A 57,671-nucleotide genomic window follows, 5' to 3' on the forward strand; every position below is an offset into this window, starting at 1 on the left:
ATGGCCTTTTATTGTGAGAAAAAAAGTAGCACAAACCAACAATTGATTTGTACTACAGCTAGTGAAAGATTATCCCATAATATGATAACCTGAGTCAACGTAAATCGTTTCTCCTGTAACGCCGCGGGATAATTCGCTAAGCATTACGACTGTCATATCTCCAACTTCTTCTTTATTTGTATTGCGTTTCAATGGAGATACTTCTTCATATCGGTGAAGGGCTTCGTTAAAGCTTGGAACACCTTTAGCAGCCAATGTACGAATTGCACCAGCGGAAATGGCATTAACGCGAATACCTTCTTTGCCAAGATCCGCAGCTAAATAACGAACGCTTGCTTCAAGCGCAGCTTTCGCAACACCCATGACATTATATCCTTCAAGAACTCGTTCTGCACCCAAGTAAGACATTGTAACGATAGAGCCACCTTCTGTCATATAAGGACGCGCTGCATTAGCAACAGCAATTAATGAATATGCGCTTGTATCTTGGGCAAAGGCATAGCCCTCTCGCGAAGTTTCAACAAAGCGATTTTTTAAATCTTCTGCATGAGCAAAGGCTACAGAATGTACGATACCGTGGATGACACCGAATTGTTCACCAATTTGTTTGAATGCATTTTGAATCGATTCGTCGCTGTTAACGTCACATTGAATAATTGCTGTTTTGTGGTCTTGATAGTCTTCTAAAATTTTTTCTAGTTTTGCTTTTGAACGATCTTTTCGATACGTGAAAATCACGTTTGCTCCAACTTCTAATAGTTTCTTTGCTGCTCCCCAAGCGATGCTTCTTTCATTGGCTACGCCCATCACAACGATATTTTTATCTTTTAATTTTAATACATCCATGTACTTGACCCCTTTAACATCAGTTATTAGTACCAACTACTAGAAGTGTAACAGCATTTCTAATAAAAATCAATATAAACTATTGACTGCTATTTTGTAATACAATATAGTTATGTATAGCTACTTTGTTTTACAAGATAGGTGCGTATCATTCCAACAATTGAGGTGGTGAAGTCTTTGTCTATTCGGAGTCAATTGTTAAAGGGAGTGCTCGATGGATGTATATTAGCAATTATTGAAAAAGATGAGGTCTATGGATACGAATTATCAAAAAAGCTAGAACAAGTTGGCTTAGATATTAGTGAAGGCACAATTTATCCAGTGCTATTACGGCTTCAAAAAAATGGATATATTGTGGGGGAAATGAGGGCGTCTGTTTCAGGCCCAAATCGAAAATATTATTCTATTACGGTGAAAGGAAAAGAAGTACTTGATAATATTCGAGACGAATGGAGAATCCTATCTTCTTCCATCGAAGAATTGTTGGGGAGTGATAATAAATGAAAGTTTCAGTGAAAGAGTTAATACGACAAAATAACGAAAAAAGAAAACAGCTTACACCAGAAAATCAGCAATATTATGAAAATCTCCTTGTTTACATTCGCGCAAATTTATCGAGAAATGAGCGAGCTACAGAGGAAGTTTTACTTGAAATGCTAGAACATCTATTAGAAGCACAGAAGGAAGGAAAAACAGCATCTGAAGTTTTCGGGAAAAACCCAAAAGATTTAGCGGATGAAATAATTGCCTCTTTACCAAAAGAATCTTGGAAGCGCCAATTAGAATTCGCTTTTGAAATCCTTTTTACGTTATTCGGGTGGTATTTGATTGTACGTGGAATATTTCCTTTACTAAATAAAGAGAATCAAATAATTTATTCTGGAAATCTTGTTATCTCAACTCTTCTTCTAGTCGGTAGTTTATTGATGTTGATTTATTTAATAGTGAATCTATTGAAAAAAGAAGCTTTTCAAGAACCAAAAACAAAACAAAAAATGACAATTTTATTTGGATTCATCACTATTGTTTTATTTGCGATGAGCTTTTATGTAAGATTTGCGATTCAACCATTTGGACCTTCATTTGAGGTTTCATATTATACCATTTTTGGCCTAGGGTGCTTCATGTTGTTAGCTTCTTATTTATTTAAGAAGATGCGGGAGCAAAAGGTATAGTAACGGAGCAAAAAACTAATTGTAAAATTCTAAGGGAAATAAAAATCAGGTGCATCCATTATCGGTGCACCTACTCTTATATTCTATTCAAATTTCAATGGGTCGCCATCGAAAGGTTCATCTGCCACTTTAATAGAATCTGTAGGGCAACCTTCAAAGGCATCTTGCATATCTTCCAGTAAATCTTCTGGTACTTCAGCAGTACCCGTGTTATCATCTAAAATAACGAAGGCAATTCCTTCATCATCGTAATCATAAATGTCAGGGGCAGCTGCGCCACAAGCACCACAAGCGATACATGTATCTTTATCTACAATTGTGTATTTTGCCATTTAATAATCTCTCCTTTTTTCTATCGCGCTTCCAAGTTAAAGCTACTTTATTATTCTAAAACTGTTTATTATACTTTTCAACATTAAGACTGTAAAATTGGAGGTTCTGATTTGCTATTTCAGTATTTAGTCTTAGATATATTAAAAAACGTAGAAAATGCGCGCACAATTTCTTCACCTTATCATTTGCTGAAAGGGAAGCGCTCTGGCCAAACGATTCAAGATGTTGGTATATTTCGCTTGCATTCATATTTTGGTATTTTACCAACATTAACAAGGCAAGTTTATGATAATGAGATTCAAAAACTTGTTGAACATCAATTGATTGTTGTATCAGAAAATAGTTTTCAATTAACAAAACAAGCAATCGAACTTCTTCAGAATTATGAGCCTCTTCCTTTGAATGGATGGCAATATAGAGGAAATGAACAAATCTTTTTTTCAAGACTCTCACTAACAGTACAAAGTTTGTCCCATGCAAGAGAAAATAACATGGCATTTTCTCCTATTCAAAAAGACGAAGAAATTCAGCGTTGGGTGCGACATTTCCTTTTAATCAATGATTACAAATCAGGACTTCTAAACCATAGCTTATATGATGAAATCCTACAAAGTCTTGAAAGTACACAAATCAATACACAGGCAAAAGAAATCGTTGTAAAACGATTAGCGGGCTATCAAGAAACCGGATTTACTTGGGAACAAATTAGCTTGGAATATCAAATGGCAGAAATAGATGTTCAAATCATATTTGTAGCTTGTCTACATCAATGGTTGAATGAAATACTATTGAACACGAAACAATATCCATATTTATCTCAAATTGCTGATAAGATTCGCGTAGAAATCCCGTTAACGGGTTCTGCTTATCACACTGCAATGCTCTTTAAAAAAGGATATTCGATTGAACAAATCTGCAAAATTCGGAAGCTAAAACAAAGTACTATTGAAGACCACTTAGTTGAATTGGCAATCAATGATCCAACGTTTCCAATTGAACAATTTGTAAAAAAAGAAGATATACAGCTCGTGCTTACAACGACAGAAGATTACAATACGAAAAAGTTGAAAATTCTTCATGAAGTGCTACCGCATTTATCTTATTTTCAATTGCGTCTTGCACTGGCGAGAGGTGAAAATTCTTGCAATTAGAACAGCTGTTACAAAATCATTTTGGATACACTTCATTTCGACCAGGACAAAAAGAAGTCATTGAACAGTTAATGAATGGAAGAGATACAATCGCTTTACTTCCCACTGGAATGGGGAAATCCTTATGTTACCAGCTTCCAGCATACATATTTAAAAAACCGGTATTAATTATTTCTCCATTACTTTCCCTCATGCAAGACCAAGTTGATCGGATGAAACAATATGGTGAAAAACGGGTAGTAGCATTGAATTCTTTTTTGAATCGAGAACAAAAACAACGAGTTTTACAATTTTTACCACAATATCGATTTATTTTTAGTTCACCAGAAATGTTGATGCAGGAACAGGTTAAAAGCAGACTGAATCAGATGGAATTGGCGTTAATTGTGGTTGATGAAGCACACTGCATTTCCCAGTGGGGATTTGATTTTCGACCGGATTATTTGAAAATTGGAGGCTTAATTAAAGATAGGCGACCTCCGATTTTAGCATTAACTGCAACTGCAACAGAAAAAGTGCTAGAAGATATAAGGCATGTTTTAAAGATGGATGACCCTTATGAATACATACATTCCGTTGACCGTCCAAACATTCGTTATGGGAAAAAAATATTTCACGCAAAGGAAGAAAAAATGGAATGGCTCATTGAACATGTTTTACATACAGAAGGGCCGGGCATTATTTATACGCGTTCGAGAAAAAGAACGGATGATATCACAACACAATTATTGAATCATGGGCTTTCTGTTTCTTCCTATCACGGGGGAAAAGATGCGGTAGACCGACAATTTATTCAACAGCAGTTTTTAGACGGCTCATTGGAATGGATTGTTGCTACGAATGCTTTTGGCATGGGCGTACATAAAGAAAATGTACGTCAAATTATTCATGATTCAATTCCATCAAACATTGCAGATTATATGCAGGAAGTAGGAAGAGCTGGTCGGGACGGCAAAGACGCAGTTGCTATTTTGTTGTATGGTGATGGGGATGAAGATGTAGCTCACTATATTGCAGGGGAAGATTTGCCGAATGAAAATCAAATTGAGTTGTACGTTGAATATGTAAGAAGGCAAGTTAACCCGAAAGAAATGGTTCATGATGGACTGATTTCTGAAACGTCTTTTCGCGTGTTGCACTATTGGATGGAGCATTATTCGATGGATGAAGTCAAGTCTATTTTTCGACAAATGATGAATGACAAATATCGTTCTGTGGAAGAAATGTTGAACATTGTAAAAAGTAATCAATGTATTCGAGAACAACTTGTCCATTACTTTGGCCAAACATTAAATAGTAAACCAGAGCATTGCTGTGAACATTGTGGTTTAGAATATCAGCATTTTCTTCTTCCAAGAATAACAAAAGATACAAAAAGAAATTCGACCACTTGGCAGACGAGATTGCGACAAATTTTGTTAGGAACTGACTGATTGTAGTAAAATAATCTTAATTACGACAAAAATCTTTGAAAATAAAAATTTCCTCTCATTTACTTTTTCCCTCATTTTCGTCATAATTAGATATGATTGCAAATGGAGGTGCATTATGAGTAAAAATGATTATCGAAAAAAGATTGAAGAACATCGCCAATCGATTGAGATAAAAGATTCAAATACGAGACTAAGTCGTTCAGAACGTCGACGTAAAAAGAAAAAATCGAAAGAAACTCCATTACTCACCACTTTAACCGTTATTCTAATCGGTATTCCATTAGCGATTTTAATATATGTTTGGGGCTTTTGGAATCCAGGAGATAATGAAGAAGTTGCGGTTAATAAAGATGAAAATTTAATTGAAGTCCAAAGAAATAATGCAGTAGCAGCTAGTAATAAGGATGAAAAAGATAAAGCGGATGAAAACAAAGAAAAAGAATCTTCATCTGAAGCAACGGAAAAAGAAGTAAAAAAGGATTCTGAAGCTAAATCAAGTGAAAAAGAACCAATAACCGATTCTTCACATAAACAAACAGAAAAGGACGATTCTTCAAAGAAAAATGAAAATAGTCCTCCTCAACAACATGAAAAGCAAAAAGAAAATGTAAAAGTACATACTGTTAGTGCAAATGAAAACTTATTCCGTATTGCAAAGCAATATTATAGTGATCCTATGAGTGGTGTTGAAAAAATTAAAGCGGCAAATAATTTATCATCCGATATCATTAGTCCAGGACAGTCGCTCGTAATTCCGGAATAAAAGAAAATATTTTATCAGTTGAATAAAATCCAGTAAAATATTATACATTACTGTAGGCTAGTGGATTGAAAAGACGATGGTATATTCACCACGTCTTTTTGTTTTATCAGGAGGGGTACAACTTACATGATTGTTTTGGCAACGGTCCTCATCTTCGGTTCAATCCTTTCCTTTATGGTAAAGGAAGCTTTTGAAAATAACGTCATTCATCATGAAATATCATTAAAAGGTAAAAAGGAAAAATACACGATATTTTTCATTTCTGATATTCATACCCGATTAATTAGCGACAAATTGATTCAAGACATAAACGCTCCAATCAATGCTGTTATTATTGGAGGAGATTTAGCAGATAGGAGAACAAAAATATCGACCATTTACCGCAATCTTCATCTTCTAAAAACATTAGGTCCTGTTTATTTCGTTTGGGGAAATAATGATCGGGAAGTGGGAGAGGAGCGATTAAGAGAAATTTTTCAAGAAACGGGTGTACAAATCGTAGAAAACGATGCAGTGTTACTCCCGAATACGATAAATCGATGTTGGTTAAGTGCGGTCGATGATCTATCATCACGCAAAGCTCAACCTGAAAAAGCATTTAGTAAATGTCATCCTGAGGATATCGTTATTTTCGTTTCTCATAATCCAAATCTATTTTCAAAATTAAAAGATTATCATGCTGATCTATGGTTGGGCGGACATTTCCACGGAGGCCAAATTCGATTAGGGCCTTTTGGTATTTATCCTGTTGGCTCGTTTAGCGCTAAAGATGGCAAGTACACACTCATTAGTAATGGTTATGGAACATCGATGGTACCCTTACGTTTTGGTGCAAAACCTGAATGTCACATAATTGACTTAAACTTCCATAGTGAACTCCAAACAAAGGGTTGACAATTCGCGTTATAATAAAAGTTGGTAGTTTGTCGAATTAAGGAGATGTATTTCAATGCAAAAAGTAGATGCAATTATAGTTGGAGGAGGCCCTTGTGGTTTATCGGCAGCAATTGAACTACAAAATATTGGGCTTAAACCCATCGTGATTGAGAAGGGGAACATCGTAAATGCGCTTTATCATTACCCAACCCATCAAACATTCTTTTCAACAAGTGAGAAATTAGCCATTGGCGATGTTCCGTTTATTGTTGAACAACGAAAACCAAGCAGAAATCAAGCTCTTGTCTATTATCGTGAAGTCGTGAAATTAAAAAATATTCATGTGAACCGATTTGAGAAAGTACTTTCTGTGGAAAAAAGACAAGATGGATTATTTACTGTAACATCAGATAAAGCACAATATGAAACACCTTACGTTATTTTGGCGACAGGTTATTACGATCATCCAAATTATATGAATGTCCCTGGAGAAGACTTACCAAAAGTATTCCACTATTTTAAAGAAGCCCATCCATTCTTTGATACAGATGTGTTAGTTGTTGGTGGGAAAAACTCAGCGGTTGATGCAACTTTAGAATTGCATAAGGCAGGAGCACGTGTTACGGTTGCTTACCGAGGTAGCGACTTCTCTCCTAGCATTAAACCTTGGATATTACCAGAATTTCAATCACTTATCCGAAATGGTGAAGTGGTTATGCACTTTAATACGACCGTTAAAGAAATTCGTGAACATGAAGTTGTTTTAAATATTCATGGGAAAGAAAAAGTAATTAAAAACGATTTTGTTTTTGCAATGACTGGATATCATCCAGATCACTCTTTTATTCGAAAAATGGGTGTAACGATTGATGAGGAAACAGGTCGACCTACATATCATCCTGAAACGATGGAATCAAATATTGAAAACTTGTTCATAGCTGGAGTTCTCGCTGCCGGCAACAATGCCAATGAAATTTTCATCGAAAACGGTAAATTCCATGGATCCTTTATTGCAAAAGCAATTCAAGAAAAAATGCGAAAAAGTAAGGGCTTATCCAAAAAGTAAAAATTATTGCCTACAAATTGTTTTGTCGATTTTCGTTTCTGCGGGCTTTCTGCGGGGGGTATTCTTAGCCTCGCAGGAGCTCGTTCTTCACTTCTGTGGGTTGTTACGCTTTTCCTATAGAAAGTCTTGCTTTGCTACGGAAGAGGAATGACGGGACAAGCCGCCTTCACTTAAATGGACATTTCAAAAAACATTTCTAAAGTAAACGAGTCTTTACGCACAAGCTTTACATTTTCATAAAACAGATTTTATATTAATAGCATGAAATCAAGTAATGTTTTTTCATAAACGGTTTTTTGGATAGAGGAGGAATTGGTTTGAGAATTTTAGTTGTAGGAGCTACTGGTACAATTGGAAAAGCAGTAGTTGAAGAAATGAAAGATAGAGCAGAAATTATATGTGCAAGTCGCAGTAAAGCGGACATAAAAGTCGATATTACATCAGTTGAAAGTATAAAACAGATGTTTAAAGAAGTAGGCGAAATCGATGCTTTAGTAAGTGCAGCGGGAGGAGTGCACTATACGTCCCTTGAAACATTGACGCCTGAACTAAATCAAATTGCAGTACAAAGTAAACTTTTAGGTCAAATCAATTTAGTATTACTAGGTTTACCTTATATTAAGGACAATGGATCAATTACTTTAATAACTGGAGTTCTAATGGATGATCCGATCAAAACTGGAGCTTCTGCAGCCATGGCAAATGGTGGCGTACATGCATTTGTCAAAGCCGCAGCTATTGATATGCCAAGAGGAATTCGAATTAATAGCGTTAGCCCAACAATTCTAGAAGAATCATTTGAAGATTATGGATCTATGTTTGAAGGATTTGAGCCAGTTCCCGTAAAAAGAGTTGCTCTTGCCTATAAAAAGAGTATTCTAGGTGCTCATACGGGCAAGACATTCTATGTTTATTAATAAATCGTGTCATTTTAAGCATTACCCTCGCATTTAATGAATGGGTAGTGCTTTTTTATGAAAAATGGATTGAATACTTTTATATGCAATAATTACAATGCATATTTCGATAAGTCGAACTTTTTAAATTTACTTCGAAATGAGGATATAACAAATTTTAAATTATAGAAATATTTCTGATATGAGGTAATATATAGGATATGATGATTTGCACTTTGAAAAAGAAAGAGATTTGTATTGGGGATGCAACGATCTACAGTACATTTTAGTGTTGCAGCGCAAAAAAGGGGTTTTAAAAAAATTTTTGATTTCGTGAGGTTTTCGCGACGGATAATCGTCGCTTTATTTATTGTTAGAAATTTTATGGTCCTAAACTTTAAAAAAGGTAGGTAATACTATAAAATATTATGTATAAGGAAGGGAGCGTCGATATTGTTTATTTTACTCTCTGCAGCGATTGCTCCAGGATTAGCATTATTTAGCTACTTTTATTTGCGAAATCAAATGGCGACTGAACCTCGAAAAACACTTTTTCGAACATTTATTTTTGGACTATTAATTACTTTCCCTATTATGTTCATTCAATATGTCTTGCAGGAAGAACAATTAATTACAAATCCATTTCTCCTCAATGTTGTTTTCTCAAGTACTATGGAAGAATTTTTTAAATGGTTCATTATTTTTGCATTTATTTATCGCCATGTTGAATTTGACGATCCATATGATGGAATTTTGTATGGAGCAGCTGCTTCGCTTGGGTTTGCCACAATGGAAAATCTCCTTTATTTGTTGACATTTGGAATAGATACGGCATTTATGCGTGCGTTACTACCTGTATCAAGTCACGCATTATTTGGTGTGGTGATGGGCTATTATTTTGGGAAAAGTAAATTCACAAAGAATAATCGTTCAATGGAATACTTAGTTCTTTCTATTGGAGCGCCGCTTCTATTGCATTTTGCCTATAACTCTATTTTGATGTTTGAAGATTATTGGGTTTATTTAATCGCACCATTTATGTTATTTTTATGGTGGTTTGCGTTAAGGAAAGTGAAGTTAGCTCACGAGCATTTAATTAAGCATTTAATAGAACAAAATAAAATTTAGCATGACCTAAAAGGAATGAGATTGCTTTTTAGGTCATTTTTTATTTTATTTGAAAATAACAATAAAATTTCATTCACTGTACATAATAACTCCTGAATGGTCGTTTCGATTGTTGATTCGACCATTTTTTCATTCGAATGTGCATAAATGATGCTAAATTTAACATGCTATGAAAAAGGAGTGAAATATATGGTAAGAAAACTTCTGATCTCAATGCTCATATTAATGACCACAATCGGTACATTTACTGTCATGAAGCCTGAAGAATCATTCGCTTTTTCTAACCAAGTTTTAGAACGGGGAGCCTTCGGTGATGATGTGATTGAGTTACAAGCAAGATTACAATACTTAGGATTCTATCATGGAAAAATTGATGGGAAATTTGGCTATGGTACTTATTGGGCTTTACGAAACTTCCAAGAAAGTTATGGCTTGAAAGTGGACGGCATTGCAGGAGCACAAACAAAAAGAGTACTTGTTAACAACAGTGATTTTGATCGTGAATGGGTTCATGCTCAAATCAATGCAGGTAGAGATTTTACTTATTATGGTGGAATTCCTCTGAACCAACAAGTAAAAGGCAACAAAGGATCATCAGGAAGTACAAGTTATCAACTACCTCCGAAATTTACAGAACAAGATTTACAACTAATGGCGAATGCAGTTTATGGTGAGGCAAGAGGAGAACCGTACGAAGGGCAAGTTGCAGTGGCAGCAGTAATTCTAAATCGACTTGAATCTCCAGATTTCCCGAATACCATCTCAGAGATCATTTTCCAACCAGGTGCATTTACAGCAGTAGCTGACGGACAAATTTGGTTAACGCCAAATGAAAGAGCAAAACAGGCAGTACTTGATGCAATGAGCGGATGGGATCCATCTGAAAATGCTCTTTATTATTTCAATCCTAATACAGCTACAAGCAAATGGATTTGGTCAAGACCTCAAATTAAACAAATTGGTCAACATATCTTTTGCTATTAAAGGAGCGACAATATGAAAAGTGCAGTTTACTTACTTTCCATTGCTGTTATCGCACTAGGATTATATGCTTTTGATGTCAAAGAAGATAATAAACAATTACAACAAGCTATTCATGCTCAATATACAAACTCATTATCCAATGCCAGCGAAAAATTATCCTATTTGCAACGGTCTGTAGCTCAATCCCTATTGTTCCAAGATGAGAAGGCGTTACAAAATGAACTTGATAATATTTGGCGTACTAGTAATGAATTACGTTCATCTATTAGTGGGTTGCCTTTAAATCCTGACGTAGCAAATCAATGGCTACGATATATTGGGAAAATAGGAGATGAAGCAAAAAGAGCTTCGACAAATGGTGATTATGAAACTTGGCAATCCAAAATGAAAGTTGTAAACAAAAATTTAGAGCAACTAACAGATGAATGGGCTGTTGCAACAGCTCAATTTTATGAGAATGATGGGAACTTTGATAAATGGCAACAAGTTGCAAAAACAGAGCTTGAAGAATCACCATTTAAAAACCTCGCATCAAACTTAAAAACTTACACGGAAAAGGACTTCCCATTAACAACGAGTGAATCTGATTGGCTAAAGAAAAGAGACTTAAAACATATAAGAGATCGTGAAATTACGAAGGACGAAGCAATTCAAGTATTAGAGAAACTAGTTCCTGGAATTGAAGATGCTACGTATACTGTATCGAAAAGTAAAGATGATGCACCTTATCCGTTTTATCACATTCAATTTGTAAAGGGTAGTCGGGTCGGATATGCGGACATTACTGTAAAAGGTGGCCATTTAATTTCCTTCTTATCTGAACGTCCGGTACAGCCAGACAAAAATATTACACAAGAAAAAGTGAAGGAGTTAGTACAACAATTTATAGACCGAGCTGGATATGATGATTTAGCGTTAGTTGAAATGCGAGAAAACCATGAAGCTTGGCATATTCATCTTGCTCGAGTGGCTGGCAAGCATAATGCGTTTGTGTATCCTGATGGAGTACAATTAAAAGTTTCTAAAGATAGCGGTGAGTTATTAGGGCTAAATGCAATGGAATATGTACAAAGAGAAAACATTAATGAAAACCAGCCAGTGGTACCGATCGATTGGAAACAATTCTTCCGACCAAATACAGTAGTGGAAGAAGAGCGGTTTATCTACACAGAAAATGAAGCATATGAATTAAGATTATGTTATGAAGTAATTGCTCGTTTTTCAGACAATATCAATCAAACATATCGAGTTGTTGTGGATACGGAAAATCATGATGTCATAAAAGTGGAACAATTACCATAATTATCAAAATGCTCTAGAAATTCGCCTTAATTCGTGCAATAATAAAATTACAATTATTGTGCGAGGCGAGTAAGTATGGATATTAAGATTGGGACAGTTCTCACATTGGAACCAACGTCATCAGAAAAAGTTGAAAGATTTAAATGTAAAGTAATGGAAAAGAAAGACAATATCATTTTTATCACTTATCCCGTAGATACGAAAACGGATAGAACAGTTTATCTAGTTGACGGTTCCCAGTTTCGTGCAATTTTTCGAAACGATGATGATATCAACTATGCATTTCAAACGGAAGTTGTCGGTCGTAAAATGGATCGAATTCCTATGATAATGCTTTCTTGTCCTCCAGATGATGAATTCATCAAAATCCAAAGAAGGGAATTTGTTCGAGTAAAAACACCTGTAGACGTTGCAGTAGAGCATTTAAATCAATTTTATCAATACGTAACGGATGATATTAGCGCAGGTGGAGCCGCTATCAAAGTGCCTATATCCCCTCCATTTTCAGAGGGAGATAAGGTCAAACTAACGATTGTATTGCCTTATAAATCTGGAGAAATTCAATACATTCAAACGGATGCAGAAGTGGTTCGTATATTTGAAAAGAATGACCAAACGCTTGCATCTCTTCAATTTATCGATACGGACGAACTAGATAAACAATTCATTCTTCGATTCTGTTTTGAACGCCAAGTGATGCTGCGTAAGGAGACAAAGGACCTCCAATAAACGATATTGGAGGCTTTTTTTATGGATAAAAATAAAGGATTCGACAACAATATGTAATACAAACTAGTTGTTTTTATTTACACAAACTATGAAAATAGTAAAAGTAAAAAACTTTGTTTATGTTACAATGTTGAAGGAAAGTAGGGATTGTCATGGGAAAAAACATACAAATAGCCATCGATGGACCTGCTGGTGCAGGAAAAAGTACAATTGCAAAAATCGTGGCAGAACAATTAGGATTCACTTACATTGATACTGGAGCGATGTATCGAGCTGTTACGTATAAAGCGTTAAAAGAAAACATACAATTAAATGATGAAAAAAAACTAGAAGAAATGTTGCTAAAGACTAAAATCGACTTAAAGCCATCTCCAAATGGACAACTAGTTTTCTTAGATGGAGAGGATGTGACAAAAAAAATTCGTTCCAATGAAGTAACAGCGAATGTTCCGCAAGTTGCTTCTCTTGCAAAAGTTCGTGAAATCCTCGTAGCTAAACAAAAACAATTAGCAAAAGACGGCGCAGTTGTCATGGATGGACGAGATATAGGTACTCATGTATTAAAAGAAGCTGAATTGAAAATTTTTATGTCTGCCTCTGTTGAAGAAAGAGCAAAACGAAGATTGCTTGATAATAAAAAACGAGGCATTCCTTCTGACTATGAACAGCTAAAAGAGGAAATAGCGCTTCGCGATCAGCAAGATATGGAACGTAAAATATCGCCATTAGTTCAAGCGGAAGATGCCATTTATTTAGACACTACTCACTTATCAATTGAAGAAGTTGCAGAAAAAATTTTACATTTAGCGAAAGAAAAGATGGAATAATAATCGTTTCTTTTCGCGTATTTTATTCATAAAAAAGGAAATATTTAAACTATAAGGAAAAAATTTTGTGTTTAAATGCAATTTCTAATAAAATAGATATTGTAAGATGCGAAGGAGGGTTACATATGTCCGAGGAAATGAACTTAGGAGTTGGCCAAGAATTTCGTGAAGGAGACATTGTAAAAGGGACTGCTGCAAAAGTTGAAGACAAAGCAGTAACCGTTACAATAGAAGGTGCACCATTTGATGGGATTGTACCAATTAGTGAACTTTCTAGTTTGCACATTGAAAAAGCATCCGATGTGGTGTCTGTTGGCGATGAGCTAGAATTAATGATCACGAAAGTAGAAGAAGAAAACTTTGTTTTATCGAAACGTAAAGTAGATGCTTTAAAAGCTTGGGATAAATTAGAAGAGCTATACAAAAAGGGAGAAGTTTTTGAAGCAGAAGTAAAAGATGTTGTAAAAGGCGGTTTAGTAGTTGATTTAGGAGTACGAGGATTTGTACCAGCATCTTTAGTAGAAGATTATTTCGTAGAAGACTTTGAAGATTACAAAGGTAAAACGCTAACATTCAAAATTACAGAGTTAGATAAAGAAAAAGGAAGATTAATTTTATCTCACCGTGCAGTTGTAGAAGAAGAAAAAGCAAATAAAAAGAAAGAATTGCTAGAGAGCCTAAAGCCAGGAGACGTATTAAATGGTAAAGTTCAACGATTAGCTCCATTTGGTGCCTTCGTTGACATAGGTGGCGTTGACGGGCTTGTGCACATTTCACAAGTAGCCCATGAACATGTAGATGATATTAACACAGTTCTTCAAGAAGGGCAAGAATTGAAAGTAAAAGTTTTATCTGTTGACCCGGAAAATGAAAGAATTTCTCTATCCATTAAAGAGACATTACCTGGTCCATGGGCAAACATTGCAGAACGTGTTTCAAAAGGTCAAGTATTGACTGGTACGGTGAAGCGTTTAGTGTCCTTCGGTGCCTTTGTTGAAGTGTTCCCAGGTGTTGAAGGGTTAGTTCATATTTCACAAATTTCTCATAAACACATCAATACCCCTCACGAAGTGTTGAAAGAAGGTCAAGAGGTTCAAGTGAAAGTGCTTGATGTTAATGAGCAAGAAAAGCGCTTATCACTAAGCATGAAAGAACTTGAAGAAAACCCAAAGCATCAAGAAGAATTTGATTATCAATTACCAGAAGAGACAACAGGATTCTCCATTAGTGATGTAATAGGGGAACAATTGAAAAAATTTACAGATCAATAAATTTTATTTCGAATAAAAATTGCGTGCTTTAAGGAGTGCGCTTTTTTTATGTCCATTTATGTCAAAAAATGATATATAATTGGATATCGTGTATAATACAAAGGATAAGAATTTGGAAGGATGAAGGACAGATGACAAAACCAGTAATCGCCATCGTAGGTCGTCCGAATGTAGGAAAATCAACAATTTTCAACCGAATTGTTGGTGAACGCATTTCCATTGTGGAAGATATACCTGGGGTGACCCGAGATCGCATCTACAGTTCGGCAGATTGGTTAAACCATGAATTTAATATTATTGATACAGGTGGAATTGATCTTGGAGATGAACCATTTTTAGAACAAATTCGTGCCCAAGCACAAATTGCCATGGAAGAGGCCGATGTGATTATTTTTATGACGAACGGTCGAGAAGGAGTAACTCTTCAAGATGAGCAAATCGCAAAAATGCTTTATAAAACAAAAAAACCAGTTGTACTGGCAGTCAATAAAATTGATAACCCAGACATGCGTGAATTAATATATGATTTTTATTCTTTAGGCTTTGGGGAGCCGATTCCAATTTCCGGTTCGCATGGATTAGGGATTGGGGATTTATTGGATGAATGTGCAAAATATTTCCCTAAAGAATATGAAGATGAATATTCAGACGATGTCATTAAGTTTTCATTAATTGGTAGACCAAATGTAGGAAAATCTTCATTAGTAAATGCAATTCTCGGAGAAGAGCGGGTAATCGTTAGTGATATCGCTGGAACTACTCGAGATGCAATCGACTCTCCTTATACGTATGACGGACAAGATTTTGTCATTATCGATACGGCTGGAATGCGGAAAAAAGGGAAAATATATGAAAGCACAGAAAAATATTCCGTATTAAGAGCATTAAGAGCGATTGAACGTTCAGATGTGGTGCTTGTCGTATTAAATGCAGAAGAGGGAATACAAGAGCAGGATAAGAAAATTGCAGGGTATGCTCATGAAGCGGGTAAAGGTATCGTCATTGTCGTGAACAAATGGGATGCCATTGAAAAAAATGAACGAACAATGAATGAATTTACCCAAACGATTCGCGATCAATTTTTATTTTTGGATTATGCTCCGATTGTGTTTGTTTCTGCTAAAACGAAACAAAGGTTGAGTCAAATTTTACCATTAGTGAAGCGGGTAAGTGAAAACCATGCAATGCGCATTCAATCTTCTTTATTAAATGATGTAATTGAAGATGCTATTGCAAGAAACCCAGCCCCTACAGATAAAGGAAAACGTTTACGCATTTATTACACGACACAAGTATCTGTTAAGCCACCTACATTTATCACTTTCGTAAACGATCCAGAACTCATGCATTTCTCTTATCTTCGATTTTTGGAAAACCGCATTCGTGAAACCTTTGATTTTGAGGGAACGCCGATACGTATCATACCACGGGCACGTGAGTAAAAGAGTGAGGGATAAATAAAAATGAAAAAGGTAACAGTGTTAGGAGCAGGTTCATGGGGAACTGCCTTAGCAATGGTGTTGGCTGAAAATGGACACGATACATTAATTTGGAGCCACCGACATGAGCAAGCGAAAGAAATAAATGAACAACATACGAATGAAAAATATGTTCCGAATATACAACTACCTGAAAATTTAAGGGCAACAAGTGATTTGAAAGAAGCGGCAGAACATGGAGATATCATCATTTTTGCGGTTCCGACAAAAGCGATTCGTGAAGTAGCAGAAAACATTATGAATTATTTAAATAGAAAAGTATTAATTGTGCACGTATCAAAAGGGATAGAACCAGATTCTTTAAAACGCATCTCAGAAATTTTAGAGGAGTCTATATCCCCGCATGTGATTGAAGATATCGTCGTATTATCAGGTCCTAGCCATGCGGAGGAAGTGGTGTTGCATCATCCAACAACGATTACTGCTGCTTGTACAAATCTCCGTTCCGCTGAAAAAATACAAGATTTATTTATGAACCAGTATTTCCGTGTCTATACAAATACCGATGTAATCGGCGTTGAACTAGGCGGTGCATTGAAAAATGTAATTGCCTTAGCAGCAGGGATTTCCGATGGCCTAAACTATGGGGACAATGCAAAGGCAGCATTAATTACCCGAGGACTTGCGGAAATTGCTCGTTTAGGTGTGCGAATGGGAGGCAATCCCTTCACCTTTGCAGGATTAACTGGTATGGGCGATTTGATCGTTACTTGTACGAGCGTTCATTCGCGTAACTGGAAAGCGGGGAACATGCTTGGAAAGGGCATGAAGCTGGCTGAAGTATTAGAGAGCATGGGTATGGTCGTTGAAGGAGTTCGCACGACAAAAGCTGCTTACCAGCTTGCCAAAAAATACGATGTTCCGATGCCAATTACAACTGCATTGTTTGAAGTATTATTTAATGAAAAAGAACCGAAAGATGCTGTTGATGAGTTAATGAATCGCTTAAAGAAAAGAGAAATCGATTATTTACAATAAAAGGACAAGCATTTTCGTTGCATCAATGAGCGGGTATGAAAGAATTCAAAGTCGAGTTGAGTATCGGGAACTACAAATAATACCCGTTCATGTGCAATGAAAACGAACGCATGTGCGTCAGTGTGTTTTGTGCCATATCATGCAAATTTGTATACATACCGCTTCTTGAAAGGAGGAATTGCAATGAGTCATCCGTTATTAATGGATATAGATAAATTCGTACTTGGTGCTGCACGTGGTCCATTAGCGAACATGCACCCGATGGATGTCATGTGGGTTTCCTTTTACTCGATAGCCGCAATGATTTTATCGATTCTTATGATAACAGCAGCTCGCAAATGGGTGAATAATGCTATATTATCCTTTTTCATTAGACTGATTGCATTTATTATTTTTATATTTGGCACATTATTAATGGTTTTAGTAATCTTTACGTGGCCATCATAAACAAAGGGGTGAAAATCATGAAACAGAAACGGAAATTCATTTTTTTCATACTATTACTCTCGACATCCCTTTTACTATCTGGATGTTTGTTTCCACAGGAAGAACGTGTTGAGAATCAAATACCTGATGAAGCTCAACTGATTGCTGTGCAAAATGCCATCGATCAATATCGAGCGGAAACAGGTGTGCTGCCGATAAAAAATAAAGATATGGATACAGATATATTTATTAAATATCCCATCGATTTCTCGAAATTGGTTCCAAAATATTTAGCGAATATCCCAGGGAATTCCTACGAAAAAGGTGGCATATTCCAATATATTATTTGGGACCCGGAAAACAATCCAACTGTAAAATTAGTAGACTTACGTTCAGCAGAAACGATTCGAGATTTAAATATTCGTCTTCTCTCAACAAAATACATGCCTTATAAAGACAGGATTGCGGATTATGTATATTCAATAGATTTTAAGAAATTAGGCTTTGCTAAAGAACTAACTGTGCCAAGTCCATATTCGAATAATCATTTACCATTAGTTGCTTCAACAGAAGGACAAGCCTATGTAGACTACTCCATCGATTTAGCTCAGTTTATAAGAGAAAATCATTTGAAACCTGAGCCAGGAGAAGATATTCGTATGTTGCTTGTGGAAGCTTATCCAGTAGTACCGGCCTATTCACTGCCATATACTGTGAACGAGAATAATGAACCGGTATTTATGTTTGATCCAATAAAAAAATAAAAAAATTTAAGCCTTGTACGACTTTTCGTGCAAGGTTTTTCATATTTTAAGTATATAATTCATAGATTGAAGTACGTAAAGGAGGAACTACAATAGGCGAACAAATCTTTCAACAAATAGCAGAAAGAACAAATGGTGATGTATATATTGGGGTTGTAGGGCCTGTGAGGGTTGGTAAGTCCACTTTTGTGAAAAAAATGATGGAGTCAATCGTCCTACCAAACATCGTGGATGAAGAAGAACGGAAAAGAGCACTGGACGAGCTACCACAAAGTTCACCTGGCCCAGTCATTATGACTGCAGAACCAAAATTTGTTCCTGCTCATGGTACAGAAATTTGTATTGGGGAAAGTGAAATACCTTTCCGGATTCGTTTTGCTGATTGTGTTGGTTATGTCATTGATGGGGTAAAAGGGTATGAAGATGAAAATGGACCAAAGTATGTGCACACACCATGGAACACTGAAGCTATTCCATTCCAAGAAGCAGCTCGAATCGGAACAGATAAGGTGATCCGCGACCATGCAAACATCGGTGTAGTTGTAACGACAGACGGCACTGTTAATGGGATTTCACGAGAAGCTGCACAAGTGGCGGAAGAACAAATTGTTGAACAATTGCAGGAAATCGGTAAGCCATTCGTCATCATTTTAAACAGCCAATATCCAAACAATCAAAATACGCAAAAGTTGCGTAATGAATTGCTCTCCCGTTATAACGTTCCTGTCATTGCAATAGCTATTGATCAAATGACGTTAAATGATATGGAGTTTATTTTAGAAGAAGCTCTGTATGAATTCCCTGTGGAAGATATTGAAGTGGAAAAACCTGATTGGCTTGATGTATTAGAACCGACTCACCACGTCAATGCAACGCTTTCAGAAGCAGTTGGAAATGTGCTGAATTCTGTAACGAAAATTCGCGATGTCCATAATGCAGTAGAAGATTTAAGAGAAATTGATTTTATTGAAAGCTGCGAGATTGAAAGAGTTGATGCAGGACTTGGTGTGGCAACGGTGCGTATCACATTAAAACCGGAAATTTATAAGGCGGTTTGCAATGAATTTTTAGATGCGCCGATAGACACGAAAAAAGATTGGCTGCTCTTCATTAAAGAGGCACAAGAAGCGAAAAAAGCACAAAAACGCTTCCGAGATGCGATTGAAGAAGCGACAATCAATGGCTATGGTGTAACGCTTCCGACGATGGAAGAGTTTGAGCCAAGTGAGCCAGAAATAATTAAACAAAATAATTTCTACGGTGTTCGCATGAAGGCGAAAGCTCCATCTTACCATATCATACGTGTCGATATGGAATCTGAGTTCTCGCCATTAATTGGGTCAGAGTTCCACAGCCAACAGTTATTGAAAGACTTGCAGTATGCATATAAACATGATCGAGAAGCGTTATGGCAAACACAATTGTTTGGAACGCCACTGCATGAAGTGTTGACGGAAGGAATTCGATTCAAAATGAATGCTGTGCCGCCAAGTGCAAAGAAAAGAATGCGTCAAACAATTGAAAGAATGGTGAATGAAGGAGAAAAAGGACTCATTACGTTTATTATTTAAAAAAAGTGAGATAATAAAAATAATGGAATTTTATTAGAAGGACTTTTTGTCATATAGACGAAAAGTCCTTTTCATTATCCAAAGTGCCAAAAACTCAATTTTTCTTGGACAAACATGAATAAATACAGTTGCACCGCTTATTTCTATATGTTACTCTTTTTACATGATTTAGCTTTTTTAACCCTTTGAGAGGAGGTGAACAGTGTGAACAAAACAGAATTAGTAAACTCTGTTGCTGAAGCTGCAGGTCTTTCTAAGAAAGATGCTTCTAAAGCAGTAGATGCAGTATTTGATACAATTCAAAACACTCTTGCAAAGGGTGACAAAGTGCAATTAATCGGTTTTGGAAACTTCGAAGTTCGTGAACGTGCTGCACGTAAAGGTCGTAACCCTCAAACTGGGGAAGAAATTGAAATTGCTGCAAGCAAAGTGCCAGCATTTAAACCAGGAAAAGCACTTAAAGAAGCTGTAAAATAATAGCTTCTTTAAAATTACATAGAGCAGTCGTCATGAATATGATGACTGCTCTTTTTACATATTATAATATTAATGAAAGATAAATCAATTCTACCATTGGAGCAAAAAAGCAACACATATAGAGTACAATTTGAGTGAAAGCCTTTTGCGATTCACGTCTGTATGTGCTACGATTCATTTTGACAGTGTTGTGCTTTGTCGATTTAGGAGGAACATATATGTCAAATGTTGATTTAAAAAAAATAGAAGAAGCTGTAAAAATGATTTTAGAGGCCGTAGGTGAAGACGTTAATCGTGAAGGACTCATCGATACACCAAAACGCGTTTCAAAAATGTATGAAGAAATGTTTAAAGGGCTTAATGAAGATCCGCGAAGTTATTTTGAAACGGTCTTCCATGAAAACCATGATGAGCTAGTTCTTGTGAAGGATATTCCTTTTTATTCGATGTGTGAACATCACTTAGTTCCATTTTACGGGAAAGCTCATGTTGCATACATACCTCAAGATGGCCGAGTTGCTGGTTTAAGCAAAATCGGTCGATTAGTGGAATCCGTAAGTCACAGGCCTCAATTACAAGAACGAATTACAACAACCATTGCAGATATTTTAATGGAAAAATTAGAACCGCAAGGCGTTTTTGTATTGATTGAAGCTGAACATATGTGTATGACGATGAGAGGATTAAAAAAACCTGGGACAAAAACAGTGACTTCATGTGCAAGAGGAATTTATGAAGAAGATGACATAAAACGACAAGAAGTGATTTCATTTATTCAAATGTCTTAATTAACAAAATAGATTGTGATATGATAACAAAGAATATGTAAATGTGAGGGAGAAGTATGAACCAATCTGATTATGTCGTAATTGAAGCAGAAGAAGATGGCGTACATGTAATTGGGTTAACTCGTGGTGAAGATACAAAATTTCATCATTCAGAAAAATTAGATGCCGGAGAAGTGATGATAGCTCAATTTACTGAACATACGTCGGCCATGAAAATTCGTGGAAAAGCGAAAATCTATACATCGCATGGAATCATTGAAAGCCAATCAAAAAAATAAACCGCTCATTATGATGACGACTGTAATAAGTGCAGTAGATTGTGCTTACATTGGAATGGAGTAATACCTATGGATGCAACATATATAAAAAACCATATTGAACAATTAAAAAAGGATATTTATCGTTATGTGCAACATAAAACACTTCTGAAATATACTGGAAATCCATTGGTGGATGAAAATCAATTATTTTACATGCTGTTGCCATTTTTTAATGGAGACCATTGGGATGATGAAAAATATGAAGGAATCATTACTGTCGGAATTGTACAAGCATCTTTAGCGGAACATGGTCTCATCAACGAGTATGATGCAACATCGAAAGAGCAGCAGCTAACAGTTCTGTCCGGCGATTATTACAGTGGTCGTTATTATGAAATATTAGCAAATTCAGGTAATATTTCTTTGATACGTCAACTTTCTGAAAGTGTTGTATTAAGATCTGAACATGAAATTCGAGTATATGAACCGAGACAATACGCCATCGATGATTGGTTAGATAGTATAACGGTTATTGAAACAGAATGTATTAGCAGATTTTATCAACTTTACAATTACGATCAATATTTAAATATAATGCAAATCAATTTATTGATTCTACGATTACAAAATGAACTATTAAACTATAGAGAAGGTAATAGTTCGCTCCTTTTACAAAAAATGATAGAAAGCTTTGTACCCGTTGATCATTTGAATTTTGAACAATACCTTCTGAAAAAATTGGATGTTCTTATTCAACAATTGCAAGAATTGTTACGTATCTCTTCTATCAAAGCTGAACTTAAACAATATATTGCAGAACGGTTGATTAGATAGAGTGAAGAAAGGTTATGAAAAAGATGGAAAAATCCAAAGAAGAACGCGTCCATGAAGTGTTTGAGAAAATTTACGAAAACTACGACAAAATGAATTCGGTGATTAGTTTCAAGCTTCATGTCAAATGGCGTGAAGATATTATGAAACGCATGAATGTAAAACCGGGATCTACATGTTTAGATGTTTGTTGTGGCACAGCTGATTGGACAGTTGCATTAGCAAAGGCAACAGGTGAAAATGGAGTTGTTAAAGGGCTTGATTTTAGCAAAAATATGCTAAAAGTTGGAGCTGAGAAAGTAAAGCCGTATCCTCATGTGGAGTTAATACATGGGAATGCAATGGAACTACCTTTTGAAGATAACACTTTTGACTATGTCACAATCGGTTTTGGTTTACGAAATGTACCGGATTATATGCAAGTATTAAGGGAAATGCATCGTGTATTAAAACCTGGTGGGATGGCTGTTTGTTTAGATACATCTCAACCAGAAATGCCTGGATATAAACAATTGTTTCGTTTTTATTTCCGATATATTATGCCGCTTTTCGGGAAAATTTTTGCGAAAAGTTATGAAGAGTATTCATGGTTACAAGAATCCGCAAGCACTTTCCCAGGGATGAAAAAGCTTGCAAAAATGTTTGAAGAAGCTGGCTTTGTAAACGTCACATACAAAAGTTATAGTGGTGGTGCAGCAGCAATGCATATGGGATTTAAGAAAGAAGTTTAGGGAGAGGTTCGCGAGTGGAAAAGATGAAGTTAAAAATGATCTATTCCGATTTAAAACCGGATATAGAAATCATCGAAAATGAATTAGAAAAAGCACTTTATTCAACGTCGCATGTATTAAATGATGCCTCTCTCCACCTTTTACGTGCGGGCGGAAAAAGAATTCGCCCACTTTTTGTTTTAATGAGTGCAAAATTTGGTCATTATAATATCGACAGAATGAAATATGCTGCTGTACCTCTCGAATTAATTCATATGGGTTCCCTTGTCCACGATGATGTAATCGATCATTCCGATATGAGAAGAGGGCGTCCTACCGTTCGTTCTCAATGGAACAATCGAGTTGCAATGCATACTGGTAATTTTATTTTCGGTAGAGCAATTCAATATGTATCCCAAATTAAAGATCCGAAGGCGCATCAAATTTTAGCAAGAACGATGGTTGAAATTTGTAATGGTGAAGTCATTCAAATTGAAGATAAGTTTCGACTAAATCAAAACTTAAAAGATTATTTCCGTCGAATAAAAAGAAAAACGGCACTTCTTATTGAATCCAGTTGTGAAGTGGGAGCAGTAGTAGCAAATGTTGATCCTGCTGTTACAATGCGGTTAAAGAGATTCGGTTATTATGTGGGTATGAGTTATCAAATCGTGGATGACGTGTTGGATTTCGTATCAACGGATAAACAACTTGGAAAACCTGCAGGCAGTGATTTATTGCAGGGAAACATTACTTTGCCTATATTGCTCATGAAAGATCATCCCAAAATTATCCAATTTATTGAGCGGGCTTCAAAAGGAATTGTGACAGAAGAGGAACGGTTAGAAATGCTTCAAATTGTACGCAATTCTGATTCAATTCAAGAAGCCTTGAAAGTAAGCGATCAATATTTAGCGAAAGCAATGAAAGAAGTAGAGCAATTACCAGAACATCCAACAAAGAAAAAACTAAGAGATATTGCATTGTTTATCGGTAAACGTAAGTTTTAAAAAATATATCTATTTCTAATATTGATAGTTGAAGCTTGAGCTTGATTTTGGTAACATTTAGCGGTAGGTAATAAAGCTTAATTGAGATTTAAGGAGTTGTTTAACTTATGGCAATTGAAAGAACATTTCTTATGGTAAAACCTGATGGTGTAAAACGCCAAGTAGTAGGAGACATTATTGACCGTTTTGAGCGTCGTGGATTTGTAATGCGCGGAGCAAAGTTAATGAATGTTCCACGTGAATTAGCTGAAAAACACTATGAAGAGCATAAGGATAAACCATTCTTTGGTGAATTGGTAGATTTCATCACTTCTGGACCAGTATTTGCAATGGTTTGGGAAGGAGAAAATATTATTAAGTTAGCTCGTGTGATGATGGGCGCTACAAAACCTGAAGAAGCACAACCAGGTACAATTCGCGGCGATTATGCGGTAACAATTTCTGAAAACGTTATCCATGGTTCCGATTCACCAGCATCTGCTGAACGTGAAATCAATTTATGGTTCAACAATGAAATCGTTTAATACACTGTAAATTTGCTATCCCACAGCAATTGTGCTGTTGGGATAGTTTTTTTATTAATATGGTATTGCAAAAGGTTAGCCAATAGAAAATTTTTGCAGAAACCGTAAATTTTGATAATATGAATATAATAAGCATAAGACTGTGACTTCTTTTTTACACAAGCAAAGGGAATAACACGAGTATCGATACAATGCAAAGGCAAGGAATAACCTTTAAGGACGAACATGCGGAAAGCATTCGCCTGTAGTGAAATTCGAAAGTAGAAAAATACTAACTACGAACAAATTTAATACTGCTTTAGAAATTTACTTTTTGAACTTTTACATATTTCAGAAAAGAAAAATTTTGTATATAATAAGTGTACGTCATTAGAGGGGATCGATAACTATGACAGACTACGAACTGTTTATTAATGGTATAAAAAAATTAACAGGTATTGATTTATCGCTATATAAAGAAGCACAAATGAAACGCCGTTTAACATCCCTTTATGAAAAAAAAGGCTTTAAAGATTTTGTTGATTTTTTGCACGGGGTTGAAAAAGATCGAGATTTATTGAATGAATTCCTAGATCGAATGACGATTAATGTTTCAGAATTTTATCGTAATGGGAAACGGTGGGAAGTACTTCAACATAAAATTTTTCCAAAACTGCTTGAAAAAAATAACCGTTTGAAAATTTGGAGTGCTGCCTGTTCAACAGGCGAGGAACCGTACACAATTTCCATGGTGCTCTCTAACCATGTACCATTATCTTACATAAAAGTATTAGCTACTGATATAGATGAAAACTGTCTTCAAAAAGCAAAGCTAGGCATTTATCCTGATCGTTCCTTAGCAGAAGTTCCTCCGGCTATAAAAGCAAAATATTTTATTGAAGAAGGGCAGTTTTATCGTGTAAAAGATGAAATTAAAAATACTGTAACATTTAAAAAGCACAATTTATTAAGTGACCCATATGAGAAAAACTTTGATTTAATCGTTTGTCGCAATGTTATGATTTATTTCACTGAAGAGGCAAAGGATCATATTTATAAAGAATTTAGCAATTCTTTACGACCAGGTGGCATTTTGTTTGTAGGATCTACTGAGCAAATATTCAATCCTGCTCGTTATGGTTTTGAAGTGGAAGATACGTTTTTTTACCGAAAAATATGAGATTGAAAAAAGGATTGGGCGCTTTTCGACTTGTGCGAAAAGCGTATTATATTTTCGTTAAATTCTATATTATATTAAAATTATTTATTCACAATGTTTTTTTACTAGCTTTATGTTATATTAAAAAATACATACTTTAACGAGTTGAAGGGAGAAAGTGTTTGATGAGATATTTAACTGCTGGGGAATCCCACGGTCCACAATTAACGACAATTATTGAAGGGTTGCCGTCCCTTTTACCGATAACTGCAGAACAAATTAATTACGATTTAAAACGACGACAAGGTGGTCACGGTCGCGGACGCCGTATGCAAATTGAAAAAGATACTGTTGAAATAGTTGGAGGAGTTCGTCACGGAAAAACATTAGGTTCACCTGTTGCATTAGTGGTAAAAAATGATGACTGGAAACATTGGACAAAAATTATGGGAATTGAACCTCTCCCAGAAGATGTAGATCCTTCAGAAATTAAGCGTCAAATTTCCCGACCTCGACCTGGACATGCTGATTTAGTCGGCGGAATTAAATATGGTCATCGTGACTTGCGAAATGTGTTAGAGCGTTCGAGCGCTAGAGAAACGACTGTGCGAGTGGCTGTTGGTTCCGTTGCAAAAGCTCTTTTAAAAGAATTAGGTATTTCCATCGTAGGACATGTTACTGAAATTTACGGCATTAAAGCAGATACATCAAAAGTTGCAGGCAAATCAGCAGATGAAATTCGCCAAATTGTTGAAAATGATCCTTGCTATTCAGTGGACCCAGAAGCTTCTGCGAAAATGGTAGAAGCAATTGATGAGGCGAAAAAAGCAGGAGATTCCATCGGTGGTGTTGTCGAAGTCATTGTGGAAGGTATGCCGCCGGGAGTAGGATCTTACGTTCATTATGACCGTAAATTAGATGGTAAATTGGCGCAAGCGATGTTATCCATCAATGCATTTAAAGGGGTTGAGTTTGGTATCGGCTTTGAAATGGCTCGTCGTAGAGGCTCTGAAGTTCATGATGAAATTGTTTGGGATGATAAACAAGGCTATCATCGTCGTACAAATCGTTTAGGTGGCCTTGAAGGTGGCATGTCTACAGGAATGCCAATCATTGTTCGCGGTGTAATGAAACCAATTCCTACACTTTACAAACCTCTTGAAAGTGTTGATATCGAAACGAAAGAACCATTTAAAGCAAGTGTGGAGCGTTCCGATGCTTGTGCAGTACCAGCTGCATCTGTTGTAGCTGAATGCGTCATCGCTTGGGAAATTGCCAAGGCGATTGTCGAACAGTTCCATAGCGATCAATTACCACAATTAAAAGCACAAATTGAAGAAGCACGTAAATTGGCGAAGGAGTTTTAATGATGCGAATCCCAGTAAATACCCAAAGCCATTCCTACGAAGTGTTCATCGGAAGCGGTATATTACGTACCGCTTGCGATTCATTAAAAGAGAAAATTGAAAAAGCAGATAAACTCGTCGTTTTTACCGATGAGAATGTTTGGCAAGCACAACAACAATATTTTAAAGAAAACTTCCCTTATCCTTTCGAAGTGTTTGTGATGCCAGGTGGGGAAGCTTGTAAAAGTTTTCAAAATTTCGAAGATGCCCACACTTTTTTAATTGAAAAACATTGCTCGCGCAAATCCTTTTTATTTGCCTTTGGTGGAGGAGCAGTTGGTGATTTGACTGGGTTTGTAGCAGCAACATTCATGCGTGGAATCCCATACATTCAAATTCCAACGACCATTTTAGCTCACGATTCAGCCGTTGGAGGAAAAACGGCAATTAACCACCCGCTAGGCAAAAACTTAGTTGGAGCATTTTATCAACCGGAAGCGGTCATTTATGATATCAACTTTTTAGATAGTTTACCAACAAAAGAGATTCGTTCAGGAATGGCTGAAGTAATTAAACACGCGCTGATTTCAGATGAAAAATGGTTAAAACAATTGATGCAAACTCCATCAATTACGAAAATTGACAAAACAGCTTTAGCAAACCACTTGAAATCAGGCATCGAAGTAAAGGCGAAAATCGTAGGGCAAGATGAAACTGAACAATCTGTCCGAAAATATTTAAATTTGGGGCATACATATGGTCATGCTATTGAAGCAGCAGCTGGTTATGGCGGCCTTGCCCATGGAGAAGCGGTCATGATCGGGATGGTGTATGCACTTCTCTTGAGCGAACGATACGGTCAAATTTCTAGAGAATTTACGATTGATTTTCTAAAGTTTGCATATCGAAACGACTATCCATTCGAAGAAGTAAAGAGATTCTCTTTTGTAGAATTATATGAATATTTAATGAAAGATAAAAAGATTGAATATGGCAAATTAAAATTTGTTTTATTACAGGAAATCGGCCAACCATTCGTAAGAGAAATTGGGGAATCGGAATGTAGAGAAGTAGATAGAGAGCTTCGCTATCTGCTAGAGGAGGTATGTAAATGATTCGCGGCATACGTGGAGCGATAACGATAGAATCGAATACGCCCGATGCGATTTATAGTGAGACGGAAAGATTAGTGTTAGAAATGGCGAGAGTTAACAATATCGTTCCAGAAGATATTGCTTCGGTGATTGTCACGACAACACCGGATATTAACGCCGCATTCCCAGCAAAGGCCGTGCGTTCAATTGATGGGTGGAAATATGTACCAACGATGTGTACCCACGAAATGGATGTTCCTGGATCTTTGCCTTTATGTATTCGAGTGTTAATGCATGTGAATACATCGGTACCTCAAAAAGAAATACGCCACGTTTATTTAAATGATGCGGTGAAACTAAGACCAGATTTAGTCAATGAAAATCGATAAAAAGGAGCGTCAATCATGAAATTTAAAAAACAAATTTACGGTATGAAAGCTTACCAACCAGGTAAACCCATTGAGGAAGTACAAAAAGAATTTGGTTTAAAGGAAGTTGTTAAGCTTGCTTCAAATGAAAATCCTTTTGGCTGCTCTCCTAAAGTGAAAGATTTTATTGTAAATAATGGAATGAATTTTGCCATTTATCCGGATGGTTATGCGCAAGAACTTCGTACAGCAGTGAGTCAACATCTTGGTGTAGATGAATCACAATTGCTATTTGGAAACGGTTCAGATGATATAATCGCAATCATTACGCGGGCACTTCTTTATCCCGGTGTTAATACAGTCATGGCAGATCCATCTTTCTCTCAATACAGTCATAATGCAGAAGTTGAAGGAGCAGAAGTTCGAAAAGTGCCATTGAAAGATGGTAAGCATGATTTAGAAAAAATGTTAGAAGCAATTGATGAAAACACGTCAATTGTATGGGTATGTAATCCAAATAACCCAACAGGAACTATTGTATCGGATGAGGAATTAAGCTCCTTTATAGAGAAAGTACCAAGTGATGTACTAATCGTATTAGATGAAGCTTATTTTGAATATATAACAGATCCTGCTTATAAAGATACGTTGCATTACGTAGAGGAATATCCGAATGTATTAATCATGCGTACATTCTCTAAGGCATACGGATTAGCTGCCTTCCGAATCGGATATGCAATCGGTCAATCGAAATTAATTGCCACATTAGACCCAGTGCGTGCACCTTTCAACAACACGGTATTAAGTCAAAAAGTAGCGATTGTTGCATTGGAAGATCAACCATTTATTCAAGAAACAGTGGAACAAACGGAAAAAGGTAAACAGCAATATGTTGAATTTTGTAACAAACATGGACTTAAATATTACCCATCACAAACAAACTTTATTTTATTTGAAGTAAAAGCAGACAGTGATGTGATCTTCCAAGAAATGATGAAACGCGGATTTATTATTCGAAGTGGGAATGCCTTAGGTACACCTGGATTCATTCGAGTTTCTATCGGTACAGAAGAACAAAACCGAAAGTTTTTATCACTTCTTGAAGAGGTATTAAAGGAGCAAGGAGTATTGGCATGACCCGTAATGTGTTAATCATAGGATTAGGCTTAATTGGGGGCTCTTTGGCATTAGCTCTACAAAAAGCTCCCAAAACAAAAGTAGTTGGCTATGATCTTTCTGGAAAAACGAGAAATCTTGCAGAAACTTTAAATATTGTACATGAAGTGGTGGAGGATGTAGAGGAAGCGGCTAAAAATGCGGACTTTATCATTTTTGGAACACCGGTAAACGCAACGCTACAATGGATGGATGAATTGAAGCACTGGTCGTTAAAGCAACATGTTATTATTACCGACACAGGAAGTACAAAAGGGTTAATTATGAAGAAAGCTGAAGAGCTAAGAGAAAAAGGAATTACATTTATTGGCGGACATCCAATGGCTGGTTCCCATAAAAGCGGCATCACGGCTGCAAAACCCTACCTTTTTGAAAATGCGTACTATATTTTAACTCCTTTTGACGATGAAGATGGAAATAATCTTATCGCTCTAGAACAGTTGTTAAAATATACGTTAGCAAAATTAGTGAAAATCAATGCGGAAGAACATGATCATATGACGGCGGTAGTCAGCCACTTTCCTCACATCGTAGCTGCTTCCCTTGTTCACCAGTTAAATGAGGAAAATAAAAGATTTCCAATGACAAGTATGCTTGCCGCAGGTGGTTTTCGCGATATTACTCGAATTGCATCATCGAACCCGATGATTTGGAGAGACATTACATTGCAAAATCGAGAAGAGCTCATCGGGCAAATGGATGCTTGGATTGATGAAATGCAACGAGTAAAGAAAATATTACTGGAAAATGATGATGAATCTGTTGAAGAGTATTTTAGAAAAGCGAAAGATGTTCGTGATGCATTGCCAATTTCAACAGGGGCATTCTATACTACATACGATTTATACGTAGATATTCCAGACTACCCTGGTGTAATTTCCGAAATTACTGGCTACCTAGCAGACGAAAATATCAGTATTACAAATATCCGAGTAGTCGAAACGAGAGAAGACATATTTGGTATTTTGGTGATTAGTTTCCAAAATGAAAAAGATCGAGAAAAAGCAATGAAATGCATTCGTTCACATACGAACTTTGAAATGCACGTTTCTTAACTCGTATGTGGAAAGGGGTAATAAAATTGACTTCAAGAGTATTAGTTTATAATAAACCACGGTTAGAAGGTATTATAACCGTACCGGGTGATAAATCAATTTCACATCGTGCGGTAATGTTTGGAGCTATTGCGGAAGGAAAAACAACTGTTACAGGTTTTCTTCCCGGTGAAGATTGTCTAAGCACGATTGATTGTTTCCGAAAACTCGGTGTTGATATTCAAGTGGATGGTACAAATGTTGAAATTAATAGTCCAGGAATGGACGGTTGGCAAGAACCGAAAGAAGTATTATATACAGGCAACTCAGGTACGACAACAAGATTAATGTTGGGCATCCTTGCAGGGACAAACTTTCATAGTGTGATGACTGGTGATGCCTCTATTGGAAAGCGTCCTATGGGTCGCGTCACGAATCCATTGAAACAAATGGGAGCAAAAATCAATGGACGTGAAAATGGACAATATACGCCAATTGCCATTCAAGGAACAGCATTAAAAGCTATTGATTATACGATGCCTGTTGCCAGCGCTCAAGTGAAGTCTGCGATATTGTTAGCTGGACTTAGAGCAGAAGGTACTACGATTGTAAGGGAAAAAGAGATTTCTCGGGATCATACAGAACGCATGCTACAACAATTTGGTGCAAAGATTGACGTAAAGGATGGCGTTATATCCTTAGAAGGCGGTCAACGACTTCATGGAACGCATGTAGATGTGCCGGGCGACATTTCATCTGCGGCCTTTTTCTTAGTAGCTGGTGCGATTGTTCCAAATAGTGAAATCGTTCTGAAAAATGTCGGCATTAATCCTACAAGGGCTGGCATTATTGAAGTCATGCAGCAAATGGGAGCAAATGTAACGGTTGATCAAGAGTTATCCGATGCAGCAGAACCAACAGCAACGATTACGATTAGGACGTCCAATTTAAAAAGGACAACGATAGAAGGGGATATTATTCCGCGTCTTATCGATGAAATTCCAATAATTGCGCTACTAGCTACTCAAGCGGAAGGAACGACAATTATTCGCGATGCAGAAGAATTAAAAGTGAAGGAAACAGATCGCATCACAGCAGTCGTAACAGAGTTGAAGAAACTTGGCGCAGATATTACAGCCACGGATGATGGCATGATTATCAATGGTCCAACAAGTTTAAAAGGAGCGAAATTAAGCACATACGGCGACCATCGAATCGGGATGATGGCAGCAATTGCCTCATTAATTACCGACTCGCCAATTGAAATTGATGATGCAGATTGTATTGCCGTTTCCTATCCAACATTTTTTGAGCATCTTGATTTACTATTAAAATAATTGATAAAAAAGGTTCATCTATTAGTGATGAACCTTTTTTCTTGTCTATTGAAAATTAGTTTTGTAGCATATTAATAGATAAAGAAAGTAAAGGTGAGCAAATTGAATAACATCACAAAGGACTTAATCGAAGCAATTGAAGAAGGAGAAATAGAACGCATTGATGCCCTACTAGAGACATTTTTTCTTAACGAAACACCAGAAGTTCAATATGAAATTAGCGATTTGTTTTTGCAATATGGGTATATACAGCATGCAAAACGAGTGCTGGAACATTTACGTTTCATCTTTCCTGATGAAGCACAAATTGCAATCGACTACGCTTCGGTGTTAATTGAGCTTGGTGAGGAAGAAGAAGCGCTCAATATTTTAACTAGCATTGAAGAGAGCGCACCAGAGTATCCCCAATGCTTGCTAATTCTTGCTGATTACTATCAAATGCAAGGGTTGTATGAAGTGGCGGAACAACGGATCAACGAAGCGTTGGAAATACTTCCCGATGAACCGCTAATTCATTTTGCAAAAGCGGAGTTATTATTTGAAATTGGACGTTTTACAGAAGCTGCACGAATTTACGAAGACTTGCATAAACAAGAAAAAACCATTGCGGGTGTATTACTGGCAGAAAGGCTTGCTGAAGTATACCGTGCAGGCGGGGGATATGAAACGGCCCTTGATTATTACATGGAAGCATTGGAAGAGAAAGTAACTGCTGATTTGTTATACGGCAGTGCTTATAGCGCTTTCCAATGCGAAAAATATGAAACGGCTATCAGGCAATTAGAAGATTTAAAAGAACTAGATCCAGATTACTTTAGCAGTTATCTATTACTTGCCCAAAGTTATGCCATGTTAGAGGATAATAAAAAAGCATATAGTATAATAAAAGAAGGAATTAAACGAGATGAATATGAAAAATCCTTCTATTTATTTGCAGGTAAAATTGCATTAAAAAATAACCTTCCCGAAGAATCCATTGAGCATTTGCAAAAAGCTATTGCTCTAGACCCTGAATATATGGAAGCAATCCTTGTACTAATGTCTATTTACCATCAAATGGAACGCTATGATGAAATCATTGAGCTGTATGAAAATTTACAAAAGGAACAGTTTGAGTGGATTTCGCTATATCCTTTCATTGCGGATGCTTATGCAAAAAATGAAGAGTACACACGAGCATACGAAATTTATAAAGCAGCATATAATGAATTAAAGGATGATACATCTTTTCTAGAAAACTATTGTTATTTCCTTATTGAAGATGGTAAACGAGATGAAGCGAAAGAAGTAGTACAACGATTAATTGAGTTACAACCTGCAGAAGTACAGTGGTTAGATTTGCTTGAGAGTCTAGAATAGGGGAGGGACACTCATGACTTCTTCCGTACCAATTGTAGACAAAAAGAATTTTGTGCGCTGGTTTTTAAAAAATTTCCAATTGAAGCGACGAGAATGTGTATGGATATTAAATTATTTGCTTAGTAATGATCAGTTGCTTGAAAATATTCATTTTGTAGAAGAAGCTCATTATTGTCCGAGAGCGATTGTAATGTCGAGTGTTGATTCAAATGGTGTGCCGTTCAGATTTTACAAAGGCAACATTATGACAAGTGATGCTGAAAAATCCTTTCATGATTTAAGACTTTATCCAAATGAAGATATGTACATTCAGCTAAACTTTCCGAATGTGCCACCTAACCAATTGTATTTGGCAGTATTGGAAGAAAATCCGTATATGCCAAAATACTTGCATATTAATGAAAAAGACCGGTTAATTGCAGAAGAAATACTGAATACGAGCATGCTAACGTTCCAAGAAGAGAAATTATTAAAAGAAATAGATGAAGCGCTTGACCAAGGAGATAAAGAAAAGTTTTTAGAACTTTCGAATCTATTACAAGCATTAAAAGAAACTTCGAAACATCACTAGCGAAATTCAGTCGAAAGAGACGCTCTTTTCGACTGGATTTTTTATTTTCATCATCTTTTTCTAATAGAGTGGGGTATAATGATTTATGATTGATGAAAAAATGATTATTTGGAGGAAATAAAAATGTATTTTCAAGTAAAAGATGTACAACAATATCAACAGAACAAAGAATTTATTGATACTGCAATCGTTCCACTAGTTTATTTAGATTTTGCTGAGGACAAGATGGTAAAAAGCAGCTCGGATGTAGAGTTTTTAATGTCGCTTACATCCTTTATTGAACAGCAATTTAAAGGCCGCTTAATGTTAATTCCTCCATTTTCTTATACAGAAAGCACAAGAAGCGAGCAGGTTGTCCCAATCTTGAAAAAAAATATACAAGAAGGAGGATTTAAACACGTCATCTTTATCACTTGCGATCATTATTGGACAAACCTTCAAAAAGAAGTGGATGTTATTTGGTTGCCTGCAATACCAATTGAATCGATGGACAAAGATGTGAAGAAACGAATTTTAGAAGAACAATTAAAACAAGTAATCCCAGTTCTGACATCTAAGTGGACTCAACAGTAGAAATTATTTCAATAATTGTTCACATTCTAAATAAATACGAGATATTGCAATATTGACCTGCCTATTTTATTGATATATCATAGATATGTCCTAGTTTATACTATTATTATTATGTCTGTTGGACTGACCTTAAGTTAGAGGGGGGAAAAGGATGGTTAACAAAAAGGTTTCAAGACGTCAATTTCTTAACTACACTTTAACTGGTGTTGGTGGATTTATGGCGGCAGGTATGCTAATGCCAATGTTACGCTTTGCAATTGATCCAGCTTTACAAGTTAAAGCTGAAGGCGATTTTATACTAACTAGCCAAAAAATTGCTGACTTAACTGATGTTCCCGTACGAGTTGACTTTACTTATGAACAAGTAGACGCTTGGTATAAGTCTGAAGTTTCGGAAATGGCTTGGGTTTACAAAGAAGGAGATCGAATCGTAGCTCTTTCACCTGTTTGTAAACACTTAGGTTGTACGGTTAACTGGGAAGGTGACCGCCCAAATGAATACTTCTGTGCTTGTCATGGTGGACGTTATGAAAAGAATGGTAAAAACATTCCAGGTACACCACCAACAGGTCCGTTAGATGAGTATGAAGTATCTGAAAAAGATGGTTATTTAATGCTTGGGAAGAAAATACCAAACACATTAGTTTAATTAGTTAGGGGGTACAACACAAGTGCTAAATAAATTATATGATTGGGTCGATGAACGTTTAGATATCACCCCAATTTGGCGTGATATTGCCGACCATGAAGTGCCAGAGCACGTAAACCCTGCACATCACTTCTCTGCATTCGTCTACTGTTTCGGAGGACTTACATTCTTCATTACGGTTATTCAAATTTTATCTGGTATGTTCTTAACAATGTATTATGTACCAGACGTAGAGAATGCATGGAAATCAGTATACTACTTGCAAAACGAAGTAGCATTTGGTGAGATTGTGCGCGGTATGCACCACTGGGGAGCTTCATTAGTTATCGTAATGATGTTCTTACATACGCTTCGTGTATTCTTCACAGGTTCTTATAAGAAACCTCGTGAATTAAACTGGATTGTAGGGGTATTAATCTTCTGTGTTATGTTAGGTCTTGGATTCACAGGATACCTACTACCTTGGGACATGAAAGCGTTGTTTGCTACAAAAGTAGGTCTTGAAATTGCGGGTTCTGTACCATTTATTGGTGAACTAATCAAAATCTTACTTGCTGGTGATGCTACAATCATCGGTGCTCAAACATTAACTCGTTTCTTCGCTATTCACGTATTCTTCTTGCCAGCAGCTTTATTTGCGTTGCTTGCAGTTCACTTTATTATGATTCGTCGTCAAGGTATTTCAGGACCACTATGATTTAATTTATAGAGTTGTTATTCAAAAGGAGGGGACAACATGCATCGCGGAAAAGGAATGAAATTCGTCGGCGACTCTCGCGTTAAGGCCTCAAACCGAATGCCGAATAAGCCGAAAGATTATTCCGAATATCCAGGTAAAACAGAAGCCTTCTGGCCAGACTTCTTATTAAAAGAATGGATGGTTGGTTCTGTTTTCCTTATCGGTTATTTGATTTTAACAGTCGCTCACCCATCACCATTAGAGCGTCCAGCTGATCCAACTGATACAGGTTATATTCCATTACCAGACTGGTATTTCTTATTCTTATATCAATTATTAAAATATTCATTTGCTTCTGGTGACTATAACGTTATCGGTGCAATTGTTATGCCAGGACTTGCTGTTGCAGCATTATTATTAATGCCTTGGTTAGATAAAGGTCCTGAGCGTCGTCCATCAAAACGACCAATTCCAACTGCAATTATGTTATTGGTAGTAGCTTCAATGTTCTATTTAACATGGGAGTCTGTTGTAAACCATGACTGGGAAGCTTCAAAAGCTCAAGGTCAAATTACACCAAAAGATTTAGGACTAGTACCAGATATTGAAATTGATGAGAATTCTGAAGGCTATCAAATCTTCCAATCTCAACAAACTTGTGTTGCTTGTCACGGCGGTGATTTAACAGGTGTTGGTTCAAACCCTATGTTATTAGGTAATGAACTAACAGCTGAAGAAGTTGAAGAAGTAATTCGAAATGGTCGTGGTGCAATGCCTGGTGGACAATTCTCTGGTACGGATGAAGAATTAAAAACATTAGCAGAATTTATTGCGTCATTAAAAGAAGAATAATGTTTTTGAAGGGAGTTAGTTATTATGCTAGCTCCTTTTTTCTTTATGGCGTATGTATATAAAATTCGGAAATAATTCACAATCTGCTGTCATATTTGGTATTATTACTTATGAAAAATAATAACCATATATGCCTATTTTTTCAAAAAGGAGAAACACAATGAAAACCTTATTGCCGCAGTTTACGTACGTGTTACAACATCGCACCTTTTTAACTTTGTTATTCATTGTTAATTTCTTAGGTACCATCTACGGATATATTTGGTATATTCCTCAACTTTCAAGAACGGCACCACAATTTCTCATTTTTGTACCGGATAGCCCTACTGCGAGCTTATTTTTCTGTTTAGCTATTATAGGCTGGTTATTGGGCACGAACTTTAAATTAATCGAAGCTCTTGCATTAATAACGTTAGTGAAATACGGTATATGGGCAGTAGTGATGAATATACTAACATTGATGGAGATAGGTTCAATTGGGCTTGCAGGATGGATGTTGATTATTTCTCATGGTATGATGGCAGTTGAAGGAATTCTATATATGCAGAAATACCGCTTTACAAACATTCATATTGCCATTGCTGCTATCTGGACTTTGCATAATGATGTCATCGATTATGTATATGGACAAATGCCAACGTACAGCAGTTTATACAAATATGCCAACCATATTGGATATTTCACATTTTGGTTATCAATTGCCTGCATAGCTATTTCCTATTATTCTTTAAAGAAGCGTAATTATTTGCATATAATTTAATAAATAATTAGAATAAAAAGTAAGATGAACAGTAGGAAAGGGGACTAAAGTCAACAGGATGTATATTCTATACTTTCTAATCATTTTATTATTACCAATTTATGCACAATTTAAAGTTCGAAACACTTATAAACGTTTTTCAAGTGTACATGCGTCAAAAGGCTTAACAGGTGCTCAAGTAGCGCGAATGATTTTAGATAGTCATGGACTTTATGATGTTCGCGTCGTTCCAACACAAGGTGTTTTATCCGATCACTATAACCCGATGACAAAAACTGTGGCATTATCTGAAGATAACTATCATAATGATTCATTGGCTGCAATTGCAGTAGCTGCCCACGAATGCGGACACGCTGTTCAACATAAAGAAGCATACTCTTTTTTAACTTTACGTTCAAAACTTGTACCAGTTGCAAACTTCTCATCTAGTTTATCTTGGATTTTTGTACTAATCGGTATTATTTCGTACAGTGCCAATATGCTTTTATTAGGTATTATTTTACTTGGTGCCGGCGTATTGTTCCAACTTGTAACATTACCAGTGGAATTTGATGCGTCGAAACGCGCTATGAATGAAGTCATTCAATTAGGAATTATTAACAATGATGAAGAACGTGGTGCAAGAAAAGTATTAAGTGCAGCAGCATTAACTTATGTTGCAGCAGCTGCAGTGGCTGTACTAGAGCTATTGCGTTTAATTTTAATATTTACAAATATGAGTTCTAATGAAGATTAATGAACTGTAAAGAGCGAGTTGGTCAAATGCCAATTCGCTTTTTTGCTTTTTAGAAGAATAATTAGTTGGAATATACGGGTGACAAAGATTCCATTTAACTTGAACAAATAAATATGTAAGAAAAAATTCAAATTTTCCATGAATAAATTAATAAGCCCTCCCTTTCATTAATAAGATATAGCAAATCGGCTTGAACAGGAGGGGAAAGATGAAGATTAGTTATTCGAAACTGTTTTTGTTCGGGTTTCTTGGTTTCATTATTATTCTATGTCTTGCAATATATTCCATTAAATTATCTTTAAGCTATTTAGATAATGAAGATGAAGAAACGTATGATGGTTTTAGAATTTCAGATATTAAAGAATCAGATTCAACAGAGGAGAGCATTTCAATCGAATTCGAAGAAGATCATTAATATACTTGACATTTTTTGAGGCTGTCTTATGGAGCAGATTTGCCTAGACAGCCTTTGAATGTACGAGCTGAATGTAATGGAATCAAGTAAAGGCTAAAGCATTTTATTATTCTTCAATTCGGAAGCCTTCTCCTGTTACATCTTTTACATCAACAATCGACACGAAAGCATTTGGATCGAGTTTACGGATAATGGATTTTAGTTGAACGATTTCATTTCGACTGACGATGCAGTACAACACATCTCTTGACTGCTTTGTATAGTATCCGTAAGCATGAAAAACTGTGATTCCACGATTCATTTTTTCAGTTACGGATTTTGCAATTTCATCTGGTTTATTGGAAATAATGAATGCCCCTTTAGCAGAATATGCCCCTTCTTGAACGATATCAATCACTCTAGCTCCCACAAATACAGCCACAAGCGTATACATCATTGTGATGGAACTTAAGAAAGTTAACCAAGAGGCAACTAGTACTAAAGAGTCGAATAGAAACATCGTTTTTCCCATGCTCCAACCAATATATTTATTGGCAAGGCGGGCAATGATATCAACGCCACCAGTAGTCCCACCACAACGAAAAATGATACCTAAACCGACACCTACAAATACTCCTGCAAATAAAGACGCCAGTAGTAAATCGTTGTGCAAATCTAGCGGAAATTGATAGCTTTGAAAAATTCTTAAAAATACAGAAACGCTTATGATGCCGAGAACCGAGTAGAAAAACTCTTTACGTCCAAGCAATTTCCAACCTAAAATAAACATTGGAATATTTAAAAGGATGTTCATAATTGCCGGATCCCAATTAAGTGTAAAAAATAGAATTAAAGTAATTCCACTAAATCCGCCTTCTCCCAGCTCATTTAACATATTAAAATGGACGAAACCGAAACTGAAAATGGCAGTTCCTATAATAATTCCAATAATTTGTTGGATTTTAATATCCTTCAATCTATTACCTCCTTATGAAGAAAGGGCGTTATGGCAAGACTGCATTTTAATTATGTTTTATTTTTCTACTTTTGACAACTAAAGCCCTTTTCATTACGATTGTTAAGAAAGAGTGATATGATAATATAATAAACTTTTAATAATAACAATATTCGACTTAATTTTTTTGTTGGATGCAAACATTCGAGTAAAATAGGAGTAAAGACATTAGCAAGTAGGGGAATAGAAGTACCATTTGAAACCTTATAAGAAGAAATAAACATTGATGATATGAAAGGACGAATGCCAATGACAATAAGAGTAGCAATCGCAGGTTGCAGAGGGAAAATGGGGAAGGAAGCTGTCAACACTGTTGTCAATCAAGAAGGAATGGAGTTAGTAGCAGCTCTTGATTACAAACATGTTGGAGAAAGTCTTGCGGAACTTGAAATGTTCCCACCCGATTTAGATGTACCGATTTTTTTGAATTTAAAACAATTAATTGAAGAAACAAAACCTGATGTATTAATTGATTTAACAAGCCCTCAAGCAGTGTATGACCATGTAAAGGTATCTCTTTTACATAACGTTCGTCCAGTTGTTGGAACTACAGGATTTACAGACGAACAACTAGAGGAATTAATTCAGCTTGCCGAAGAACAAAAAACGGGTTGTATTATTGCACCGAATTTTGCCATTGGTGCTGTGTTAATGATGAAGTTTGCAAAAGAAGCGGCAAAATATTTGCCTAACGTTGAAATTATCGAATTACATCATGATCGCAAATTAGATGCTCCTTCTGGTACAGCAAAGAAAACCGCTCAAATGATTGCAGAAGTTAGAGAAGCGCAAAAACAAGGACATCCATTAGAAGAGGAAACGATGAAAGGTGCAAGAGGAGCAGATTTTGAAGGGATGCGTATTCACTCTGTTCGCCTTCCTGGATTAGTCGCTCACCAAGAGGTAATTTTTGGCGGAAAAGGTCAATTATTAACCATTCGTCATGATTCCTTTAACCGAGAATCCTTTATGGATGGCATTGTGTATTGTGTCGAAAAAGTCATGGAACTAGACAAATTAGTTTATGGAATGGAAAATATTTTATAAATCGGGAAGATTGGAATGAGTGAATATGAAAATTGCATTAATTGCCCATGATCGTAAAAAAGATAGTCTTGTCGAGTTTGCCATTGCATATAAAGAAATATTACAGCAACATGAATTATATGCTACAGGAACAACAGGTCGCCGCATCATTGAAGAAGTTGGATTAGAGGTTACGTGTTTCCGATCAGGTCCATTAGGGGGCGATCAACAAATTGGAGCGATGATTGCAAACAACGATATGGATATGGTATTTTTCTTCCGCGATCCGTTAACTGCGCAACCTCATGAACCAGACGTCACAGCCCTCGTGCGTTTATGTGATGTTTATCACGTTCCGCTTGCAACGAATATGGGAACGGCAGAAATCTTATTAAAAGGGCTTCAAAAAGGTTTCGTTGATTGGAGACTCATTCAAGAAAGAAAATTTAATTAAACAGTGGCTATACTGTTGATTTCCCTTATTTGAATGCCATTGTTCAGTTTAACAGTTTAGTCTTTTCGTTATGTTGGTATAAATTAGTGAATATAATGAATACGCATAAATTGAAAGGACGTGTGTCGGTGAGAAAATTAAAGATAGGTATTACATGTTACCCTACTGTGGGTGGCTCAGGAGTGTTAGCGACAGAGCTTGGTAAAAAACTTGCTGAGCGCGGTCATGAAATTCATTTTATCACTTCTAGTGTTCCTTTTCGGTTAAAGAAAATTTACCCGAATGTCTTTTTCCACGAAGTAGAAGTAAATAATTATTCCGTTTTTCAATATCCTCCGTATGATATCGCTTTGGCAAGTAAAATGGCCGATGTCATTTTAGATGAAAAATTAGATGTATTGCATGTTCATTATGCGATACCGCATGCAGTGTGTGCAGTCCTTGCCCGCGATATGTGTGGAGAAAATATTGGAATTGTCACAACGTTACACGGAACAGATATTTCTGTATTAGGCCAAGATTCCACACTCTCCCAAGCCATCAGATATGGAATTGAAAAATCCGACATAGTCACAGCAGTATCCAACGCATTAAAACAACAAACCTATGATATTATTGGTACGAATAAAGAAATCGAAACGATATATAATTTTGTGGATGAATCCGTATTTAAACCAATAGAAAAAGCTACTCTGTTAAAACAGCAATATGGTATTCGTGATGATGAAAAGGTCATCATTCACTGTTCAAACTTCAGAAAGATTAAAAACTTGCCAGACATTGTTGAAACATTCATCGAAATTCGAAAACAGCTTCCAGCAAAATTACTGCTCGTTGGAGATGGCCCTGAAAAACACCGAGTGATGGTTCAGGTGAAAGAATCTCCATATAAAGACGATATTTTATTTTTAGGAAAACAAGAAAATGTGGAAGAATTATTTTCTATTAGCGATTTAAAATTATTATTGTCTGAAAAAGAATCGTTTGGTTTAGTGCTATTGGAAGCAATGGCATGTGGTGTTCCGGGTATTGGAACGAACGTTGGAGGAATACCGGAAGTAATTGAGCATGGTGTTAACGGCTATGTTGTTGAGTTAGGTGATGTGCAACAAGCGGCTGCATATGCGATTGAATTGTTATCAGATGAAAATAAACATGAGGAATTTAAACTAAACGCAATACAAACGGTTCAAACAAAATTCCACGAAGAACCTATTATCGATCAATACGAAGAATTATATTATCGATTGGCGGCATTAAAAGTATGAAACAGGTAAAAGATTGGGATGTCGCATTGCGCGTCATTGATAAAATTGAAAAAGCTGGATTTGAAGCCGTCATTGTTGGCGGCGCAGTACGCGACCATTTGCTGCAACGAGAAATACATGATGTCGATGTGGCAACAAGTGCACTACCGATGGAAATTAAAAAAATATTTTCCAATACAGTTGATGTAGGAATTGAGCATGGCACGGTGGTTGTTTTAGACGAAGGGAAACCTATTGAAGTAACAACTTATCGTACAGACGGAACCTATACAGATTTTCGCCGACCGGAAGAAGTCACATTTGTACGAGATTTGCCAAAAGATTTAGAACGGCGTGATTTTACGATTAATGCCATGGCTTATACAAAGGATGGTACCATTATCGACCTATTTGGTGGGAAAGAAGATATTGAGAATCGTATAATTCGAGCAGTAGGGGATGCCAATTCCCGATTTCGAGAAGATGCACTTCGAATGCTTCGAGCAGTACGTTTTGCTGCACAATTAGGTTTTGATATTGATGAATTAACGATGAAAGCCATCCAAAAAGATTGTGATTTAATTGAATTTATTGCCCGTGAACGAATTCATATGGAATTCTCAAAAATGTGGGTAGCAGATTATGTATATTTCGGTGTTAAAGCTCTAGTCGACAGTGATTTAGCCCTTTACTTACCTGGCAACTTTAGAGAGAATTTAGAGGCTTGGAAGGAATTTCACACAAAGCAAGAGGAAGTTGGATGGGCATACCTCTGTTTGCTAAACCGTAATGATATGGAGAATATTATTGATTTTTATAAATTATCCAATAAACAAAAAAACTTTACGAAAAAAGTGATTCAAGCGTATGACAGTCTCTTAAAACGTTGGGATGAATATGATTATTTTTCAAATGATCTAATAATTTTAGAAACAGCTTATGATTTTGCAACATGGCAAGGAAAAAATGTTCCATTTGAAAAAGAGCATATTGCGAAGGTGAAAGAACATTTACCAATTCAATCAATGGAACAATTTGCACTGAATGGCAACCTCTTAATGGAATGGTCAGGTTTAAAGGGCGGACCTTGGTTGAAAGAAGCATTAAACAAAGCGTTATATGCAGTATTATCAGGCAGAGTAAAAAATGATGAAGAACACTTAAAGGAATGGTTCCACAATGAATTTATCGATGAAAGACAAAATCATTAAACGTTTTTTAGAAGCAAAAGATGAGCCAATTTCGGGGCAACAATTGGCAGATGATTTAGGAATTTCTCGTACAGCAATTTGGAAACATTTACAAAATCTGCAAGAAGAGGGATATGAATTTATTACGATTAAGAAAAAAGGGTATAAATTAATTGCTGTACCTGATCGTGTAGATGCTGCTAAAATTTCATCCTATTTAAAAACGAAACGCTTTGGCCACACGATTCATTATTTTGAAGAAATAGATTCGACACAAAGGCTGGCTCACCAGTTGGCAAGAGATGGTGCGAAAGACGGCACGATCATCATTGCTGAAGAACAAACTGGTGGAAAAGGAAGAATGCAAAGAACATGGTATTCTGCAAAAGGGAAAGGGATTTGGATGACAGTTATTGTTCGTCCAGATCTTCTCCCTCACCAAGCGCCTCAATTAACATTAATCGCTGCGGTTAGCATCGTAATGGCAATGAAATCTTTATATACTAACTTTACACCAGAAATTAAGTGGCCAAATGATATTTTAATTAATGGAAAAAAATGCGTTGGGATATTAACGGAAATGCTAGCAGAAATGGATCGGGTGGACGGTTTGTTAATTGGAATTGGCATCAACGCCAATCATGAACAGACTGATTTTCCAGATGAACTGCAAGAGATTGCAACATCAGTTGCCATAGAGGAAAAGCAAAAAGTGGACCGTGCACAACTTGTTGCGGAGATTCTATCATATTTAGAACGATATACAGATGAGTATATCGAAAATGGTTTTAAGTCCATTAAGCAATTGTGGGTAGAGCATTCTTGTACAATTGGAAAACGAATTAGAGCATCAACGATTAGGGAAGTTATTGAAGGACAAGCAATTGGAATTACCGATGAAGGCGTACTGGAAATATTATTGGATAACGGTCAAATAAAGAAAGTTTATTCTGCAGATATTGAGATTCAAAATCAATAGCTATTTCAAACGCCCTGTCTTATATTTCATTCAACGCTTTACAAACTAGGCTTTTTTCTGTATCTTTTTAATAAAGTTGTGTAGTTCGATGGGCAGTATCGTAACGAACTGTACCTGTACGCAACTTGATAAATGGAATCTGCCTTGATCTAGTAAGACAGGGACGGAAGAAAACAAGTTCGAAACATCCGAACAAATACTATCCTTCTGTCCATTTTTGGAAGAAGGATATTTTTTTGTTTTCTTCCTCCGAATTTAATAAGGAGGAAACAATATGAAAACAACGAGCGATTTTTTAAAGATGAAGCAGAATCGTGAGAAAATCGTTATGGTTACTGCTTACGACTATCCTGCTGCAAAATATGCAGAAGAAGCAGAAGTCGATATGATTCTTGTCGGCGACTCGTTAGGGATGGTTGTTTTAGGCTACGATTCTACAGTGCAAGTAACTGTGGAAGATATGATTCATCATGCAAAGGCGGTTCGTCGAGGAGCTAAAGACACATTTTTAGTGGTGGACATGCCTTTCGGATCCTACCATGGTGATCCGAATGAAGCGTTAAAAACAGCAGTTCGCATGATGCAGGAAACAGGAGCAGATGCACTGAAATTAGAAGGTGCCGGTGAAGTGTTATATGTGATAAAAAAATTAGTTCAAGCTGGAATTCCTGTTGTAGCTCATTTAGGTTTGACACCTCAATCGGTTGGGGTTCTAGGCGGATATAAAGTCCAAGGGAAGACGGCAGAACAAGCTAAAAACTTAATTGAAGATGCCCTTCGTTGCCAAGAAGCAGGAGCCATGGCTCTAGTATTGGAATGTATTCCTCATCAATTAACAGAAATTGTATCCAATAAACTAGTTATTCCAACAATCGGCATTGGTGCTGGTCCTGAAGCAGATGGACAAGTACTAGTATTCCATGACTTATTAAGATATGGAAATCACCATATTCCGAAATTTGCGAAGGAATTTGCAAATGTTGGGGAACACATTCAGAAGGGGATTGAAGGGTATACAAAGAGTGTAAAAGATGGCTCGTTCCCAGCTCCTGAACATTGCTTCAACATGAAAGATGAAGAATTATTTTCAATTTATGGAGGCAAATAAACCGATGGAAGTCGTCACAACAATAGCCGAACTAAAAGAGATTGTAAGAAAGGCAAAAGCAGAAGGAAAAACAATCGGTCTTGTACCAACGATGGGCTATCTTCATGAAGGTCATATGGCGTTGGCGAAAGCGGCAAGAGAAGAAAACGATTTTATCATCATGAGTATTTTTGTGAATCCTACTCAATTCGGACCGAATGAAGACTATGAATCTTATCCAAGGGATTTAGAACGAGATCAAAAAATTGCCGAATCGGTAGGAGTAGATGTTGTGTTTGCTCCATCAGTTGATGAAATGTATCCAACTGATGGCGGTATTCGAATTCATGCAGGCAGACAAGCAACGATTCTTTGTGGTGCATCAAGGCCAGGGCACTTTGATGGTGTGTTGCAAGTAGTTACAAAGTTATTCCATTTAGCAGAACCGACAAGAGCTTATTTCGGCCAAAAGGATGCACAACAAGCTGCCATTATTTCTACTCTTGTTAGAGATTTTAATTTCCCATTAGAAATTCGCACAGTGCCAATTGTTCGAGAAGAAGACGGACTTGCGAAATCTTCTCGAAATGTGTATTTGTCTGAAAATGAGCGCAAGGAAGCTCCGGCAATTTATCGAGGACTGCAGCTTGCGAAAGAGGAATTTTTATCTTCCAAAGATGCAGAAAAAGCTATTGGCGTTGCAAAAGACTATATCTTAAAGAACACAACAACAGGGCGTATCGATTATATTGAATTGTTAGCTTATCCAGATTTAAAACCAATCGATGACAGCACAAAGCAATATTTACTTGCAGCAGCAGTATTTATTGGAAAAACTAGACTAATAGACAATATTATGTTTACGAATAAAGGGGATACAGAGAATGTTTAGAGAAATGATGAACGCAAAAATTCATCGTGCACAAGTAACAGAAGCCGATTTAAATTATGTCGGTTCTATTACAATCGATGCCGATATTTTAGATGCAGTAGGCATGCTTCCAAACGAAAAAGTGCAAGTGGTAAATAACAATAACGGTGCTCGTTTTGAAACATACATTATTCCAGGTAAACGAGGTAGCGGCGTTATTTGTGTGAATGGAGCTGCTGCTCGCCTCGTTCAAAAAGGGGATATTGTAATTATTATTTCATATGCTTATGTAGAGCAAGAAAAACTTTCGGAACATAAGCCTACTGTGGCAATTATGGATGAAGGAAATAAAATTAAAGAAATTATTCACTACGAACCTGAAGCTACTGTACTGTAATCTTGTAGAAAAGAGAGCAAATTGGAACGACATATCCTATTTGCTCTTTTTTATTTTTATTTAAAATGAAGAATATTTTTCTGAAAATGGCAAATAACATAATGAAATTGCAACTATTCCAAAATTGCTGTTTTTGCATAAGAAAAATTCCTTCATTTACATTGATTTACAATTTTTTAGGTGATATTTTTGTTAAAGAGGTGATGAAAATGAAGAAATACGACGTTGCCATTATTGGAGCAGGTGCAGGAGGCTATGTTGCAGCAATTTATGCGGCTCGAAGCGGATTAAACGTTGCTTTAGTAGAAAAAGGGAAAGTGGGAGGAGCTTGTTTTAATCTTGGGTGCATTCCGTCCAAAATCATGATTGAACATTCGAAACTCATTCAAAAAATGAAGCTAGGAGAGCAGTGGGGGATTTCGACTAATAACATTGAAATCGATTTTCCAAAACTAATGCAACGGAAAGAAGACTTGATTCAGCAATTACTAGAAGATATTCATCGCTATATTGGTAATAATACGATTACTTATTACTCTGGAAAAGCTGAAGTTACAAAAGATTTAGTTGTTAAAGTAAACGGAGAAGAGTTTGAGGCGAAAGACATTATTTTAGCGACAGGAAGTAAACCATTCGTACCTCCGTTTAAAGGGTTAGAGACAGCAACATATTACACAACTGATACGATTTTCAATATGAAAGAGCTGCCAAAGCAACTCACAATCATTGGTGGTGGCGTGATTTCAATTGAGATGGCTTTTAGCTTAGCACCATTGGGCACAAAAGTAACGATTTTAAATCATAGCCGTGACATTTTGCAGACAGAAGAACCCGATGCACGACCAATTATACGGAAAAAGTTGCATGAGTTAGGAGTGGAACTTGTACTCGATTTTGAATTTGAAGAAATTCGTGGAAATGAAATTGTGACTTCAAGAGGGGTTTATACATATGAAAATTTATTATTTGCAACAGGTAGAAGACCAAATGTAGAAATTGCAGAAGCACTTGGATTAGAAATGGACGGCCGTTACATTAAAGTTAACGAATATTATGAAACAAATATGCCACATGTATATGCAATTGGCGATATCATCGGAGGTCATCAATTGGCACATGCAGCGAGCGCAGAAGGGATTCATGCCATTGAAGCAATTTTAGGAAATAAACCAGAACCGATTGATTTATCTACCATTCCACGTTGCGTCTATTCAACTCCTGAAATCGCGACATTTGGGGCATTGGAAAATGAAGTAAGTGCAGACGAAGTCATTGTTACAAAATTACCATTTAAAACAAATCCGAAAGCATTGATGGAAGGAAATGCAGATGGATTCATTAAATTTATTTCAAGCAAAAAGGACAATAGCATTTTAGGAGCATGCGTTGTAGGAGATGGTGCGACGGAAATTCTTAATTCCATGCTTGCAGTAAAAGTGGCTGGTGGAACAGCGGAAGATTTAGCTAAAATCATTTTCCCGCATCCTACAAAAAGCGAGCTTATTGGAGATGCAGCAAGAACTGTATTTTGGAAAGGAATCCATATTTAAAAACATTAACTTAGTGAAAAGGTTTCATATCCTTTTCGCTTTTTTTTATGTGGCAAATGAGTGCCATCAAAATAAGATATATTTTTATTCGAAAATACTCAAAATCCGAAGCGAATTAGCCAAATTAACGATAAGCATTCGTAAAATATGAATTTCGATGAATGATGTAAAACAAGACCATGCATTCTTATGTTATGATAAAATTCGCTTATAAATTATAAACATATGTAAATGTGAGTTGAGATTCAAATGGAAAATCAAAAATATGTCATTGTCGATTTAGAAACGACCGGTCATTCTCCTAAAGAAGGAGATCGAATGATTCAAATTGCGATGGTCATTATGAAAAATTGGGAAGTGCAAAAAACTTTCACTACCTTTATCCATCCAGGAAGAACGATTCCTTTATTTATACAAGATCTAACAAATATTTCAGACCAAGACGTCAAGGACGCATTACCATTCGAATCATATGCAGAAGAAATATATGAAATATTGCAGGATGCAGTTTTTGTAGCTCATAATGCCGACTTTGATTTATCTTTTTTGCAATCGGAATTTGAACGTGCGGGATTGCCGAGATGGAAAGGGAAGAAAATTGACACTGTTGAACTATCTAAAATACTGTTTCCTATGGCATTAGGCTATAAATTAGCGGATCTTGCCAGCGAATTAAATATTCCGCTCAATAATGCACATCGAGCGGATGATGATGCGATGGCAACGGCTTTATTATTCAAGAAATGTTGGGAAGAAATGTTATCACTTCCCATTCCAACTATTGAACAATTGCATAAACAGTCATTTAAATTAAAATCGAATATTTCCCATTTATTATTCCAAGCATTACAAGTAAAACGGAAAACGATCGAGAACGAATCGGATTATATCTATTATCAACAATTCGCATTAAAGAAAAAGGCGCTAAAAAGTGCTGAAAAAGATTTGAAGGGAAGTTACCCATATTCTACTGATGAAAAAGTTGAGCTTCTTTCAAAACACTTTCCCAAATTTGAAAAACGCCAAGAGCAATTTCAAATGATGGATGCCATTTGGGAAACTTATCAAGCGAAAAAAGAAATTATGATTGAAGCATCCACAGGGATTGGGAAAACGCTTGGATATTTGTTACCTTCCATTATCTATGCAAAGCAACGAGGAAAGAAAATATGCATTAGTACTTATACGTCATATTTACTTGAACAAATCTTATATAAAGAGATTCCTAAAATTGAAAAGGTTTTAGGAATAAAGGTAAATATATCTCTACTAAAAGGAATGAAAAATTACATCGATTTAGAGTTATTTGAACAGCTCATTCAACAAGATGGACATTCCTACGATGAAACGTTGACGATTTTGCAAATTATCGTATGGCTATCAAAAACGAATACTGGTGATTTAAGTGAATTGAATCTATCCGGCGGAGGGCAATTATTCGTTGAAAAAATTCGCAAAAAAAATCGCAATCACCAAAATTCTTTTGATTTTTTTGAAAAAGCCATTAAGGAAAGCTTAGAGTCAGATATTATTGTAACGAACCATGCAATGTTGCTAGCTGATTTAGTGCGTATTGAGCCGATTTTCCAATCGATTGACGGATGGGTAATTGACGAAGCGCACCAATTTGTACAAGCAGCAATTCAACGTGATCAAATTATGTTTTCTTATGCTCAATGGAAATATCTTTTTGGTCAGATTGGAATTTCTTCTGATTCAGGTCTATTCCAAGCTTTTCGAAAAGCAGCAATACAAACAGGAAGAGTCTCTGAACAACTGTTTTTCCAATTAGAAAAGTCTTTTGCAACAACTTTGGAACGTATTGAAAGGGCAATGCAAACACTCGCAATTTCAATACAAAATCAAAAACCTCCTTTATTAGATTATAAACAGACGGCATTTTTAAAAGATTTATCATTAAATATGCCATTGTTGAAAGATGTTTCGAGAACTTTGCAAAAATGGATTGATTTAGCGGAATATGTTTCAAACCAAGTTCGTCAAGATGTTGAAGAACTTCCAAAGAAAAATAAGCTGCTGTTAGAACGTTGGGATTATTGGATTCGAGAATTAAAAATCAAATTAGCAGAGTGGGATGAACTATTTTTTGTAAAAAGCAATCAATTTGCCGTTTGGGTTGAAATAGATAAACGGCATATCCCAGGCAGCCTTCAAATATACAAGAAGCCGATTGAAATAACAGAAACAGTCGATGTATTGTTTAATAATTTAAGGAAAAACGCAGGTGTTATATGGACGTCGGGCACTTTGACCATTCCGAATAATGAGCGATTTATAGCAAAACAATTAGGAATCGCCGACAATGTCCCGATTCTTAAATTGGAAGCTCCCCAAAACTATTACGGTGGAGCGAAAGGTTATATCGTATCCGATATGCCAGATATTCAAGGAGTATCGCAGTCGGATTATATTGAATCGGTTGCAGCGGCTGTAACTCAAATTATTCAAACGATTGAAGGTCGATGTTTTGTTTTATTTACTTCGCAAGATATGCTAAAGAGAACGGTTGAGCTTATTCAAGAAGCAGAATTATTAAATGACTATTTGTTATTTGCACAAGGTGTTACGAGCGGTAGCCGAATGCGGTTATTAAAATCATTCCAAAAATTCCATCGATCTGTATTGTTTGGTACGAACAGTTTTTGGGAAGGGGTCGATGTACCTGGAGAAGATTTGAGTGCTGTCATCATAGTAAGGCTACCTTTTTCTTCCCCTGATGAGCCAACGTTTAAAGCAAAAGCAACGATGTTAACAGAAAAAGGGCAAAACGCTTTTACAGATTTATCTTTACCTGAGGCAATATTACGATTCAAGCAAGGATTCGGGAGACTCATTCGCTCGTCAAAAGATAAAGGAGTGTTCATTGTACTGGATCGACGAATTGAAACGAAATCGTATGGTAAAGAATTTATAAAAGCACTTCCTAACATTAAAATTGAAAAACTCCCTCTACAACATATGGTGAAAGACTTACAACATTGGTATAATAACAAAGGTGAGGAAGGAAAGCAGGTAGACAACAATTGAAAAAAAGAAAAAATTATTCCATAAAATATAAGGTGTTTAAATGAAAAATTGGATTATTTTTATCACAAGTTTTATGTTAATATTAACTATTGGAATATCTGTTTTAGTCTTCTGGAAAGCGTCAAGTCCATTTGTAAAAATAGAGAAGCAGGCTGTGGAGTTAGCAATTTCATCTAATTCCATCAAAGCGGCCACTGATGCTTATGTTTACAATGGAAATAAACCGTATGTCACCGTTTTCGGAGTAGATGAAAAGGGTGAGGAAAAGGCTGTTTTTGTACCGATTACATTAGATGATAAATCGATACAAATCGTTAGCTTAAAAGACGGTATAACAGAAGATGAGGCTAAATCATTTTTAGATGAACAAAATGTTAAACAAGTGCTTCATACAAAATTAGGCTATGAGGAACCAGGCGCTGTTTGGGAAATCGCTTATATCAACAAATCGGATAAACTCAATTACGTCTACATTTTGTTTGAAGATGGACAATGGTGGAAACGCATTTTGAACTTATAGGGGAGAAGATTACAAATGAAAGAATTATTAGCCAATCGTGTAAAAACTTTAACACCATCTACAACTTTAGCAATTACAGCAAAAGCAAAAGAAATGAAAGCGCAAGGCATTGACGTGATTGGTCTTGGAGCTGGTGAACCAGATTTTAACACTCCACAAAACATCATGGATGCAGCCATTGATTCAATGCAACAAGGGTATACAAAGTATACGCCTTCTGGAGGTCTTCCTGCTTTAAAACAAGCGATTATTGAGAAATTTAAACGAGATAATCAATTGGAATATAAACCTAATGAAATCATTGTTGGTGTTGGAGCGAAGCATGTTCTTTACACATTATTCCAAGTGATTTTAAATGAAGGCGATGAAGTTATTATTCCAATTCCATATTGGGTTTCATATCCAGAGCAAGTAAAACTGGCTGGTGGAGTACCAGTTTATATTGAAGCAACAAGTGAACAAAACTACAAAATTACTGCTGAACAGCTAAAAAATGCTATTACGGATAAAACAAAAGCGGTTATTATCAATTCACCAAGCAATCCTACGGGAATGGTTTATACTCGTGAAGAATTGGAAGACATTGCGAAAATAGCATTAGAAAATAATATTCTGATTGTATCAGATGAAATTTACGAAAAACTATTATACAATGGAGCGGAGCACTTCTCTATCGCACAAATTTCCGAAGAAGTGAAAGCTCAAACGATTGTTATTAATGGTGTTTCAAAATCCCATTCAATGACGGGATGGAGAATCGGTTATGCTGCAGGTAATGCAGATATTATTAATGCGATGACAGATTTGGCATCTCATTCAACTTCCAATCCAACAACTGCATCTCAATATGCAGCGATTGAAGCTTACAATGGACCACAAGACTCTGTAGAAGAAATGAGAAAAGCCTTTGAGTATCGATTAGAAACTATTTATCCAAAATTAAGTGCAATTCCTGGTTTCAAAGTAGTGAAACCTCAAGGTGCCTTTTATTTATTGCCAGATGTCAGCGAGGCAGCTCAAAAAACTGGATTTGCTTCAGTAGATGAATTTGCAAGTGCATTGCTAACGGAAGCAAACGTAGCGGTAATCCCAGGTTCTGGTTTTGGAGCGCCAACGACAATTCGAATCAGTTACGCAACATCTTTAAACTTAATTGAAGAAGCCATTGAACGAATCGATCGATTTGTTAAAGATAAATGGCAAGAATAAGCAGTTTCGCAATACGTAGCGTCCGTATATTACGGACGCTTACTTCATAATGAAAGGAGTCAAGCATATGAAGGAACAAAATCATCGACTCCGTAACTGGATAGAGCAAAAAAATGTAAGCATCCCAGAACTATTTTTTCGATATTACAAAAGATTGGGGATTTCTGATGATGAAGCATTGCTATTACTCCAACTTATTGCATTCCATTCCGACAACATTGATTTTCCTCCCCCAAGTGCATTAGCGGACAGAATGCATTTTACGGAAAATGAAATTACTGCGAAGTTACAACGATTGCTTCAAAAAGGCTTTATCGAAATCACTCAAGGAATCGACTCAAGCGGCAAAATTTATGAGAAATATTCAATGTTCCCTCTATGGGATAGAATCTTAGATTTAATGGAAGCACAATCCATGAAGCAAGAAGAATTCCAAAAGAAAAATGAGGAAGGGGAATTATTCTCCCTTTTTGAACAGGAATTTGGTCGTTTACTATCACCGATTGAGATTGAAACGATTTCTTTATGGTTAGATCAGGATCATCACCCTCCAAAAATTATACGAGAAGCTTTGAAGGAAGCAGTGCTAGCTGGAAAATTGTCTTTCCGTTACATTGACCGTATTTTATTTGAATGGAAAAAGAAAAATATTCGAACAATCCAGCAAATTGAAAAGCAGCGGGAGCAATTTGCAAAACATAATTCACCTTCCGCCCCTCCGAATCAAAGTGCAACAGAAAATCGAAAAAAAGTACCATTTTACAATTGGTTAGATGAAAGAGAATAGGGGAGATAGAATGTTGACAAAAAAACAGTGGGAGCATTGTTTAGAAGTAATCGACGAAATGTTCCCAGATGCCCACTGTGAGCTTGTACACAGCAATGCATTTGAACTAACAATCGCAACTCTTCTATCTGCCCAATGTACTGATCAACTTGTCAATAAAGTGACAAAAAATTTGTTTCAAAAATATAAAACACCAGACGATTATTTATCGGTACCATTGGAGGAGTTGCAGCAAGATATTCGTTCCATTGGGCTTTATCGCAATAAAGCAAAAAATATTCAAAAGTTGTGTGAAAAACTTATAAAAGAATTTAATGGAGAAATTCCAAAAACGAGAGAAGAGTTAACTTCATTACCTGGAGTTGGAAGAAAGACAGCGAATGTTGTGATGTCAGTGGCTTTTGGAATTCCGGCTTTCGCGGTAGATACCCATGTAGAAAGAGTAACAAAACGGCTTGGGCTTTGTCGATGGAAGGACAGCGTGTTAGAAGTAGAAGAAACGCTAATGAAAAAAACACCTAAAGAAAGATGGTCCAAAACCCATCATCAATTAATTTTCTTTGGCCGTTACCATTGCAAGGCACAAAACCCTCAGTGCCATCAATGTCCATTGCTTGACTTATGTCGCGAAGGGCAAAAACGGTTGAAAAAAGGGTTGGTTAAACAATGATACGGGTAAGGAAAGATGCTATACAAAAGGAACAAATCGAGCCTTATTTTGAAGCTTGGGAAAAGTTATCAAAAGAAATTTTTGATGCGCATGACGAACGCAATGGAAAAAAAGCTCAAAGTTTAATGGAGCAAGGCATTGATTTGTTTGAGGAGTTGATTGTCAAAACTTCAGAATCGCAAGTTCAACAGTTCTTGCTCTCTGAAGAATATGAGGCAATGCCATTGAATGGGATGGAGCGTTTTCAATTCATCAAAGGAAGACCCGGACAATACGCATGTTTTGTGCAGTTAGATGAGTTATTTAAAGAATTGAAGAAACGATATGCGCGGTTAAGGGTACAGAAATAATGAATGGAACAATAGTGGCATAGGCGAGTGTAATCGTTTGTGCCACTTTTTTGTGGCGAAATATTAACAAACCAATAGAAGTTGATTATATAGAAAGTGCAAAATTTTATGCTTTTTCTTTTAGCACTTATTCCATATGTAGTATTGTTTATAGTTGCATATCTTTTCTTTAATTTAATTGTTCAAATAAAGAAAAATGTTGACAAGATAGTAGAACAGAATCAACGAATCCTTTCTTTATTGGATGAAATAGAAAAGAAAAGTGACAGGATTAATCCTGTCACTTTGATAAATGAATGATTATTGAATTTTAGTCGTGTTTTGAAGCTTCCCCAGGTGGTGTTGGTCCATTAGGGGGATTTACGACATTGCCTTCTCCTCCTGGTGAGAACCAATCATCAAAATCGTTGTTGTTTCCATTGTTTGGATTGCCATTGTTATTTCCGTTGTTGTTTCCATTATTTCCGTTATTACCATTATTACCATTTGGATTTCCTTGGTTACCGTTGTTTCCGTTATGATTTGGTGGATGGTCAGTTGAAGGTTCCTCAGCATCATCAGGTAATTCAACATCCGGTTCTGTTATTCCACCATCAATAGTAATGGATACAGATGCTGGTGTGCTTCGGTTTTCTCCAATAATTGCAACAACGGTGAAAGTATATGTTTTGCCAGCTTCTATACCTGATATGGAAGCATGTTTATCTGCTGTAATTGTGACGACGGATGATTTGCCATCATCGGATTGCATGGATACTTCATATTGAACATCCGAACCTTCATAGTCTTCCGGAATTGTGTAGTCCCATGTTAAATCAACTACTCCAAATACTTGGTTAACTGCTTGTAAATTAAACGGTGCTCCTATATCCACTTCTTCATATGCATCAGAAACTTCTTTTGGTTCTGTTCCACGTACAAACAGCTCTGTTCTTCGAAGTTCACTAGGTGTATTTTTACTTGCGAGTTTTAACGGTTCTGTACCAACTTCAATTGTTACTTCAACGACTGAATTTGGTTTTGCAAATCGTTTCGTCTCTTTTCCTTGAGAAATTTCCCCCATGATTTTACTAAACAATACTTGTGGAAGGCGGCGTTCATCCCAAGTTGTTATAGGCTCAGAACGTTTTTCGTATCCACTCCAAATAGCAATGGAATAATTCGTTGAATATCCGACAAACCATGAATCTGGCACTGCTGTACTTGGCAGGTTATATTTTCTAAATTCATCGGCACCATAGTTTGTTGTACCAGTTTTCCCGGCGATATCTAATCCTGAAACTCTTGCTGCTGTACCTGTTGCGTTTCTTTTTGAACTTACTACATCACGAAGCATATCTGTAACCATATAAGCTGTATAGTCATTCATCGCCACTACCGGATCAGGTTTGTACGAGATTTTAGAGCCATCTCGGAAAACAATTTCTTTAATGGCATATGGTTTGTTATAAACACCGTTATTACCGAAAGCTGCATATGCCGCAGCGATTTCGATAGGCGATAATTCAATTTTACCGCCACCAATAGCATCTGCTTCTACAATTTCATCTCTTTCAATACCCAATTTTGAAATGAATTCTTTTGCTTGATTTAGCCCAACTTCTTGCAATATTTTTACTGCTGGGATATTTCGAGAAGCATATAACGCTTCCCTAATAGTAATTGGTCCAAAATATTTTCCGTCCCAGTTTCCGAATTGTTTACCATTGGAATACGTATGTGGTTCATCCACAATGGTTTTTCCGGTAGACCATTTGAAATATTCAATGGCAGGACCATATGCGATTAGCGGTTTCATTGTTGAACCAGGAGGTCTTTTTGCGTCGTCAGCGTAGTTATAGCCTCTACCTGCACCATAATTGCGTCCACCGCCAATTGCTCGTAGTGCACCAGATGTTGTATCAACAACTGCCACCCCGGATTGAATCGTTTCTGTCGGGAAATTGCTTGCGTTATTCATGATATTTTCAACGGTAGTTTGTGCTTTTGGATCCAACGTTGTATAAACTTTTATACCTTCAGATAATAGACTTGGATCCCGATCTTCAATTTCATTTAATACAATGTCTAAAAAGGCATCGTATTTTGTGCCGGCAACGCCTTTTCTTTGTTCTTCCGGTAATAAGCGTGAAGCCACATCGATTTTCTTTGCTTCCTCAGCCTCGGCTTCCGTAATTTTTCCGTGTTGAACCATTAAACTTAATACGATATTGCGGCGTTTCTCCGCTCTATCTGGATTTTTAAACGGATTGTAATTGTTTGGGCTTTGTGGCATACCGGCTAATAGGGCAATTTCATCTAGATCTAATTCATTTAATTCTTTGCCAAAGAAGTATTCAGCTCCTGTAGCAAATCCATAAATGTTCCCTGAAATCAAAACTTTATTGAAATACATTTCAAATATTTCTTCTTTGTCATACATGCGTTCTAATTGAATCGATAACCATGCTTCTTGCGCCTTACGTTTTAATGTTTTTTCATTGCTTAAAAAAGAGTTTTTCACTACTTGTTGAGTAATCGTACTTGCTCCTTGTGAACCAAATCCGCCGGTAAAGTTCGCGATTACCGCACCACCTAGACGGAATAA

The 57,671-nt window shown here is 36.4% G+C and carries 61 protein-coding genes (1 of these 61 cut by a window edge); 57 read left to right on the top strand and 4 right to left on the bottom strand.

Going from position 1 to position 57,671, the window contains the following annotated elements; all coding sequences use genetic code 11:
• Positions 1-69: 69 nt before the first annotated feature.
• Positions 70-846 carry an enoyl-ACP reductase FabI gene (gene fabI / locus HF990_RS00880; protein ID WP_016836931.1) on the bottom strand — a complete coding sequence of 259 codons (777 nt, stop codon included), beginning with the start codon at positions 844-846 and terminating at the stop codon, positions 70-72.
• A gap of 177 nt (positions 847-1,023) precedes the next feature.
• Between fabI and HF990_RS00885 the strand changes: the two genes are divergently transcribed.
• Entirely contained in the window at positions 1,024-1,350 is a 327-nt protein-coding gene (locus HF990_RS00885; protein WP_168411760.1) for a PadR family transcriptional regulator, read from the top strand.
• Positions 1,347-2,021: a DUF1129 family protein gene (locus HF990_RS00890; RefSeq protein WP_168411761.1), complete on the top strand. Its 675-nt coding sequence runs from the start codon at positions 1,347-1,349 to the stop codon at positions 2,019-2,021. The genes HF990_RS00885 and HF990_RS00890 overlap by 4 nt, the downstream gene beginning before the upstream one ends.
• 83 nt (positions 2,022-2,104) lie before the next feature.
• Here the strand turns inward: HF990_RS00890 and HF990_RS00895 are convergent, their stop codons facing one another.
• Complete coding sequence (locus HF990_RS00895) at positions 2,105-2,353, bottom strand: ferredoxin (RefSeq protein ID WP_016836934.1); 249 nt, start codon at positions 2,351-2,353, stop codon at positions 2,105-2,107.
• 111 nt (positions 2,354-2,464) lie between these two features.
• On the opposite strand from HF990_RS00895, the gene HF990_RS00900 reads away from it, so the two are divergent.
• The 40 genes from HF990_RS00900 to HF990_RS01095 all read left to right on the top strand — a co-directional run bounded on the left by HF990_RS00900 (position 2,465) and on the right by HF990_RS01095 (position 38,705).
• A complete protein-coding gene (locus HF990_RS00900; RefSeq protein ID WP_016836935.1) occupies positions 2,465-3,505 on the top strand; it encodes a YpbB family protein in 1,041 nt (346 codons plus the stop codon).
• Positions 3,496-4,938, top strand: coding sequence for a RecQ family ATP-dependent DNA helicase (locus HF990_RS00905; protein WP_168411762.1), 1,443 nt, complete (start codon positions 3,496-3,498; stop codon positions 4,936-4,938). The genes HF990_RS00900 and HF990_RS00905 overlap by 10 nt, the downstream gene beginning before the upstream one ends.
• A gap of 115 nt (positions 4,939-5,053) precedes the next feature.
• Positions 5,054-5,701 carry a LysM peptidoglycan-binding domain-containing protein gene (locus HF990_RS00910; protein WP_168411763.1) on the top strand — a complete coding sequence of 216 codons (648 nt, stop codon included), beginning with the start codon at positions 5,054-5,056 and terminating at the stop codon, positions 5,699-5,701.
• A 126-nt stretch (positions 5,702-5,827) separates the two neighbouring features.
• A complete protein-coding gene (locus HF990_RS00915) occupies positions 5,828-6,595 on the top strand; it encodes a metallophosphoesterase (protein ID WP_168411764.1) in 768 nt (255 codons plus the stop codon).
• Positions 6,596-6,650: 55 nt separating this feature from the next.
• Positions 6,651-7,643, top strand: coding sequence for a YpdA family putative bacillithiol disulfide reductase (locus HF990_RS00920; protein WP_168411765.1), 993 nt, complete (start codon positions 6,651-6,653; stop codon positions 7,641-7,643).
• 317 nt (positions 7,644-7,960) lie between these two features.
• Positions 7,961-8,560 carry a short chain dehydrogenase gene (locus HF990_RS00925; protein ID WP_016836940.1) on the top strand — a complete coding sequence of 200 codons (600 nt, stop codon included), beginning with the start codon at positions 7,961-7,963 and terminating at the stop codon, positions 8,558-8,560.
• A gap of 432 nt (positions 8,561-8,992) precedes the next feature.
• A complete protein-coding gene (prsW, locus tag HF990_RS00930; protein WP_016836941.1) occupies positions 8,993-9,667 on the top strand; it encodes a glutamic-type intramembrane protease PrsW in 675 nt (224 codons plus the stop codon).
• Between the two features lie 213 nt (positions 9,668-9,880).
• Positions 9,881-10,651, top strand: a complete 771-nt coding sequence (sleB, locus tag HF990_RS00935; protein ID WP_050988823.1) for a spore cortex-lytic enzyme — start codon at positions 9,881-9,883, stop codon at positions 10,649-10,651.
• Between the two features lie 12 nt (positions 10,652-10,663).
• Positions 10,664-11,953: a PepSY1/2 domain-containing protein gene (locus tag HF990_RS00940; protein ID WP_016836943.1), complete on the top strand. Its 1,290-nt coding sequence runs from the start codon at positions 10,664-10,666 to the stop codon at positions 11,951-11,953.
• A gap of 75 nt (positions 11,954-12,028) precedes the next feature.
• On the top strand, positions 12,029-12,682 hold the full coding sequence (locus HF990_RS00945; protein ID WP_016836944.1) for a flagellar brake protein: 654 nt from the start codon (positions 12,029-12,031) through the stop codon (positions 12,680-12,682).
• A 152-nt stretch (positions 12,683-12,834) separates the two neighbouring features.
• Positions 12,835-13,509, top strand: coding sequence for a (d)CMP kinase (gene cmk, locus HF990_RS00950; protein WP_016836945.1), 675 nt, complete (start codon positions 12,835-12,837; stop codon positions 13,507-13,509).
• 125 nt (positions 13,510-13,634) lie between these two features.
• Positions 13,635-14,780 carry a 30S ribosomal protein S1 gene (rpsA, locus tag HF990_RS00955; protein ID WP_168411766.1) on the top strand — a complete coding sequence of 382 codons (1,146 nt, stop codon included), beginning with the start codon at positions 13,635-13,637 and terminating at the stop codon, positions 14,778-14,780.
• Positions 14,781-14,911: 131 nt separating this feature from the next.
• A complete protein-coding gene (gene der / locus HF990_RS00960) occupies positions 14,912-16,222 on the top strand; it encodes a ribosome biogenesis GTPase Der (protein WP_016836947.1) in 1,311 nt (436 codons plus the stop codon).
• Between the two features lie 21 nt (positions 16,223-16,243).
• Complete coding sequence (locus HF990_RS00965) at positions 16,244-17,257, top strand: NAD(P)H-dependent glycerol-3-phosphate dehydrogenase (protein WP_168411767.1); 1,014 nt, start codon at positions 16,244-16,246, stop codon at positions 17,255-17,257.
• Between the two features lie 183 nt (positions 17,258-17,440).
• A complete protein-coding gene (locus HF990_RS00970) occupies positions 17,441-17,704 on the top strand; it encodes a DUF2768 domain-containing protein (RefSeq protein WP_016836949.1) in 264 nt (87 codons plus the stop codon).
• Positions 17,705-17,721: 17 nt separating this feature from the next.
• Positions 17,722-18,447: a hypothetical protein gene (locus HF990_RS00975; RefSeq protein ID WP_016836950.1), complete on the top strand. Its 726-nt coding sequence runs from the start codon at positions 17,722-17,724 to the stop codon at positions 18,445-18,447.
• Between the two features lie 92 nt (positions 18,448-18,539).
• On the top strand, positions 18,540-20,018 hold the full coding sequence (gene spoIVA, locus HF990_RS00980; protein WP_026018953.1) for a stage IV sporulation protein A: 1,479 nt from the start codon (positions 18,540-18,542) through the stop codon (positions 20,016-20,018).
• 204 nt (positions 20,019-20,222) lie between these two features.
• A complete protein-coding gene (locus HF990_RS00985; protein WP_016836952.1) occupies positions 20,223-20,495 on the top strand; it encodes an HU family DNA-binding protein in 273 nt (90 codons plus the stop codon).
• Positions 20,496-20,713: 218 nt separating this feature from the next.
• The gene (folE, locus tag HF990_RS00990; RefSeq protein ID WP_016836953.1) at positions 20,714-21,283 is read left to right on the top strand and encodes a GTP cyclohydrolase I FolE; all 570 of its coding nucleotides are present in this window, start codon (positions 20,714-20,716) and stop codon (positions 21,281-21,283) included.
• Positions 21,284-21,339: 56 nt separating this feature from the next.
• Positions 21,340-21,561: a trp RNA-binding attenuation protein MtrB gene (mtrB, locus tag HF990_RS00995; RefSeq protein ID WP_016836954.1), complete on the top strand. Its 222-nt coding sequence runs from the start codon at positions 21,340-21,342 to the stop codon at positions 21,559-21,561.
• A gap of 69 nt (positions 21,562-21,630) precedes the next feature.
• On the top strand, positions 21,631-22,377 hold the full coding sequence (locus tag HF990_RS01000; protein WP_016836955.1) for a heptaprenyl diphosphate synthase component 1: 747 nt from the start codon (positions 21,631-21,633) through the stop codon (positions 22,375-22,377).
• Positions 22,378-22,400: 23 nt separating this feature from the next.
• On the top strand, positions 22,401-23,105 hold the full coding sequence (locus tag HF990_RS01005) for a demethylmenaquinone methyltransferase (protein ID WP_016836956.1): 705 nt from the start codon (positions 22,401-22,403) through the stop codon (positions 23,103-23,105).
• Positions 23,106-23,119: 14 nt separating this feature from the next.
• Positions 23,120-24,094, top strand: a complete 975-nt coding sequence (hepT, locus tag HF990_RS01010) for a heptaprenyl diphosphate synthase component II (RefSeq protein ID WP_016836957.1) — start codon at positions 23,120-23,122, stop codon at positions 24,092-24,094.
• Positions 24,095-24,201: 107 nt separating this feature from the next.
• A complete protein-coding gene (gene ndk / locus HF990_RS01015) occupies positions 24,202-24,618 on the top strand; it encodes a nucleoside-diphosphate kinase (RefSeq protein WP_016836958.1) in 417 nt (138 codons plus the stop codon).
• Positions 24,619-25,006: 388 nt separating this feature from the next.
• Entirely contained in the window at positions 25,007-25,777 is a 771-nt protein-coding gene (locus tag HF990_RS01020; RefSeq protein ID WP_016836959.1) for a CheR family methyltransferase, read from the top strand.
• 164 nt (positions 25,778-25,941) lie between these two features.
• Positions 25,942-27,123 carry a chorismate synthase gene (gene aroC / locus HF990_RS01025; protein WP_016836960.1) on the top strand — a complete coding sequence of 394 codons (1,182 nt, stop codon included), beginning with the start codon at positions 25,942-25,944 and terminating at the stop codon, positions 27,121-27,123.
• Between the two features lie 2 nt (positions 27,124-27,125).
• A complete protein-coding gene (gene aroB, locus HF990_RS01030) occupies positions 27,126-28,217 on the top strand; it encodes a 3-dehydroquinate synthase (protein WP_016836961.1) in 1,092 nt (363 codons plus the stop codon).
• The gene (gene aroH, locus HF990_RS01035) at positions 28,214-28,585 is read left to right on the top strand and encodes a chorismate mutase (RefSeq protein WP_016836963.1); all 372 of its coding nucleotides are present in this window, start codon (positions 28,214-28,216) and stop codon (positions 28,583-28,585) included. Before aroB ends, aroH begins: the two co-directional genes overlap by 4 nt.
• A gap of 15 nt (positions 28,586-28,600) precedes the next feature.
• On the top strand, positions 28,601-29,701 hold the full coding sequence (gene hisC, locus HF990_RS01040; protein WP_168411768.1) for a histidinol-phosphate transaminase: 1,101 nt from the start codon (positions 28,601-28,603) through the stop codon (positions 29,699-29,701).
• Complete coding sequence (locus tag HF990_RS01045) at positions 29,698-30,795, top strand: prephenate dehydrogenase (protein WP_016836966.1); 1,098 nt, start codon at positions 29,698-29,700, stop codon at positions 30,793-30,795. The genes hisC and HF990_RS01045 overlap by 4 nt, the downstream gene beginning before the upstream one ends.
• Before the next feature lie 5 nt (positions 30,796-30,800).
• Positions 30,801-32,111: a 3-phosphoshikimate 1-carboxyvinyltransferase gene (aroA, locus tag HF990_RS01050; protein WP_050988820.1), complete on the top strand. Its 1,311-nt coding sequence runs from the start codon at positions 30,801-30,803 to the stop codon at positions 32,109-32,111.
• A 102-nt stretch (positions 32,112-32,213) separates the two neighbouring features.
• Positions 32,214-33,470 (top strand): tetratricopeptide repeat protein, encoded by a 1,257-nt coding sequence (locus HF990_RS01055; protein ID WP_016836968.1) that lies wholly within the window; start codon positions 32,214-32,216, stop codon positions 33,468-33,470.
• Between the two features lie 13 nt (positions 33,471-33,483).
• Complete coding sequence (locus HF990_RS01060) at positions 33,484-34,041, top strand: ReoY family proteolytic degradation factor (protein WP_016836969.1); 558 nt, start codon at positions 33,484-33,486, stop codon at positions 34,039-34,041.
• Between the two features lie 123 nt (positions 34,042-34,164).
• Positions 34,165-34,614 (top strand): YpiF family protein, encoded by a 450-nt coding sequence (locus tag HF990_RS01065; RefSeq protein WP_016836970.1) that lies wholly within the window; start codon positions 34,165-34,167, stop codon positions 34,612-34,614.
• Positions 34,615-34,765: 151 nt separating this feature from the next.
• On the top strand, positions 34,766-35,263 hold the full coding sequence (locus tag HF990_RS01070) for a QcrA and Rieske domain-containing protein (RefSeq protein WP_016836971.1): 498 nt from the start codon (positions 34,766-34,768) through the stop codon (positions 35,261-35,263).
• Between the two features lie 22 nt (positions 35,264-35,285).
• Positions 35,286-35,960, top strand: a complete 675-nt coding sequence (gene qcrB, locus HF990_RS01075; RefSeq protein WP_016836972.1) for a menaquinol-cytochrome c reductase cytochrome b subunit — start codon at positions 35,286-35,288, stop codon at positions 35,958-35,960.
• 39 nt (positions 35,961-35,999) lie between these two features.
• Positions 36,000-36,794: a menaquinol-cytochrome c reductase cytochrome b/c subunit gene (locus tag HF990_RS01080; RefSeq protein WP_168411769.1), complete on the top strand. Its 795-nt coding sequence runs from the start codon at positions 36,000-36,002 to the stop codon at positions 36,792-36,794.
• Between the two features lie 160 nt (positions 36,795-36,954).
• Positions 36,955-37,554: a lipoprotein heptaprenylglyceryl N-acetyltransferase LhaT gene (gene lhaT, locus HF990_RS01085; protein ID WP_096550826.1), complete on the top strand. Its 600-nt coding sequence runs from the start codon at positions 36,955-36,957 to the stop codon at positions 37,552-37,554.
• Between the two features lie 58 nt (positions 37,555-37,612).
• Positions 37,613-38,290 (top strand): zinc metallopeptidase, encoded by a 678-nt coding sequence (locus HF990_RS01090; RefSeq protein WP_016836975.1) that lies wholly within the window; start codon positions 37,613-37,615, stop codon positions 38,288-38,290.
• A gap of 208 nt (positions 38,291-38,498) precedes the next feature.
• Positions 38,499-38,705: a hypothetical protein gene (locus HF990_RS01095; RefSeq protein WP_096550827.1), complete on the top strand. Its 207-nt coding sequence runs from the start codon at positions 38,499-38,501 to the stop codon at positions 38,703-38,705.
• A 106-nt stretch (positions 38,706-38,811) separates the two neighbouring features.
• Here the strand turns inward: HF990_RS01095 and HF990_RS01100 are convergent, their stop codons facing one another.
• A complete protein-coding gene (locus HF990_RS01100) occupies positions 38,812-39,660 on the bottom strand; it encodes a YitT family protein (RefSeq protein WP_016836978.1) in 849 nt (282 codons plus the stop codon).
• 288 nt (positions 39,661-39,948) lie between these two features.
• On the opposite strand from HF990_RS01100, the gene dapB reads away from it, so the two are divergent.
• The 15 genes from dapB (at position 39,949) to HF990_RS01175 (ending at position 55,084) form a co-directional block, all read left to right on the top strand.
• The gene (gene dapB, locus HF990_RS01105; protein WP_168411770.1) at positions 39,949-40,746 is read left to right on the top strand and encodes a 4-hydroxy-tetrahydrodipicolinate reductase; all 798 of its coding nucleotides are present in this window, start codon (positions 39,949-39,951) and stop codon (positions 40,744-40,746) included.
• Between the two features lie 25 nt (positions 40,747-40,771).
• Entirely contained in the window at positions 40,772-41,179 is a 408-nt protein-coding gene (locus tag HF990_RS01110) for a methylglyoxal synthase (RefSeq protein WP_026018954.1), read from the top strand.
• Positions 41,180-41,307: 128 nt separating this feature from the next.
• Positions 41,308-42,447, top strand: a complete 1,140-nt coding sequence (bshA, locus tag HF990_RS01115) for an N-acetyl-alpha-D-glucosaminyl L-malate synthase BshA (protein WP_168411771.1) — start codon at positions 41,308-41,310, stop codon at positions 42,445-42,447.
• Complete coding sequence (locus tag HF990_RS01120; protein ID WP_168411772.1) at positions 42,444-43,637, top strand: CCA tRNA nucleotidyltransferase; 1,194 nt, start codon at positions 42,444-42,446, stop codon at positions 43,635-43,637. The genes bshA and HF990_RS01120 overlap by 4 nt, the downstream gene beginning before the upstream one ends.
• On the top strand, positions 43,606-44,595 hold the full coding sequence (locus HF990_RS01125; RefSeq protein WP_168411773.1) for a biotin--[acetyl-CoA-carboxylase] ligase: 990 nt from the start codon (positions 43,606-43,608) through the stop codon (positions 44,593-44,595). Before HF990_RS01120 ends, HF990_RS01125 begins: the two co-directional genes overlap by 32 nt.
• A gap of 274 nt (positions 44,596-44,869) precedes the next feature.
• On the top strand, positions 44,870-45,703 hold the full coding sequence (gene panB / locus HF990_RS01130) for a 3-methyl-2-oxobutanoate hydroxymethyltransferase (protein ID WP_016836984.1): 834 nt from the start codon (positions 44,870-44,872) through the stop codon (positions 45,701-45,703).
• Between the two features lie 4 nt (positions 45,704-45,707).
• The gene (gene panC / locus HF990_RS01135) at positions 45,708-46,574 is read left to right on the top strand and encodes a pantoate--beta-alanine ligase (RefSeq protein WP_016836985.1); all 867 of its coding nucleotides are present in this window, start codon (positions 45,708-45,710) and stop codon (positions 46,572-46,574) included.
• Complete coding sequence (panD, locus tag HF990_RS01140) at positions 46,567-46,950, top strand: aspartate 1-decarboxylase (RefSeq protein ID WP_016836986.1); 384 nt, start codon at positions 46,567-46,569, stop codon at positions 46,948-46,950. The genes panC and panD overlap by 8 nt, the downstream gene beginning before the upstream one ends.
• Positions 46,951-47,159: 209 nt before the next feature.
• On the top strand, positions 47,160-48,500 hold the full coding sequence (lpdA, locus tag HF990_RS01145) for a dihydrolipoyl dehydrogenase (RefSeq protein ID WP_168411774.1): 1,341 nt from the start codon (positions 47,160-47,162) through the stop codon (positions 48,498-48,500).
• Positions 48,501-48,749: 249 nt separating this feature from the next.
• Positions 48,750-51,548 (top strand): ATP-dependent DNA helicase DinG, encoded by a 2,799-nt coding sequence (dinG, locus tag HF990_RS01150; RefSeq protein WP_168411775.1) that lies wholly within the window; start codon positions 48,750-48,752, stop codon positions 51,546-51,548.
• 40 nt (positions 51,549-51,588) lie between these two features.
• The gene (locus HF990_RS01155; protein WP_016836989.1) at positions 51,589-52,068 is read left to right on the top strand and encodes a cell wall elongation regulator TseB-like domain-containing protein; all 480 of its coding nucleotides are present in this window, start codon (positions 51,589-51,591) and stop codon (positions 52,066-52,068) included.
• Positions 52,069-52,083: 15 nt separating this feature from the next.
• On the top strand, positions 52,084-53,277 hold the full coding sequence (locus HF990_RS01160; RefSeq protein ID WP_168411776.1) for a pyridoxal phosphate-dependent aminotransferase: 1,194 nt from the start codon (positions 52,084-52,086) through the stop codon (positions 53,275-53,277).
• 67 nt (positions 53,278-53,344) lie between these two features.
• Positions 53,345-54,064, top strand: coding sequence for a DnaD domain-containing protein (locus tag HF990_RS01165; protein ID WP_168411777.1), 720 nt, complete (start codon positions 53,345-53,347; stop codon positions 54,062-54,064).
• Positions 54,065-54,074: 10 nt separating this feature from the next.
• Complete coding sequence (nth, locus tag HF990_RS01170; RefSeq protein WP_016836992.1) at positions 54,075-54,734, top strand: endonuclease III; 660 nt, start codon at positions 54,075-54,077, stop codon at positions 54,732-54,734.
• Positions 54,731-55,084, top strand: a complete 354-nt coding sequence (locus HF990_RS01175; protein WP_016836993.1) for a YpoC family protein — start codon at positions 54,731-54,733, stop codon at positions 55,082-55,084. The genes nth and HF990_RS01175 overlap by 4 nt, the downstream gene beginning before the upstream one ends.
• A 310-nt stretch (positions 55,085-55,394) precedes the next feature.
• On the opposite strand, the gene HF990_RS01180 is transcribed toward HF990_RS01175, so the two are convergent.
• A protein-coding gene (locus HF990_RS01180) for a penicillin-binding protein 1A (RefSeq protein ID WP_168411778.1) crosses the window boundary here: on the bottom strand, positions 55,395-57,671 show its 3' portion. 366 nt of this gene lie beyond the right edge of the window; only the last 2,277 of its 2,643 coding nucleotides appear in the window; its start codon lies off the right edge, out of view; it ends in the stop codon at positions 55,395-55,397.

The organism is Ureibacillus thermosphaericus (genome assembly GCF_012396605.1).
In the GTDB taxonomy this organism is placed as follows: domain Bacteria; phylum Bacillota; class Bacilli; order Bacillales_A; family Planococcaceae; genus Ureibacillus; species Ureibacillus thermosphaericus.

Bases quoted from the DNA above. Each gene is read 5' to 3' on its own strand.
- HF990_RS01060 (WP_016836969.1), top strand. From the start codon at position 33,484: ATGACTTCTTCCGTACCAATTGTAGACAAAAAGAATTTTGTGCGCTGG.
- panC (WP_016836985.1), top strand. From the start codon at position 45,708: ATGGAAGTCGTCACAACAATAGCCGAACTAAAAGAGATTGTAAGAAAG.
- dapB (WP_168411770.1), top strand. From the start codon at position 39,949: ATGACAATAAGAGTAGCAATCGCAGGTTGCAGAGGGAAAATGGGGAAG.
- HF990_RS00970 (WP_016836949.1), top strand. From the start codon at position 17,441: ATGAGTCATCCGTTATTAATGGATATAGATAAATTCGTACTTGGTGCT.
- aroC (WP_016836960.1), top strand. From the start codon at position 25,942: ATGAGATATTTAACTGCTGGGGAATCCCACGGTCCACAATTAACGACA.
- panB (WP_016836984.1), top strand. From the start codon at position 44,870: ATGAAAACAACGAGCGATTTTTTAAAGATGAAGCAGAATCGTGAGAAA.
- HF990_RS00975 (WP_016836950.1), top strand. From the start codon at position 17,722: ATGAAACAGAAACGGAAATTCATTTTTTTCATACTATTACTCTCGACA.
- aroB (WP_016836961.1), top strand. From the start codon at position 27,126: ATGCGAATCCCAGTAAATACCCAAAGCCATTCCTACGAAGTGTTCATC.
- folE (WP_016836953.1), top strand. From the start codon at position 20,714: ATGTCAAATGTTGATTTAAAAAAAATAGAAGAAGCTGTAAAAATGATT.
- HF990_RS01095 (WP_096550827.1), top strand. From the start codon at position 38,499: ATGAAGATTAGTTATTCGAAACTGTTTTTGTTCGGGTTTCTTGGTTTC.
- cmk (WP_016836945.1), top strand. From the start codon at position 12,835: ATGGGAAAAAACATACAAATAGCCATCGATGGACCTGCTGGTGCAGGA.
- aroA (WP_050988820.1), top strand. From the start codon at position 30,801: ATGTGGAAAGGGGTAATAAAATTGACTTCAAGAGTATTAGTTTATAAT.
- HF990_RS00940 (WP_016836943.1), top strand. From the start codon at position 10,664: ATGAAAAGTGCAGTTTACTTACTTTCCATTGCTGTTATCGCACTAGGA.
- HF990_RS00890 (WP_168411761.1), top strand. From the start codon at position 1,347: ATGAAAGTTTCAGTGAAAGAGTTAATACGACAAAATAACGAAAAAAGA.
- HF990_RS01020 (WP_016836959.1), top strand. From the start codon at position 25,007: ATGACAGACTACGAACTGTTTATTAATGGTATAAAAAAATTAACAGGT.
- HF990_RS01000 (WP_016836955.1), top strand. From the start codon at position 21,631: ATGGATGCAACATATATAAAAAACCATATTGAACAATTAAAAAAGGAT.
- lpdA (WP_168411774.1), top strand. From the start codon at position 47,160: ATGAAGAAATACGACGTTGCCATTATTGGAGCAGGTGCAGGAGGCTAT.
- HF990_RS00895 (WP_016836934.1), bottom strand. From the start codon at position 2,353: ATGGCAAAATACACAATTGTAGATAAAGATACATGTATCGCTTGTGGT.
- mtrB (WP_016836954.1), top strand. From the start codon at position 21,340: ATGAACCAATCTGATTATGTCGTAATTGAAGCAGAAGAAGATGGCGTA.
- HF990_RS01125 (WP_168411773.1), top strand. From the start codon at position 43,606: ATGAATTTATCGATGAAAGACAAAATCATTAAACGTTTTTTAGAAGCA.
- HF990_RS00915 (WP_168411764.1), top strand. From the start codon at position 5,828: ATGATTGTTTTGGCAACGGTCCTCATCTTCGGTTCAATCCTTTCCTTT.
- hisC (WP_168411768.1), top strand. From the start codon at position 28,601: ATGAAATTTAAAAAACAAATTTACGGTATGAAAGCTTACCAACCAGGT.
- HF990_RS01065 (WP_016836970.1), top strand. From the start codon at position 34,165: ATGTATTTTCAAGTAAAAGATGTACAACAATATCAACAGAACAAAGAA.
- sleB (WP_050988823.1), top strand. From the start codon at position 9,881: ATGCTCATATTAATGACCACAATCGGTACATTTACTGTCATGAAGCCT.
- HF990_RS01175 (WP_016836993.1), top strand. From the start codon at position 54,731: ATGATACGGGTAAGGAAAGATGCTATACAAAAGGAACAAATCGAGCCT.
- der (WP_016836947.1), top strand. From the start codon at position 14,912: ATGACAAAACCAGTAATCGCCATCGTAGGTCGTCCGAATGTAGGAAAA.
- ndk (WP_016836958.1), top strand. From the start codon at position 24,202: ATGGCAATTGAAAGAACATTTCTTATGGTAAAACCTGATGGTGTAAAA.
- HF990_RS01165 (WP_168411777.1), top strand. From the start codon at position 53,345: ATGAAGGAACAAAATCATCGACTCCGTAACTGGATAGAGCAAAAAAAT.
- panD (WP_016836986.1), top strand. From the start codon at position 46,567: ATGTTTAGAGAAATGATGAACGCAAAAATTCATCGTGCACAAGTAACA.
- HF990_RS01110 (WP_026018954.1), top strand. From the start codon at position 40,772: ATGAAAATTGCATTAATTGCCCATGATCGTAAAAAAGATAGTCTTGTC.
- HF990_RS01045 (WP_016836966.1), top strand. From the start codon at position 29,698: ATGACCCGTAATGTGTTAATCATAGGATTAGGCTTAATTGGGGGCTCT.
- HF990_RS01120 (WP_168411772.1), top strand. From the start codon at position 42,444: ATGAAACAGGTAAAAGATTGGGATGTCGCATTGCGCGTCATTGATAAA.
- HF990_RS00945 (WP_016836944.1), top strand. From the start codon at position 12,029: ATGGATATTAAGATTGGGACAGTTCTCACATTGGAACCAACGTCATCA.
- nth (WP_016836992.1), top strand. From the start codon at position 54,075: ATGTTGACAAAAAAACAGTGGGAGCATTGTTTAGAAGTAATCGACGAA.
- HF990_RS01090 (WP_016836975.1), top strand. From the start codon at position 37,613: ATGTATATTCTATACTTTCTAATCATTTTATTATTACCAATTTATGCA.
- HF990_RS00910 (WP_168411763.1), top strand. From the start codon at position 5,054: ATGAGTAAAAATGATTATCGAAAAAAGATTGAAGAACATCGCCAATCG.
- HF990_RS01160 (WP_168411776.1), top strand. From the start codon at position 52,084: ATGAAAGAATTATTAGCCAATCGTGTAAAAACTTTAACACCATCTACA.
- fabI (WP_016836931.1), bottom strand. From the start codon at position 846: ATGGATGTATTAAAATTAAAAGATAAAAATATCGTTGTGATGGGCGTA.
- HF990_RS01005 (WP_016836956.1), top strand. From the start codon at position 22,401: ATGGAAAAATCCAAAGAAGAACGCGTCCATGAAGTGTTTGAGAAAATT.
- HF990_RS01070 (WP_016836971.1), top strand. From the start codon at position 34,766: ATGGTTAACAAAAAGGTTTCAAGACGTCAATTTCTTAACTACACTTTA.
- HF990_RS00965 (WP_168411767.1), top strand. From the start codon at position 16,244: ATGAAAAAGGTAACAGTGTTAGGAGCAGGTTCATGGGGAACTGCCTTA.
- lhaT (WP_096550826.1), top strand. From the start codon at position 36,955: ATGAAAACCTTATTGCCGCAGTTTACGTACGTGTTACAACATCGCACC.
- HF990_RS00920 (WP_168411765.1), top strand. From the start codon at position 6,651: ATGCAAAAAGTAGATGCAATTATAGTTGGAGGAGGCCCTTGTGGTTTA.
- rpsA (WP_168411766.1), top strand. From the start codon at position 13,635: ATGTCCGAGGAAATGAACTTAGGAGTTGGCCAAGAATTTCGTGAAGGA.
- aroH (WP_016836963.1), top strand. From the start codon at position 28,214: ATGATTCGCGGCATACGTGGAGCGATAACGATAGAATCGAATACGCCC.
- dinG (WP_168411775.1), top strand. From the start codon at position 48,750: ATGGAAAATCAAAAATATGTCATTGTCGATTTAGAAACGACCGGTCAT.
- HF990_RS01080 (WP_168411769.1), top strand. From the start codon at position 36,000: ATGCATCGCGGAAAAGGAATGAAATTCGTCGGCGACTCTCGCGTTAAG.
- HF990_RS01155 (WP_016836989.1), top strand. From the start codon at position 51,589: ATGAAAAATTGGATTATTTTTATCACAAGTTTTATGTTAATATTAACT.